Annotated in this window: 43 protein-coding genes and 1 riboswitch (1 of these 44 running past the window's edge); of the genes, 8 read left to right on the forward strand and 35 right to left on the reverse strand. The window is 72.6% G+C overall.

The window, feature by feature from the left end:
* The 4 genes from ACZLKG_RS12165 to ACZLKG_RS12180 form a co-directional block, all read right to left on the reverse strand.
* The coding region (locus ACZLKG_RS12165) for an IS256 family transposase (RefSeq protein WP_463648888.1) at window positions 1–1,045 on the reverse strand (1,045 nt) is incomplete at its 3' end.
* 39 nt (window positions 1,046–1,084) lie between these two features.
* Window positions 1,085–1,480 carry a phage integrase N-terminal SAM-like domain-containing protein gene (locus tag ACZLKG_RS12170; RefSeq protein WP_463648889.1) on the reverse strand — a complete coding sequence of 132 codons (396 nt, stop codon included), beginning with the start codon at window positions 1,478–1,480 and terminating at the stop codon, window positions 1,085–1,087.
* A gap of 414 nt (window positions 1,481–1,894) precedes the next feature.
* Window positions 1,895–5,185: a sugar phosphate isomerase/epimerase family protein gene (locus ACZLKG_RS12175; RefSeq protein ID WP_463648890.1), complete on the reverse strand. Its 3,291-nt coding sequence runs from the start codon at window positions 5,183–5,185 to the stop codon at window positions 1,895–1,897.
* Between the two features lie 493 nt (window positions 5,186–5,678).
* Window positions 5,679–10,235 carry a 3-keto-alpha-glucoside-1,2-lyase-like domain-containing protein gene (locus ACZLKG_RS12180; protein WP_463648943.1) on the reverse strand — a complete coding sequence of 1,519 codons (4,557 nt, stop codon included), beginning with the start codon at window positions 10,233–10,235 and terminating at the stop codon, window positions 5,679–5,681.
* A gap of 559 nt (window positions 10,236–10,794) precedes the next feature.
* Between ACZLKG_RS12180 and ACZLKG_RS12185 the strand changes: the two genes are divergently transcribed.
* Window positions 10,795–11,619, forward strand: coding sequence for an aldo/keto reductase (locus ACZLKG_RS12185; protein WP_425709432.1), 825 nt, complete (start codon window positions 10,795–10,797; stop codon window positions 11,617–11,619).
* An 85-nt stretch (window positions 11,620–11,704) separates the two neighbouring features.
* On the opposite strand, the gene ACZLKG_RS12190 is transcribed toward ACZLKG_RS12185, so the two are convergent.
* Window positions 11,705–12,115, reverse strand: a complete 411-nt coding sequence (locus tag ACZLKG_RS12190) for a RidA family protein (protein ID WP_425709433.1) — start codon at window positions 12,113–12,115, stop codon at window positions 11,705–11,707.
* A gap of 145 nt (window positions 12,116–12,260) precedes the next feature.
* Here ACZLKG_RS12190 and ACZLKG_RS12195 point away from each other — a divergent pair, with 145 nt between their 5' ends.
* From ACZLKG_RS12195 to ACZLKG_RS12215, 5 genes are all read left to right on the forward strand, one after another.
* Window positions 12,261–12,722: a cupin domain-containing protein gene (locus ACZLKG_RS12195; RefSeq protein ID WP_463648891.1), complete on the forward strand. Its 462-nt coding sequence runs from the start codon at window positions 12,261–12,263 to the stop codon at window positions 12,720–12,722.
* Window positions 12,719–13,621, forward strand: a complete 903-nt coding sequence (locus tag ACZLKG_RS12200; RefSeq protein WP_425709435.1) for an acyl-CoA thioesterase — start codon at window positions 12,719–12,721, stop codon at window positions 13,619–13,621. The genes ACZLKG_RS12195 and ACZLKG_RS12200 overlap by 4 nt, the downstream gene beginning before the upstream one ends.
* 68 nt (window positions 13,622–13,689) lie before the next feature.
* Window positions 13,690–15,366 carry an AMP-binding protein gene (locus ACZLKG_RS12205; protein ID WP_425709436.1) on the forward strand — a complete coding sequence of 559 codons (1,677 nt, stop codon included), beginning with the start codon at window positions 13,690–13,692 and terminating at the stop codon, window positions 15,364–15,366.
* 25 nt (window positions 15,367–15,391) lie between these two features.
* Window positions 15,392–17,767, forward strand: a complete 2,376-nt coding sequence (locus tag ACZLKG_RS12210) for a bifunctional salicylyl-CoA 5-hydroxylase/oxidoreductase (RefSeq protein ID WP_425709437.1) — start codon at window positions 15,392–15,394, stop codon at window positions 17,765–17,767.
* 35 nt (window positions 17,768–17,802) lie between these two features.
* Window positions 17,803–18,219: an acyl-CoA thioesterase gene (locus tag ACZLKG_RS12215; protein ID WP_425709438.1), complete on the forward strand. Its 417-nt coding sequence runs from the start codon at window positions 17,803–17,805 to the stop codon at window positions 18,217–18,219.
* Window positions 18,220–18,307: 88 nt separating this feature from the next.
* Here the strand turns inward: ACZLKG_RS12215 and ACZLKG_RS12220 are convergent, their stop codons facing one another.
* The 16 genes from ACZLKG_RS12220 to tatA all read right to left on the reverse strand — a co-directional run bounded on the left by ACZLKG_RS12220 (window position 18,308) and on the right by tatA (window position 39,135).
* Window positions 18,308–19,234 carry a PaaX family transcriptional regulator gene (locus tag ACZLKG_RS12220; RefSeq protein WP_425709439.1) on the reverse strand — a complete coding sequence of 309 codons (927 nt, stop codon included), beginning with the start codon at window positions 19,232–19,234 and terminating at the stop codon, window positions 18,308–18,310.
* On the reverse strand, window positions 19,234–19,926 hold the full coding sequence (locus ACZLKG_RS12225) for an ABC transporter ATP-binding protein (RefSeq protein ID WP_463648944.1): 693 nt from the start codon (window positions 19,924–19,926) through the stop codon (window positions 19,234–19,236). The genes ACZLKG_RS12220 and ACZLKG_RS12225 overlap by 1 nt, the downstream gene beginning before the upstream one ends.
* An 11-nt stretch (window positions 19,927–19,937) precedes the next feature.
* Window positions 19,938–20,726, reverse strand: a complete 789-nt coding sequence (locus ACZLKG_RS12230) for an ABC transporter ATP-binding protein (RefSeq protein ID WP_425709441.1) — start codon at window positions 20,724–20,726, stop codon at window positions 19,938–19,940.
* The gene (locus ACZLKG_RS12235) at window positions 20,723–21,769 is read right to left on the reverse strand and encodes a branched-chain amino acid ABC transporter permease (protein ID WP_425709442.1); all 1,047 of its coding nucleotides are present in this window, start codon (window positions 21,767–21,769) and stop codon (window positions 20,723–20,725) included. Before ACZLKG_RS12235 ends, ACZLKG_RS12230 begins: the two co-directional genes overlap by 4 nt.
* Complete coding sequence (locus tag ACZLKG_RS12240; RefSeq protein WP_425709443.1) at window positions 21,766–22,650, reverse strand: branched-chain amino acid ABC transporter permease; 885 nt, start codon at window positions 22,648–22,650, stop codon at window positions 21,766–21,768. The genes ACZLKG_RS12235 and ACZLKG_RS12240 overlap by 4 nt, the downstream gene beginning before the upstream one ends.
* Window positions 22,651–22,661: 11 nt before the next feature.
* Window positions 22,662–23,867, reverse strand: coding sequence for an ABC transporter substrate-binding protein (locus tag ACZLKG_RS12245; protein WP_425709444.1), 1,206 nt, complete (start codon window positions 23,865–23,867; stop codon window positions 22,662–22,664).
* Window positions 23,868–24,036: 169 nt separating this feature from the next.
* Window positions 24,037–26,412, reverse strand: coding sequence for an ATP-binding cassette domain-containing protein (locus tag ACZLKG_RS12250; protein WP_425709445.1), 2,376 nt, complete (start codon window positions 26,410–26,412; stop codon window positions 24,037–24,039).
* Between the two features lie 121 nt (window positions 26,413–26,533).
* A complete protein-coding gene (locus ACZLKG_RS12255) occupies window positions 26,534–28,543 on the reverse strand; it encodes an ABC transporter ATP-binding protein (RefSeq protein WP_425709446.1) in 2,010 nt (669 codons plus the stop codon).
* Window positions 28,540–30,297, reverse strand: a complete 1,758-nt coding sequence (locus tag ACZLKG_RS12260; protein ID WP_425709447.1) for an ABC transporter ATP-binding protein — start codon at window positions 30,295–30,297, stop codon at window positions 28,540–28,542. The genes ACZLKG_RS12255 and ACZLKG_RS12260 overlap by 4 nt, the downstream gene beginning before the upstream one ends.
* Before the next feature lie 351 nt (window positions 30,298–30,648).
* Window positions 30,649–31,002 carry an RNA polymerase-binding protein RbpA gene (locus ACZLKG_RS12265; RefSeq protein WP_425709448.1) on the reverse strand — a complete coding sequence of 118 codons (354 nt, stop codon included), beginning with the start codon at window positions 31,000–31,002 and terminating at the stop codon, window positions 30,649–30,651.
* Between the two features lie 187 nt (window positions 31,003–31,189).
* Window positions 31,190–31,990 carry a polyprenol monophosphomannose synthase gene (locus ACZLKG_RS12270; RefSeq protein ID WP_463648892.1) on the reverse strand — a complete coding sequence of 267 codons (801 nt, stop codon included), beginning with the start codon at window positions 31,988–31,990 and terminating at the stop codon, window positions 31,190–31,192.
* A 38-nt stretch (window positions 31,991–32,028) separates the two neighbouring features.
* Window positions 32,029–33,600, reverse strand: a complete 1,572-nt coding sequence (gene lnt, locus ACZLKG_RS12275) for an apolipoprotein N-acyltransferase (protein WP_425709450.1) — start codon at window positions 33,598–33,600, stop codon at window positions 32,029–32,031.
* A gap of 402 nt (window positions 33,601–34,002) precedes the next feature.
* Complete coding sequence (locus ACZLKG_RS12280) at window positions 34,003–36,882, reverse strand: DEAD/DEAH box helicase (RefSeq protein ID WP_463648893.1); 2,880 nt, start codon at window positions 36,880–36,882, stop codon at window positions 34,003–34,005.
* A 10-nt stretch (window positions 36,883–36,892) separates the two neighbouring features.
* A complete protein-coding gene (locus ACZLKG_RS12285) occupies window positions 36,893–37,891 on the reverse strand; it encodes a diacylglycerol/lipid kinase family protein (protein WP_425709452.1) in 999 nt (332 codons plus the stop codon).
* Window positions 37,888–38,694, reverse strand: a complete 807-nt coding sequence (gene tatC / locus ACZLKG_RS12290) for a twin-arginine translocase subunit TatC (protein WP_425709453.1) — start codon at window positions 38,692–38,694, stop codon at window positions 37,888–37,890. Before tatC ends, ACZLKG_RS12285 begins: the two co-directional genes overlap by 4 nt.
* Window positions 38,695–38,730: 36 nt before the next feature.
* Window positions 38,731–39,135 (reverse strand): twin-arginine translocase TatA/TatE family subunit, encoded by a 405-nt coding sequence (gene tatA, locus ACZLKG_RS12295; protein ID WP_425709454.1) that lies wholly within the window; start codon window positions 39,133–39,135, stop codon window positions 38,731–38,733.
* A 30-nt stretch (window positions 39,136–39,165) separates the two neighbouring features.
* Here tatA and ACZLKG_RS12300 point away from each other — a divergent pair, with 30 nt between their 5' ends.
* On the forward strand, window positions 39,166–39,987 hold the full coding sequence (locus ACZLKG_RS12300; protein ID WP_463648894.1) for a glycerophosphodiester phosphodiesterase: 822 nt from the start codon (window positions 39,166–39,168) through the stop codon (window positions 39,985–39,987).
* Window positions 39,988–40,012: 25 nt separating this feature from the next.
* On the opposite strand, the gene ACZLKG_RS12305 is transcribed toward ACZLKG_RS12300, so the two are convergent.
* Window positions 40,013–42,070, reverse strand: coding sequence for a helix-turn-helix transcriptional regulator (locus tag ACZLKG_RS12305; protein ID WP_425709456.1), 2,058 nt, complete (start codon window positions 42,068–42,070; stop codon window positions 40,013–40,015).
* 34 nt (window positions 42,071–42,104) lie between these two features.
* On the opposite strand from ACZLKG_RS12305, the gene ACZLKG_RS12310 reads away from it, so the two are divergent.
* Window positions 42,105–43,229: a DUF3866 family protein gene (locus ACZLKG_RS12310; protein ID WP_425709457.1), complete on the forward strand. Its 1,125-nt coding sequence runs from the start codon at window positions 42,105–42,107 to the stop codon at window positions 43,227–43,229.
* Window positions 43,230–43,256: 27 nt separating this feature from the next.
* On the opposite strand, the gene ACZLKG_RS12315 is transcribed toward ACZLKG_RS12310, so the two are convergent.
* The 13 genes from ACZLKG_RS12315 to ACZLKG_RS12375 all read right to left on the reverse strand — a co-directional run.
* Window positions 43,257–43,649: a PH domain-containing protein gene (locus tag ACZLKG_RS12315; protein ID WP_425709458.1), complete on the reverse strand. Its 393-nt coding sequence runs from the start codon at window positions 43,647–43,649 to the stop codon at window positions 43,257–43,259.
* Between the two features lie 185 nt (window positions 43,650–43,834).
* Complete coding sequence (hisG, locus tag ACZLKG_RS12320; RefSeq protein ID WP_425709459.1) at window positions 43,835–44,680, reverse strand: ATP phosphoribosyltransferase; 846 nt, start codon at window positions 44,678–44,680, stop codon at window positions 43,835–43,837.
* A 35-nt stretch (window positions 44,681–44,715) separates the two neighbouring features.
* Complete coding sequence (locus ACZLKG_RS12325; protein WP_425709460.1) at window positions 44,716–44,979, reverse strand: phosphoribosyl-ATP diphosphatase; 264 nt, start codon at window positions 44,977–44,979, stop codon at window positions 44,716–44,718.
* Between the two features lie 5 nt (window positions 44,980–44,984).
* Window positions 44,985–46,046, reverse strand: a complete 1,062-nt coding sequence (locus ACZLKG_RS12330) for an ABC transporter substrate-binding protein (protein WP_425709461.1) — start codon at window positions 46,044–46,046, stop codon at window positions 44,985–44,987.
* Window positions 46,047–46,048: 2 nt separating this feature from the next.
* Window positions 46,049–46,864: an ABC transporter permease gene (locus ACZLKG_RS12335; RefSeq protein WP_425709462.1), complete on the reverse strand. Its 816-nt coding sequence runs from the start codon at window positions 46,862–46,864 to the stop codon at window positions 46,049–46,051.
* Between the two features lie 79 nt (window positions 46,865–46,943).
* A riboswitch (FMN riboswitch) is annotated at window positions 46,944–47,082 on the reverse strand.
* Window positions 47,083–47,157: 75 nt separating this feature from the next.
* Window positions 47,158–49,722, reverse strand: a complete 2,565-nt coding sequence (locus ACZLKG_RS12340) for a hypothetical protein (protein WP_463648895.1) — start codon at window positions 49,720–49,722, stop codon at window positions 47,158–47,160.
* 120 nt (window positions 49,723–49,842) lie between these two features.
* Window positions 49,843–50,214: a hypothetical protein gene (locus tag ACZLKG_RS12345; protein ID WP_425709464.1), complete on the reverse strand. Its 372-nt coding sequence runs from the start codon at window positions 50,212–50,214 to the stop codon at window positions 49,843–49,845.
* Window positions 50,215–50,353: 139 nt separating this feature from the next.
* Window positions 50,354–51,022 carry a ribulose-phosphate 3-epimerase gene (gene rpe / locus ACZLKG_RS12350; protein ID WP_425709465.1) on the reverse strand — a complete coding sequence of 223 codons (669 nt, stop codon included), beginning with the start codon at window positions 51,020–51,022 and terminating at the stop codon, window positions 50,354–50,356.
* A 103-nt stretch (window positions 51,023–51,125) separates the two neighbouring features.
* Window positions 51,126–52,637 carry an RsmB/NOP family class I SAM-dependent RNA methyltransferase gene (locus ACZLKG_RS12355; RefSeq protein WP_463648896.1) on the reverse strand — a complete coding sequence of 504 codons (1,512 nt, stop codon included), beginning with the start codon at window positions 52,635–52,637 and terminating at the stop codon, window positions 51,126–51,128.
* Entirely contained in the window at window positions 52,634–53,581 is a 948-nt protein-coding gene (locus ACZLKG_RS12360) for a methionyl-tRNA formyltransferase (RefSeq protein ID WP_425709467.1), read from the reverse strand. The genes ACZLKG_RS12355 and ACZLKG_RS12360 overlap by 4 nt, the downstream gene beginning before the upstream one ends.
* A gap of 82 nt (window positions 53,582–53,663) precedes the next feature.
* Entirely contained in the window at window positions 53,664–55,910 is a 2,247-nt protein-coding gene (locus tag ACZLKG_RS12365; protein WP_425709468.1) for a primosomal protein N' family DNA-binding protein, read from the reverse strand.
* A gap of 141 nt (window positions 55,911–56,051) precedes the next feature.
* Window positions 56,052–57,254, reverse strand: a complete 1,203-nt coding sequence (gene metK / locus ACZLKG_RS12370; protein ID WP_463648945.1) for a methionine adenosyltransferase — start codon at window positions 57,252–57,254, stop codon at window positions 56,052–56,054.
* A 5-nt stretch (window positions 57,255–57,259) separates the two neighbouring features.
* A protein-coding gene (locus tag ACZLKG_RS12375; protein WP_425709470.1) for a bifunctional phosphopantothenoylcysteine decarboxylase/phosphopantothenate synthase crosses the window boundary here: on the reverse strand, window positions 57,260–57,671 show its 3' end. It continues 932 nt past the right edge of the window; 412 of the gene's 1,344 nt are visible here — the last part of the coding sequence; its start codon lies beyond the right edge, outside the window; it ends in the stop codon at window positions 57,260–57,262.

Below are 57,671 nucleotides of genomic sequence, written 5' to 3' on the forward strand. Positions count from 1 at the left end.
GGAACGCCAGGAACGGGGTGAACCGCTCCCACGCGGCGCGGAACGTCTTGACCGCCGAGGGGTAGCGACGGCCGAGCTCGCTGGCCTCGAAGGCCTCCAGCACCTCCAGGGCGGCCTCAGCGCTGGGCGCCTGGTATATCGGCCGCAGCGCGGCCGTCAGAGCCTTACGGTCCTTGTAGTTCACGAACCTCGTCGCGGCCCGGATCAGGTGGACCACGCAGGTCTGCACGGTCGCCTGGGGCCAGGTCGCTTCGACGGCCTCGGGGAACCCCGTGAGCCCATCGCAGCACACGATCAGCACGTCACGCACGCCCCTGTTGGCCAGCTCGGCGCAGACGCCGGCCCAGAACTTCGCTCCCTCGCTGGCCTGGACCCAGATACCCAGGACGTGCTTGATCCCGTCCATATCGACGCCGATGGCGAGATGGGCGGACCTGTTGCGCACGTGTCCGCCATCGCGGATCTTGACCACGATCGCGTCGAGGTAGATCACCGGATACAGCGCCTCCAACGGGCGGTGCTGCCAGGCCAGGACCTCCTCGCTGATCTGGTCCACGACCTTGGAGATCGTCTCGTAACTGATCTCGGTGCCGATCGTGGTCGCGAGGTGGTGCTCGACGTCCCGCAACGTCATCCCGCCTGCGTAGAGGCTGATGATCATGCCGTCCAGGCCATCGAGACGGCGCTGCCCCTTGGGCACCAGCATCGGCGTGAACGTCCCGTCCCGGTCCCGGGGGACGGCCAGATCGACGTCCCCGATCTGGGTCGCCACGGTCTTCGGGCTGGTCCCGTTACGCGAGTTCGGGTGCTCGGCAGCGTCCGCGTCGCCACGGTCGTAGCCCACGTGCTCGGTCAGCTCGGCACCCAGACCCCGCTCGAGCGCGGCCTTGAGCATCCCGCCGAGCAGGCCCTGCTCACCCGTGAGCGGCTCGCCGGCATCGATCTTGGCGAAGATGTCGTCCAACGCTCCAGAGCCCTTCAGACCGTCCGCGATCTCCTTCTGCCGCCGTCTGCGTTCCGCACGCTCCGGACTCTCCTTGGTCATGGTCACAGCATGTTCTCCTTCGAACGCTGACCCCACCCCTTACACAAACCATCTGACACGCCCCGCCGGGTGGGTACCGAAGTACTCCTCGCAGACCCGGTCCCAGCCGTAGTCCGGGTTGCACACGTAGCTCGTGAACGCGCGCAACGCGCAGTGGTAGCTGCGCAGCGTGGAGTGCGAGACGTGCCGGACGGTGCGTAGGTCGGCCGAGAACTCCTCGACCATCGCCTGCGTCCAGCGCCACGGTTCCTCGTTCATGTGCGCGACGAACCTTCGCACGCACCGCACACGCTGATCGATCGTGGCGAACTGCAGGTTGCGCGAGAGCTGCTGATTCCGCCAGCCGTCCAGCATCAGCTCGAACACGCGCTCCTCGGGCCGCAGCACCGGCAGCGCCGGCACCAGCTGGACCCGACCCGCGCCATCCACCTGCATCACAACACCCCCGATCGGTGGTTACACCTAGTGATTCAATGATGCATCTGTTGAGACTACTCGGATGCTCCTGCAGGTCAAGGGCCAGCCATCGGAGCTCCACCAGACAACTGCCGGAGTTCCGCGACGAGTCGCATCCACCAGCCGAAGCGCGTCGCAAGCAGCGTTCATGCAGGTCAGACGTGTACAGCCGGCGAGGTGCACCGGCTGCCGAGCGGGGGACCCCGGTGATTCATCTGATGCAATACGCAGAGTCCGTAATGTCATAATGTACATTATCGGATCGTGGGGTGCTGCGCCGAGAGCGGTGCTGAGGGTCGCCCGTGAGCCGGGAGCCGACCACGACATGGCACTGAGAACGACGTGGGGCCCGCCGAGCTGATGCTCGACGGGCCCCACGGCCGTGCTGATGGATCAGCGGCGCACACCCAGGGTGTCGACGCCGTCGCCGTTCCAGTCACCGACGAAGACCTCGTCGGAGGCCCGACCGTAGTCGAGCTCGATGTCGGCGTTCGTCGACGTCAGCGAGTTGTTGACGAAGAACGAGTTCGCACGACGCACGGCGAACGTGTCCGTGCCGTTGCCGTCCCAGTCACCGACGTACACCTCGTCCGAGGCGCGGCCGTAGTCGAGCTCGGCGTCCGCCCAGCCCGAGGTGAGGCTGTTGGACAGGAAGTAGCTGTTGCCGCGACGCACCGCGAAGGTGTCGACGCCGTCAGCGTTCCAGTCGCCGACCAGGACCGTGTCGCCCGAGCGGCCGTAGTTCAGCTCGGTCTCGGCCCAGCCCGAGGTGAGGCTGTTGGACAGGAAGTAGGCGTTGCCGCGACGCACCGCGAAGGTGTCCACGCCATCGCCGTCCCAGTCACCGACCAGGACCTCGTCGGAGGCCCGACCGTAGGTCAGCTCGACGTCCGCGTTCCCGCCGTAGAGGTTGTTCGACAGGAAGTAGGCATTCCCACGGCGGACCGCAAGCGTGTCGGACCCGTCACCGTCCCAGTCACCGACGAGGACGTCGTCACCGGGACGACCGAAGGAGAACTCGTGGTCCGCCCAGATGTCCCAGCCGTCGTTGAGGTAGAACCCGCGACCCGGCGTCGGCGGCACCGGCTCCGGCTCCACCGGGGGTTCGGGCTGGCCGGCTTCCTGGCCGGTGAGGTACTCGAACCCGGTGGTCACGAAGTCCTCGCCGTCGGGCGCCACGTCGTACTCGAGCACGTAGTACGCCACGGGCGCGTGCTCCTGAGCGGCAGCGATGATGCCCGGCAGGTCGACCTCTCCCTCACCGAGGTTGGTGAAGGTCGGACGGCCGTCGCCGCCGACGTTGGTGGCGTCCTTGATGTGCAGGAGCTCGATGCGGTCGCCGTGCTCCTCGATCAGCGCCGGAACATCGACGCCGGCATGCGCGGCCCATGCGATGTCGAGCTCGAACGTCACGAGCTCCGGGTCGGTCTCGGCGACCAGGATCTCCCAGGCCGACATCTCCACACCGTCGTGCTCGTAGGTGGTGGTGAACTCGCCGTCGTGGTTGTGGCCGAAGAACTTCCCGACCCCGGCGTCCACCGAGCGCTGACCGAGTCGGTTCATCGCCTCGGCCGTGGCCAGGGTGTCCTCGTAGGACTCGATGCCCGGAGACGCGAACCCGCCCGAGCCGACGTACTCCTGGCCCAGCGTGCTGACATAGTCCAGCGTCTCGTCGAACGTGTCCTCGTCGGTGTTGTAGTGCGACGACGGCACGCTCAGACCCAGACCATCGGTCAACGCCCGGAACTCATCTGCCGAGTACCCCTCGAACGTCCCACCGAACGGCTCGATGTTCTCGAAACCGATCTCGGCCAGGCGCCCGAGCACCGGCTCCAGACCCGCATCCCCCACCCACGGGATCAGCGAGAACATCTGGATCGACACATCCTCCACCGGAATCAGCTCCGGCTCGGGCGGTGCGGGCTGGCCGGCTTCCTGGCCGGTGAGGTACTCGAACCCGGTGGTCACGAAGTCCTCGCCGTCCGGGGCCCGGTCGTACTCGAGCACGTAGTACGCCACCGGTGCGTGCTCCTGGGCGGCGGCGATGATGCCCGGCAGGTCGACCTCTCCCTCACCGAGGTTGGTGAAGGTCGGACGACCGTCGCCGCCGACGTTGGTGGCGTCCTTGATGTGCAGGAGCTCGATGCGGTCGCCGTGCTCCTCGATCAGCGCCGGAACATCGACGCCGGCATGCGCGGCCCAGGCCACGTCGAGCTCGAACGTCACGAGCTCCGGGTCGGTCTCGGCGACCAGGATCTCCCAGGCCGACATCTCCACACCGTCGTGCTCGTAGGTGGTGGTGAACTCGCCGTCGTGGTTGTGGCCGAAGAACTTCCCGACCCCGGCGTCCACCGAGCGCTGACCGAGTCGGTTCATCGCCTCAGCCGTCGCGAGGGTGTCCTCGTAGGACTCGATGCCCGGAGAGGCAAACCCACCGGACCCGACGTACTCCTGACCCACGGTCTCGACGAACTCCAGCGTCTCGTCGAACGTGTCCTCGTCGGTGTTGTAGTGCGACGACGGCACGCTCAGACCCAGACCATCGGTCAACGCCCGGAACTCATCTGCCGTGTAGTCACCGAAGGTGCCACCGAACGGCTCGATGTTCTCGAAACCGATCTCCGACAGGCGCCCCAGCACCGGCTCCAGGCCTGCATCGGCCACCCAGGGCGTCAGCGAGAACATCTGGATCGAGACGTCTTCCACCGGGATGAGCTCGGGCTCGGCCGGGGGCTCGGGCTGGCCGGCTTCCTGGCCGGTGAGGTATTCGAAGCCGGTGGTCACGAAGTCCTCGCCGTCGGGCGCGACGTCGTACTCGAGCACGTAGTAGGCGACCGGTGCGTGCTCCTGGGCGGCGGCGATGATGCCCGGCAGGTCGACCTCTCCCTCACCGAGGTTGGTGAAGGTCGGACGACCGTCGCCGCCGACGTTGGTGGCGTCCTTGATGTGCAGGAGCTCGATGCGGTCGCCGTGCTCCTCGATCAGAGCAGGGACGTCGATGTCGGCGTGGGCGGCCCACGCGATGTCGAGCTCGAACGTCACGTACTCCGGGTTCGTCTCGGCCACGAGGATCTCCCAGGCCGACATCTCCACACCGTCGTGCTCGTAGGTGGTGCTGAACTCGCCGTCGTGGTTGTGCCCGAAGAACTTCCCGACCCCGGCCTCGACCGACCGCTGCCCGAGACGGTTCATCGCCTCAGCCGTCGCCAGAGTGTCCTCGTAGGAGTCGATCCCCGGGGAGGCGAACCCGCCCGAACCGACGTACTCCTGACCCACGGTCTCGACGAACTCCAGCGTGTCGTCGAACGTGTCCTCATCGGTGTTGTAGTGCGAGGACGGGACATTCAGACCCAGACCGTCCGTCAGCTCACGGAACTCCTCTGCCGTGTAGTCACCGAAGGTGCCACCGAACGGCTCGATGTTCTCGAAACCGATCTCCGACAGGCGCCCCAGCACCGGCTCCAGACCCGCATCCCCCACCCACGGGATCAGCGAGAACATCTGGATCGACACCTGCTCCACCGGGATCAACTCGTGCTCGGCCTGCGCGGGGGCGTCCGCCGGCTCGGGCTCGGCGGGCGAGGCACTCGCCGCGCTGAGCGCCATCGGCAGCACGAGTGCGCTGGCGAACGCTGCTCCCACCGCTCGGGGTAGCCAACGGCTACCTGGTCCTCGTCTGGTCACGATTCCTCCTTGAGCTCGCATACCTGTCTGGCCGTACCGTCACGGCACCTGTGCCCGAGGGCGGCGGCCACTCCGCCTCACGCCCCTCGGCCGGTCCGCGGCGCAGCGCACGCACCTTCCCGTCCTCGGGTCGAGGCGCCGCTCCGCCGCGGGTCTGTCCATCCAATCACCATGAAGACCAAAGCAACAGGGGTTTCGCTCAGGCAAAAAAGAAGTGGTGTGCCAGGTCTCGGTCGACGCCTCTCCCCCGCCAGTGCCGTGGCGTCGTTGCCGAGTCAATCAGGTAGCCATCGAGGCAGTCCCCCGGGTCGACTGCCTCGGTCGTTATCCGACTGCCTCACCGCACTAACCGAGCCGACGCCGACTATGACGACGGCGAAGGGCGGGCCCCGCACCCATCAGGGTGCGAGGCCCGCCCGTTGGTGAGCAGAAGTCCGCTCAGTGGTGGAGCGGAAGTCCGCTCACTCGCCGATGATCGGCATCAGGTTGCTGGTCAGCGGCGGACTCCGAGGGTGTCGGAGCCGTCGCCGTTCCAGTCACCGACGAAGACCTCATCGCCGGCCCGGCCGTAGCGGACCTCGATGTCGGCCCACCCACCAGTCAGCGAGTTCGACACCAGGTACAGGTTCCCGCGACGCGAGGCGAACGTGTCCGCCCCGTCACCGTCCCAGTCCCCCACCAGCACGTCGTCGGACGCCTGTCCGTAGTCGAACTCCGCATCCGCCCAGCCCGAGTTCAGGCTGTTGGAGACGTAGTAGGTGTTCCCACGACGCACCGCGAACGAGTCCGCACCGTCCGCGTCGTAGTCACCGACCAGGACCTGGTCGTCCGCGCGGCCGTAGTCCAGCTCGGCCTCCGCATTCCCACCAGAGAGCGAGTTCGTGAGGAAGTAGCTGTTCCCGCGACGCACCGCGAACGAATCGCTGCCGTCGCCGTCCCAGTCACCCACCAGCACCGTGTCCGACGCGCGACCAAAGGTCAGCTCCACGTCCGCGTTACCCCCGTAGAGGTTGTTGGACAGGAAGTACGCGTTCCCGCGGCGCACCGCGAGCGTGTCCGACCCGTCGCCGTCCCAGTCACCGACCAGGACCTCGTCACCCGGGCGACCGAAGCTGAACTCGTGGTCCGCCCAGATCCCCCACCCGTCGTTGAGGTAGAACCCACGACCCGGCGTCGGCGGAACAGGCTCCGGCTCCACCGGCGGCTCCTCGTCGTCCAGCTCGGCGATACGGACGTTGCGGAACGAGACGTCGTCGCCGTCACCGTGGTTCTGCAGCCCGATGTAGCCGGAGCTGAGGTCACGTGCCGGGTCGGTCGACTCGAACTCGTTGATGAGGACGTCGTTGAGGTAGACCTCGATCATCGGGTCGTCGACGACGATCTCGTACGCGTTCCACTCCCCCGGCGGGTTGAGCGCCTCGTCCCTGGCCGCCTCGTCGGCGCCCTGGAACGTGTAGATCGCGCCGGTGGTGCGGTCGGGCTCGTCGGTGGCGTCGATCTGGATCTCGTAGCCCTCGTTCACGGCGACCCACGGGTCGTCACCGGGCTCCGGGAACCCGACGAACACGCCCGAGTTGTCGTCGCCCGCCATCATCCAGTCCAGCCGGAGGCTGTAGGCGTCGAACTCCTCGGGGAACCACAGGAGGCCCATCCCGCCCGTGGTGAGGGCGGTGCAGTCCTCCTGCAGCTCGAAGCTGCCGGGGCCGGCCATGTTCCAGGCGTCCAGGCTCGCCTGGGTCCCGTCGAAGAGCGGGGTGTAGCCCTCCTCGACCTCGACAGGCTCGCAGACCGGGGGCTCCGGGTCGTCGCCGACCACCCGGAAGTGGTCGAAGCTCACGGTCGTGGGCTCCGCCTGCTGCGCACCGAGGGCATAGATGCCCGGGCCGGCGTCGCCGACCTGGTCGTTGGTCACCGCGCTGGGCAAGTCCTGCCAGGTCTCACCGTCGGTCGAGAAGGCACCCGTGAAGGTGTCTCCGTCCCGGGTGAGCCGGACGTGGTACTCGTCGGACAGTGGCAGGTCGGTGAGGTCGTCCTGCGGGTTCTGGATCTCGCCGCCCACCTCGCTGCGGAGCTCGACCCGCAGCGGGGTGTCGCTGCCGTTGGTGGCGTAGACGGGGTCGAGCTTGACGTAGTTGTCCTCGTCCCCGTAGACGATGATCCCGCCCTGCTGGTAGGCGCTGCCCAGGTCGGCGCTGAACGTCGTCTCGACCGTCCACTGGTCCCCCGTGAGCACCCGGTTCTGCAGGATGTTCGGCACGGGCGAGTTGTCGCCGGCGTAGAAGTCGGCGTCGGTGGTGGTGACGTTGTAGGCACCGTCCGCGACCGTGGCGAGCTCGGGGTCGTAGTTGATGATGTCCCACCGGCACGTGTCGACGACCGTTCCGTCGAACTCGTCGTCAGCCGAGATCTCCGCGTCCGGGTCCTCGCAGACCGGCGGCTCCGGTGCGGGCTCCTCGCCCCCGCCGGACGCCGTGAAGTGGAGGAAGTCGAGGTCGACGCCACCGGTTGAGGTGACGTAGACGGTGCCGGAGCCCTCAGGGATCGTCTCGAGCGTCGTGGCCACCTCCTGCCAGCCGTCGCCGCCGGAGATCTCGATCTCGGCGAACGGGTCGGCCGCGACGTCGTTCCAGCGCAGTGCCAGGGTGCCCTCGCCGGACGCCTGTGCTGCGACGGTGTCGATCGGCTCGCCCGTCGCTGCGTGGGTGAACGCGATCGGCTGGAACGCGATGTGGTCGCCCTCGTCGAACGAGGTGACGTAGGAGCCCGCGCTGGCGCCGGGGTCGTTCGCGACCTCGATGCCCTCCTGGGAGTCGTACCACTCGCCCTGCTGGACCTCGGGCTTGGTGATGAGCGTGGCCTCGCCGGTGGTGGCCGGGACCTCGCCCTGGGGCTCGTCGGTGTACGTCACCACGAGGGTGCCGTAGATCTTCTCGCCCTCACCGTGCTCGACGGCGGACTCGTTCGTCTCGATGGTGAAGTCGCAGCCGTTGCCGCTGACCTCCGGGTGGGCGTGCTCGTTGTGGCCCAGACCGAACGTCCATGCGACGCGGCCGCACTCCGGCGTGTCGCCGTCCTCGGCGTCGGTCACCGAGACGCTCATCGGGATGTCGTCGCCCCAGTCGAAGATCGCGCCGTCCGGCACGGACAGCGAGACCTCCGGCGCGGTGTTGCCGACGGTGATCGGGGTGTTGGCCAGACCGACCTTGCCCTCGGGGTCCGTCACCCTCAGGGTGACGTGGACCTGTCCGAGCTCGGCGAACGTGTGCGTGACCTGGACGCCCTCGGCGTCGAACTCGCCGTCGCCGTCGAAGTCCCACTCGTAGGTCAGGTCACCGCCCTCGGGGTCACGCGACTCCGAGGCGTCGAAGGCCACGTCGAGCGGAGCCTCGCTGCTGGCGACCGGGTCGGCGGTGAAGCGTGCCTGCGGCGTCTTGTTGTCCGGCGCGTAGTCCACGCGGTACAGGCCGGCGCCCGGGTTCTGCCGGAAGAAGCCGTCGCCGTAGTCCAGGACGTACAGCGCGCCGTCCGGTCCGAACTCCATGTCCATCACACCGTTCCAGACCGGCATGTTGGCGGTCTCCAGGTGGGCGTTCGGCAGGAAGTCGGAGATGCTCGTGACCGAGCCGTTCGAGCCGAGCTCGTCGACCCCGAAGGACACGACGTAGTCCTGCGAGAACTCCGCCAGGAACGGCGTGCCGTCCCACTCCTCGGGGAACGCGATCGTCGACTCGCTGGTCTCGTCGTAGCGGTAGACCGGGCCACCCATCGGGGCCTGGCCGCCACCGCCGAGGGTGACGAGGGCGTCCCACTCCGCGGGCTGGTCGCCCGGGTTGTCGCCGTACCAGATCTGCGGCTCGGTCACCGGCGGGAGCTGCTCCAGACCCGTGTTCCAGGTCGAGTTGTTCACCGGGCCCGCGTCGCAGTCGAAGAACTCGCCGGGCGTGCTGGTCTCGAAGTCCCACTCGTTGTACGCGCCACCGTCGTTGGGGCCGTGGCAGTACGGCCAGCCGCCGTTGAGCGGTTCGCTGGTCATCTGCCACTCGACGAAGCCCATCGGGCCGCGCTCGTCGCTGGCGGAACCGGCGTCAGGACCGTAGTCCGCCCAGATCAGGGTGTCGGTCTCCAGGTCGTAGTCGATCCGGAACGGGTTGCGCAGACCCATCGCGTAGATCTCCTCGCGCACGAGGTCCGGGTCGTACTCGCCAGTGTCGAACAGGTTTCCCTCGGGGATCTCGTACGTCGTGCCCGGGCCGACCTCGGCGTCCGCGGCGATCTCCTCGAGGGGATCGATCCGCAGGATCGCGCCGCGCAGGTCGTTCGTGCTGCCGGCGCCGCGACGCGCGTCGAGCCCGGGGTTCATCCCGGAGGCGTTGTTGATCGGGGTGTACCCGTTGGCCCCCGGCGTTCCTGCCGGCGTGTTGTCACCGGTGGACAGGTAGAGGTTGCCGTCGCTGTCCCAGGCCATGTCGGCGCCGACGTGGCAGCACTGACCGCGCTGGGCCTCGATCCGGATGATCTCCTCCTCGGAGTCCAGGTCGAGCGTGCCCGCCTCGGGGTCGAACACGAAGCGGGAGAGCACGTTGTAGCCGAGCCACTGCTCCCACTCCTCGAGCGAGTCCGAGCCCTCGATCTGCTCGGGAGCACTGCCCTGCGGCGTGGTCTCCGGGTACGGGAGGCCCGACGGCGAGACGCCGTCCATCACGCGCGGCGCGTAGACCATGTAGACGAGGTTGTTCTCCTCGAAGTTCGGGTCGAGCGAGATGCCCTGGAGCCCGTCCTCGGAGTTGGCGTAGACGTCGAGCTGTGCGATCTCGTTCGTCGTCCCGGTGTCCGGGTCGGTGAGCCGCACGACGCCGTCGCGCGCGGTGTGCAGCACGCGCGAGTCCGGGAGCACAGCCAGGTCGATCGGCTCGCCGGTGTCCTTCGAGAGCAGGATCCGCTCGTAGTCGTTCCAGTCGGTGTCACCCTCCTGCACCGGCGCCGCCGGGGGCGGGTCGGCCGGATCGCTCGGTGGGTGATCCGGATTCGCGCTCGCGGCGCTGAGCGTCATCGGCGCCACGAGGACGCCGGCGAGCAGCGCGCCCGCAGCTCGAGGTAGCCAACGGCTACCGGTTGATCGTCTGGTCACGATTCCCCCTCTTGAGATCGCACACCTGACGCGCCGCATCGGTGCGACGCGCGGCCCCCGGGGACGGCGGCAGCTCCGCCTCACGACCCCCGGGGCACCACGGCCGACCAGGGGTGCTCTCCCCCGTCCGGGCAGGGCGCCCGTCGACCGTGGATGAAGGGAGTAGACCAGGCCGTGAGCGTGAGCACAAGGGGTTTCGCTCAACTAAAAAATAAGTCGGCAGGCCCGGGACCAGGCGAACAGCGTCATCCTCCGCGGCCGTCCTCGTGCCGGGCGGCGGGGCGGCGCCACCGCGCGAAGCACGGCACGATCGTGCGTCAGTGGCGTTTGATCCGGGTCTCAGCCTAGATTCCAGAGGACGGCGCGTCGTGACATGTCATGCACTGATCTAGTTCTGAGCCCTGATCTCCTGCATGCGCGGGACCGCCGACAGTTCGAGCCCGGCTCGCCACACACGCCGGGGACCCGTAGCGTCGAGGACATGTTCTCCTTCCCGGACGGAACCGCCGTCCCCGCCGTCGGCCTCGGCACCGCGTCCGTCGACGGCGAGGCCGGGATCGCCGCGATCGCGGGCGCCCTCGACCTCGGGTACCGCTACGTCGACACGGCGGTCAACTACCGCAACGAGACCGAGGTCGGCGAGGCTCTCTCGCGCAGCTCCGTGCCGCGCGCGGAGGTCATGGTCGCCAGCAAGATCCCCGGTCGCGCGCACGAGCGTGACAAGGCGATCGCCGCCGTCGAGGGATCGCTCGAGCGGCTCGGCCTGGACCGGCTCGACGTCATGCTCGTCCACTGGCCCAACCCGTCCGTCGGCCGCTACGTCGAGGCCTACGAGGCGCTGCTCGAGTGCCGCGAGCGCGGTCTCGTCGACCACGTGGGCACGAGCAACTACACCGAGGCGCACCTGCGGGAGATCGTCGCGGCGACCGGGGAGGCGCCTGTGCTCAACCAGATCGAGTGCCACCCGCTGCTCCCCCAGCGACGGATGCTCGACGTGCACCGCGAGCTCGGCATCCTCACGCAGGCCTGGAGCCCGCTCGGCAAGGCGTCGGCGCCCTACGACGCGGAGCCCGTCGAGCGGGCCGCGCACACGCACGGGGTCACCGCCGCCCAGGTCATCCTGCGCTGGCACCTCGAGCGCGGCGTCATGCCGATCCCGAAGTCGATGCACGCCGAGCGTCAGCGGGCGAACCTCGACGTAGGGTCCTTCTCGCTCACGCCGGACGAGGTCGAGGCCGTCAGCGCGCTCGAGGTCGCGGACGGACGCCTGTTCGACGGGGACCCCGACACGCACGAGGAGATGTAGCCGGCCCGCATCCGCGCCGGCCCGCGGCCGGGCTCAGCCCCGCGGCGGGGCCGAGGTCCGCTCCGGCATCGGCCCGCGGCCTCGCTCAGTCGTCGCTGCCCGAGCCCAGGTGGGCGACCGCCTCGATCTCGATGACGGCCTCCTTCTGCCACAGGCGCGTGACGCCGAGCCCGGCCATCGCCGGGTAGTCGCGGCCTGCCATCTCGCGCCAGATCCGTCCGATCTCGCGGCCGTTGGCCATGTAGTCGTCGACGTCGGTGAGGTAGAGCCGGACCGAGGTGAGGTCCGCGGGCGACCCGCCGGCCTCGGCGAGCGTGGTGAGCACGTTCGAGAAGGCCTGGCGGAACTGCTCGACGACCCCTCCCGGGACGATCCGACCGTCCTTGTCGAGTGCGGTCTGACCACCGAGGTAGACGACGCCGTCCGCCTCGATGCCGTGCGCGTAGCCGGAGGGGTCGGCCATGGACGAGGGGTTCACGGTGCGGCGGCGGGCCATGTGCTGCTCCTTCACGTAGCGGGTGGGACCGGGTTCTTCCGCGTGCTGGGACCCGGTGCTATATTGAGCATACGTGACGGTCGGCAGATTGACGATATGCCGATCGAGCCCATCGCTGTCGCTGGTCTCACCCGGAAGGACACCCATGACATCTCCGGAACCCACGGATGCCGCCCCGACGGTCGGTCCCGACGTCGTCCCCGTCGTCACCCGCGCCGGTGAGGAGGACACCGCGACGATGCAGTCCGGCGACGCCGTCCGGGTCTCCGGCGTCGGGCCGCAGCACACCCCGGCCACGAGGATCTGGTTCGGTCAGGTGTCGAACGCGCCCGGCTACCGCTCTCCCCCGCACCACCACGGTGAGGCCGAGACCGGCGGCTACGTGCTGCGCGGGCACGGCCGCATCTACTTCGGCGAGGGCTACCGGGAGTTCCTCGACATGAGCGCCGGCGACTGGGTGTTCGTCCCGCCCTACATGCCGCACGTCGAGGCGAACATGTCGATCACCGAGGACCTGGTCTGGCTCACCGCACGGACGCCCGACAACATCGTCATCAACCTCGACGAGGTGCCGGACGAGTCGCTTCAGGGGTACCGCCGACCATGACGGGCGCGACGAGCTCGGTGCTGCTCGGCGCCCTGGAGCTGACGGCCGCCGAGCGCGAGGGCGCCGACGAGGCCTGGACCGCGGTGACGGGTCCGTGCCCGTGGCCCAAGGCGTACGGCGGGGACATGGTCGCGCAGGCGTCGCTCGCCGCCATGCGGTCCGTCGACCCGGGCCGCGTGCTGCACTCGATGCACGGCTACTTCATGCGTCCCGTCGAGATCGGCCGACCCGTCCGGTACGAGGTCGACCGCACCCGCGACGGCCGGGGCTTCTCCACCCGGCAGGTGCGCGGCATCCAGGCGGGCAAGGTCGCCTTCCTCATGATGGCGTCCTTCCAGGTCCTGGCGGCGGGCCCGGAGGTCGCCGCGCCGGCACCCCCGGACGTCTCGGGGCCCGAGACCCTGCCGTCGTCCGCCGACGTGCTGGCACCGGTCGAGCCGGGCACGCCCGCCGCGGGCTCGATGACCGCCGAGGCGAAGGAGTACTGGAGCCGAGGGCGCAGCTTCGACATGCGCCACGTCCCCGGCCCCGTCTACCTCGAGGTGGAGGGCGGACGCACGCGGCACCAGGCCGTGTGGGTCCGCGCGTTCGAGACCCTGCCGGACGACGACCTCCTCCACCGCGCCGCCCTCGCCTACGTCTGCGACTACACGATCATCGAGCCGATCCTCAGGGCGGCCGGGCTCCCGTGGGCGGAGCCCGGGCTCGTCACGGCGAGCCTCGACCACGCGATGTGGTTCCACCGGGCCGCGCGCGTCGACGACTGGCTCCTGTACGCCCAGGAGGCCGTCTCCGCACAGGACGGGCGCGGCCTCGCCACCGGACGCTTCTTCGACCGCGACGGCCGGCTCGTCGCGACCGTCGTGCAGGAGGCCCTCGTCCGCCCACCTGCCGACTGACCCACCCGGGTCGAGGGTCGGCGACGGCGCCACCCCTTGCCCCTCCCCTCTGAGAGGACCCTGCACGGATGGACCTGACCCCGTCGTCGCACGTCGACACCTTTGCGCGCGACCACCTCCCGCCCCGCGAGCTGTGGCCGACCTTCGAGTTCACCCTGCCCGAGCTGCAGTTCCCCGACCGACTCAACGCGGCCGTCGAGCTCCTCGACCGGCAGGTCGAGCGATGGGGCCCGGACCGGGTCGCCCTGCGCACACCCGCCGGCGAGACGTGGACCTACGGCGAGCTGCGGCTCCGGTCCGACCAGGTCGCCCAGGTGCTGACCGAGGACCTCGGCGTCGTCCCGGGCAACCGGGTCGTCCTGCGCTCACCGAACAACCCGTGGACCGTGGCTGCATGGCTCGGGGTCCTCAAGGCGGGAGGCGTCGTCGTCACCACCATGCACGCGCTGCGCGCCGCGGAGATCGGCCAGCTCATCGAGGCGACGCGGCCCTCGGTCGCGCTCGTCGACGAGCGCTTCGCGGAGGATCTCGACACGGCCGTCGCCCGCTCGGGCGCGGACGTCGCGGTGCTCCGGTACGGGGGCGACGGGCCGGAGGACCTCACCGTCAGGTGCGCGGCGAAGGACGGCGTGTTCGACGCCGTCCAGACGGCGGCGGACGACGTCGCCCTGCTCGGTCCCACCTCGGGCACGACGGGCGTCCCGAAGATCACGATGCACTTCCACCGCGACATCCTGGCCAACGCGGAGACGTTCGGCCGCCACGTCCTGCGGCCGGAGCCCGAGGACCTGTTCACCGCCACGGCCCCGTTCGCCTTCACCTTCGGGCTCGGTGCGCTCGTCGTGTTCCCCCTGCGCTTCGGCGCCTCGTCCCTGCTCCTGGAGAAGGCGGCCCCGCTGGAGTTCGCGGAGCACGTCCGGGCGTCCGGCGCGACCGTCATCTTCAGCGCCCCCACGGCCTACCGCGCGATCCTGCGCGAGGGGCGGGAGGACCTCCTGGCCGGGGTGCGCACCGCCGTCTCGGCCGGCGAGCACCTGCCGGCCCCGGACTGGGAGGAGATGCGGCGGCGCACCGGGCTCGAGGTGATCGACGGCATCGGCTCGACCGAGCTCCTGCACATCTTCGTCTCCTCCCCGGTCGGGGAGATCCGGCCGGGAGCCACCGGCCGCCCCGTCCCCGGGTACCGGGCCACGATCCTCGACGACGACGGTCACGAGGTCGGTCCCGACGTCGCTGGCCGGCTGGCCGTCATCGGCCCGACCGGCTGCCGCTACCTCGACGACCCGCGCCAGGCCGCGTACGTGGTCAACGGGTGGAACGTCACCGGTGACACCTTCTCCCGCGACGCCGACGGCTACTTCCACTACCAGGCGCGTCGGGACGACATGATCGTCAGCTCCGGCTACAACATCGCCGGGCCGGAGGTCGAGACGGCGCTCTCCCGGCACGACGACGTCCTGGAGTCCGCGGTGGTCGGGCGCCCCGACGAGGCGCGCGGCACGGTGGTGTGCGCGTTCGTCGTCCTGCGCGAGGGTGTGGTCGGCGACGACGGCAAGCGCCGTGAGCTCCAGGACTTCGTCAAGCAGACGATCGCGCCGTACAAGTACCCGCGCGACGTGCGGTTCGTCGACGTCCTGCCGCGCAACCCGAGCGGCAAGCTCCAGCACTTCCGTCTGCGCCAGGAGCTGGCGGAGCAGGCGGCGCGCCCTGCGTCGCCCGCGTCCGCCCCCGTCTCCGGTTCCTGATCCTCGCCCCGAAAGGACGTCAGCCATGAAGATCGCCGTGATCGGCGGTGGGCCCGGAGGACTGTACTTCGCGGCCCTGATGAAGCAGCTCGACGCCGCTCACGAGGTCGTCGTCTACGAGCGGAACCGGGCGGACGACACGTTCGGGTTCGGCGTCGTCTTCTCCGACGAGACCCTGGGCGGGATCGAGAATGCCGACCCCACGGTGGCGGCGGCGATGACCAGCCAGTTCGCCCACTGGAGCGACATCGACGTGCACTACCGCGGCGAGGTCGTCACCGTCGGCGGACAGGGCTTCGCGGCGATGGGGCGCAAGGAGCTGCTCCGGCTCCTGCAGCAGCGGTGCGCGGACCTCGACGTCGACGTCCGCTTCAGCACGACGGCGCCGGACGTGGCGGAGCTCGCCGCGGCCAACGACCTCGTGCTCGCGGCCGACGGCGTGAACTCGGCGGTCCGTGGGCGCTACACCTCCTCGTTCGGTCCGGACGTGCACACGGGCCGCTCGAAGTTCATCTGGTTGGGCACCGACAAGGTCTTCGAGGCGTTCACGTTCATCATCAGGGAGACGCCGTGGGGCGTCATGCAGATCCACGGCTACCCCTACTCCGCGGACCGCTCGACCTTCATCGTCGAGATGGACGAGACCACGTGGCGCCGAGCAGGCTTCGACGTGACCGAGGACGCCGTCCTGAAGCCGGGCGAGAGCGACGAGCACGCGATCGCCCGGATCCGGGAGATCTTCGGCGAGGACCTCGGCGGCCACCAGGTGCTCGCCAACAACTCCAGGTGGATCAGCTTCCCCACCGTGCGCAACGAGTCCTGGCGGCACGAGAACGTCATCCTCCTGGGGGACGCCGCGCACACCGCACACTTCTCCATCGGCTCCGGCACCAAGCTGGCGATGGAGGACTCCCTCGCGCTGGCCGCGTGCCTGCACGAGAACGCCGACCTCCCCACCGCGCTCGCCGCGTACGAGGAGGAGCGGCGCCCGGTCGTGGAGTCCACGCAGCGGGCCGCCGAGGCCTCGCGCGGCTGGTTCGAGTCGATCCACCGGTACGTCGGGCAGGACCCGGACCAGTTCGCCTTCAACCTGCTCACCCGCTCCCGGCGCATCACCCAGGCCAACCTCGAGCTCCGCGACCCGGACTTCGCGCACCGGATCGACGCGGCGTTCGCCGAGCGGGTCGGGGCGACGGAGGTCGTGCCGGCCATGTTCCAGCCCCACCGCATCGGGTCCCTCGAGCTGCGCAACCGGATCGTCGTCTCGGCGATGGACATGTACTCCGCCGTCGACGGCGTGCCCCAGGACCTCCACCTCGTCCACCTCGGGTCGAAGGCCATGGGCGGGGCCGGCCTCGTGATGACGGAGATGGTCTGCACCTCGGCGGACGGACGGATCACGCCCGGGTGCACCGGGCTCTACACGGACGCCCAGCGTGACGCGTGGGGGCGGGTCGTCGACTACGTGCACGCGCACAGCCGGGCCGCGATCGGCGTGCAGCTGGGCCACTCCGGCCGCAAGGGCTCGACCCGGCTGATGTGGGAGGGCATCGACGAGCCGCTCGAGTCGCACAACTGGGAGACCGTGGCCCCCTCCCCGATCCCGTACGGCCCGGGCAACGCCGCCCCCCGGGAGATCACCCGCGCCGAGATGGACGAGATCCGCGAGGACTTCGTCGCGGCGACGCGCCGAGCCGCCGAGGCCGGGTTCGACCTCGTCGAGGTCCACCTCGCCCACGGCTACCTCCTGTCCTCGTTCCTCTCCCCGGTGTCGAACCGACGCACCGACTCCTACGGCGGCAGCCTCGAGAACCGGCTGCGCTACCCGCTCGAGGTCGTCGACGCGGTCCGCAGCGCCTGGCCCGCCGACCGTCCGCTGCTCGCGCGCATCTCCGCCGTCGACTGGCTGCCGGACGGCAACACCGACGACGACGCCGTCACGATCGCCCGGGCGCTGATCGCGCACGGCGTGGACGGGATCGACGTCTCCAGCGGCCAGGTGGCCAAGGAGGAGCGGCCGCGGTTCGGGCGCAGCTACCAGACGCCGTTCGCGGACCGCATCCGCAACGAGGTGGCGGCGCCGGCGGGCGCCACCGTCATCGCGGTGGGCGCGATCTCCTCCTACGACGACGTGAACTCCATCCTGCTCGCCGGCCGTGCCGACCTGTGCGCGCTGGGTCGGACGCATCTCTACGACCCGCAGTGGACGCTCCACGCCGCGGCCGAGCAGGAGTACACCGGGCCGGCGGTCACCTGGCCGCCGCAGTTCCGGGCCGGGCGCCGCAGGCCGCCGACCGCGCGGACCGACGCCGTCCGTCCGCGGCTGTCGCTGCTGCGCGACCAGGACAGCGACGCCGGGACCCACCGACGATGGGCGCCGAGGTCGCCGAGCCGCGCGTGAGCGCCCGCGCGGGTCGCCGAGGAGAAGGAGGAACGGTGGGAGCGTCGATCAGCTACGAACGGACCGTGGCCTGGGCGGAGACCGACGCCTCCGGGCACTACCACAACAGCACCGTCATGCGGCTGTTCGAGGCCGCCGAGGCCGCGCTCGTCCGCGACCACGGGCTGACCGACTACTTCGGGGTCACCCCCCGGGTGCGGCAGGAGATCGACTTCGAGGCCAAGCTCTACTTCGACCAGCCCACCACCACGGTGGTGACGGTCGAGCGGATGGGACGCACGTCGATGACGTACCGGTTCGAGGTGTGGGGCGAGCCGTTCCGTGACCAGCCGCGGGCCCGCGCGGCCAGCGGCATCGTCGTCGTGGCCCACGTGCCGGTCGGCTCGCCGTCCGCCAGGCCGTGGCCCGAGGACGTCGTCGCCGCGCTGGGCTCTCGCGCGGCGGACGGCTGAGGAGGAGCCCGGGACGGGACAGTGGTCCCGGAGCCCGGAGCCCTGGTCTCGGACGACGTGCCTCGCCCGCCCCGCCTCCGGTGTGCCCTCAGCCGGGCTCGCCCCGGCGGGGATCGTGGATGACGCTCAGCGCGTGCTCCTCGGCGCGCGGGCGCATGACGGCGTCCAGCCTCTCGAACAGGGCCCTGGCCGACTCCCCCGGCCAGTTCTCCGGCAGCAGGGTGAGCGGCAGGCCGGGATCGCGGTACGGCAGCCGCCGCCATCGCGTGAGCATCGGGACGTAGGCGCGGAAGTGGTCGCGGGCGGACGACCGTCCGGACTCGGCGAGCACGCGGTCCTGGTCGTGGCGCGCGAGGAACTCCGAGTACAGGGCACCCAGCTCGCCCAGCTCCCACCACCGGGCCACCCGCTCCCGCAGGTCGCCGTAGGCGAGGTGCTCCCCGCGGAACAGGTTGACGTAGGTGTGCAGGCCGTGCCGCTCGAGGGTGTGCCGTACCTCGTCCTCGAGGTTGGCCGGCGCCACCCAGAAGCCGGGGGCGATCGTGCCCAGGCCGAGCCGGGTGAGGTGCGACCTCAGCTCGTGGCGACGCGCCCGGTGCGACTCCGGTACCGAGAACACCACGAGCAGCCACCCGTCCTCCTCGGTGGCCCGACGCCGGTCGAAGATGCGCCGGTCACCCTCGGCGACGAGCCCGAGCGCGTCCTCGCTCAGGGCGTACCCGGCGGCGCCCCCGCGCCGCTCGCTCCGCAGCACGCCGCGTCGCTTGAGCCGCGAGATCGAGGACCGTACCGCGAGCCCGTCGACGTCGAGATCGGCCATCAGCGACACGACCGAGGCCACCGAGATCCAGTTGTCCTCGCGCCGCGCGTACAGGCCGAAGATCGTGAGGATGAGCGGGGCGAGCCTGCCGTCGTGGCCGCCGCCGCCGGCGCCGGCCCCGCTCCCGGAACCGGCGCCCGCGCGGGTCCCGCCCGCATGTCCGGCCCCTGAGCCGGTACCGCGCGTCGTCGCCATCAGCCCACCCCGAGGAGGCTCCGCGCGGCCGCCTCGTCGCGCCGGAACTCCGCCACGGTGCTCTCGTGCACGACGACTCCCTTGCGCATGACCGCGACCCGGTCCGCGACGGCGAACGCCAGGCGAAGGTCCTGCTCGACGACGACCGTCGCTAGACCGCCGGAGGTCAGGCCCTCGAGGATCTCCCGCACCTGGTCGACGACGGCAGGCGCGAGCCCGTCCGAGGGCTCGTCGAGCAGCAGGACGCGGGGGGAGCCCAGCAGGGCCCGTCCGATGGCGAGCATCTGCTGCTCGCCGCCCGAGAGCTGCGAGCCGAGGTTCGTCCGACGTTCGGCGAGTCGCGGCATGAGCTCGTAGACCCGCTCGGGGGTCCAGTCGCCCGACCGCCGGTGGGAGATCTGCAGCGTCTCGTGCACGGTCAGCGGCGCGAACACCCGCCGGCCCTGCGGCACGATCGCCAGTCCCGCCCGCGACCGGGCGCTGGTCGGGCGGTGGGTGACGTCCCTCCCGTCGATCCGGACCGTGCCCGCGCTCGCTCGCACGAGCCCCATCATCGTCTCGATGAGGGTCGTCTTGCCGGCGCCGTTGCGGCCCAGCACGGCGACCGACTCCCCCGCCGTCACGGCGAGGTCGATGCCCTGCAGGACCCGGCTGCCGTCGTACCCGGAGACCAGAGCGCTCACCTCGAGCAGCGGCGGCGCGGTCACGAGGACACCTCGAACAGCTCGGTGCCCGCGGACCGGCCGAGGTAGGCCTCCTGCACCGCGTCGTCCGCCCGCACGGCCTCCGGCGATCCGTCCGCGATGAGGCGCCCGGCGGCGAGCACGCTCACCCGCTCGGCGAGCCGGAAGACGACGTCGAGGTCGTGCTCGACGACGACGACGGTCACGGTGCGCGGCAGGGACTCCACGAGGGAGGCGAAGAGCTCGGTCTCCGCGACCGACATGCCTGCCGTCGGCTCGTCGAGGAGGATGAGCCGCGGGTCGCAGGCGAGCACCATCGCGACCTCCACCTGACGGCGTTCGCCGTGGGAGAGCGCCCCGCACAGGGCGGCGTGCCGGTCGGCGAGGCCGACGTTCTCCAGGTGCGTCATCGCGGCGTCGCGGATCGCGCGGTCGCGGCGCGGGCTCGGCCACGCCCGCACGGGAGAACCGGAGGAGCGTTCGACGGCGGCCCACACGTTGTCGAGCACGCTCATCCCGAGGAACAGGCTCGAGTGCTGGAACGTCCGGACCAGACCGGCGCGCGCGCGGCGCGCCTCGCCGAGCTGGGTGATGTCCTGCCCCTCGAGGTGCACGGTGCCCGACGTCGCGCGGGTGCGGCCCGCGAGCACGGCGAAGAGGCTGGACTTGCCGGCCCCGTTCGGGCCGATGAGGGCGTGGCGGGCGCCGCGCGCGATCTCGAGCGTCACGGAGTCGACGGCCGTCAGCGAGCCGTAGCGCAGCGTGAGGTCGTGCGTGCGCAGGATCGCGGCGTCGGTGGGTGGGCTCACTGCTCGGTCCCCCGTCCCCTCGTCGTGGATCGTTGTCGGTCGGGCAGCAGTCCCAGGGGCCACCGGGCCCGGATCCCGGCGATGCCCCGGGGCAGCAGGTACACGGCGGCGACGAAGGCGATGCCGAGCAGGAGCGTGCCCCGGCCGTCGAAGTAGCCGCCCAGCCAGTCCCGCACGAAGATGACGAGGCCCGCACCGAGGACCGGTCCCCACAGGACGCCCGCCCCTCCGACGACGACCGCGAGGAGGGCGAACGCCGAGACGTCGAACCCCATGTCGCCGGGCGACATGAACCGCGTCTGGGCCACCCAGGCCGTGCCGGCCGCGCCGGCGATGCCGCCCGCGATCGTGTACGCGATCAGCTTGGTGGGGTAGGTCGACTGACCGAGGGCGCGCAGACGCGTCTCGCCGTCGCGCACGCCGCGCATCGACCGGCCCAGCGGTGAGGAGGAGACGAGCACCGCTGCGCCGAGGCCGAGCAGGAAGACGCCGAGCACCCACCAGTACACGTATCCCTGCAGCACGAGGGGCTCCCCGCCCGGGACGAGCGTGACGGCGGGGATCCCGGTGAGCCCGTTGGAGCCCCCGAGAGCCGCCACGGTGTCCGCCGCCCGGTGCGCGAGCTCACCGACGGCGAGGGTCACCATGAGGAAGAAGACTCCCGACGTGCGGACGACGACGGCGCCCGTCGCCGCGGCCAGCACGGCCCCGACGGCGACACCCACCCCGAGCTGGATGAACCCGTTCGTCGTCAGATGCTTGCCGACCAGGCCGGCGGCGTAGGCACCCGCGCCGAAGTAGGCGACCTGCCCCAGTGAGGGCATGCCCATGAGTCCGGTGAGCATGTCCACGCTGACCACGAGCAGGGCGAACGACAGCGCCCTGGCGACGAGGCCGAGCGGATAGGGGGCGAGGAAGAACGGCAGGAGGGCCAGGGCCAGCAGGGCGAGGGCGATGAGCAGCCGGCCGAGCCAGGCGCGGGAGGGCGCCCTGGTCGGTGCGCTCGGGCGCACGGCCTCGGCGGTCTCGACGGTCGTCGTCATGCGTGGGACCCCGTCCGTGCGGGCAGCAGGCCCTGGGGCCTGAGCAGGAGGACCGCCGCCATGGCGGCGAAGAGCAGGAAGGAGGCGAACTCCCCGGCGAGAACCACGCCGATCGACTGCACCTGGCCGACGATGAGCGCACCCAGCACGGCGCCGCCGAGCGAGCCCAGGCCGCCGATGACCACGATGACGAGGGCGAGGAGGAGGATCTGGTCGTCGAGCCCCGGCTGGGCGCCGAGGATCGGCGCGGCCAGCAGCCCGCCCACCGTGGCCAGCGCCGCGCCGACCCCGAAGACCAGCAGGAGCACGACCCGGGTGCGGATGCCGATGGACTCGACCATGCCGCGGTCCGCGACCGTCGCGCGGACGATCGCGCCCGCCCGGGTGCGGTCCAGGGCCAGGTACAGGGCGACGGCGATCACCGCGCCGACGCCGATCATCAGCAGCCGGTAGACCGGGTACGGGCTGCCGCCCAGCGAGATGGATCCCGCGAGGGCCTCGGGCGAGGCGACGGAGCGCACGTTCGACCCGAAGACCTCGCGCAGCAGCTCTGCTGCGATGAGGGCCATGCCCAGGGTGAGCAGCGCCTGCCGCAGGTGGTTGCGCACCGGCCCGGTCATCGCCGCCAGGAGTCCCCCGGCGGCGAACCCGACGAGCGCGGCGACGACGACCGCGAGCAGGAACGTGCCGGTCGAGGGGCGTCCGTCGAACATGGCGACGCCGACGTAGGCACCCACGAGCGAGATCGCACCGTGCGCGAGGTTGAGCACGTCCATCGTGCCGAAGACCAGGGAGAGCCCGATCGCGATGAGGAAGAGGACGGAGCCCAACGCGAGGCCGTTGAGCAGGGTCGTGAAGTTGGCTGCGAACCAGTCGAGCACGCCGCGGTTCCTCAGCCCTCGAGCTCGGCGATGATCACGTTGCGCAGCTCGCCGTCGACCTCCTGGACCTCACGGATGTAGTACGGGGTCAGCGGGTCGTGGTTCTCGTCGAAGCTCCACGGGCCGCGCGGGCTGTCGATCTCGCCGATCTCACCGAGCGCGGCGGCGATGCCGGGCCCGTCGATGCTCTCGGCTGCCTCCGCGGCGGCGTCGACCGCCGCTGCGGCGTCGTAGGCGGAGACGGCGTAGATGGTGGGGTACTCGCCGTACGCCTCCTCGTAGGCCTCGACGAACTCGGTGTTCCGCTCGGTGTCGATCATGGCGCTGTACGGCAGCGAGGTCTGGATCCCCAGTGCGGACTCGCCCTGCGCCTCGAGCAGGTCGCCCTCGACGATGAAGCCGTTGCCGTAGAGCTGGATGTCCTCCGAGAGACCGAACTGGTCGTACTGCTGGACGAAGCTCGCGGCCTCGGCCCCCGCGTAGAAGGCGAACACCGCCGATGCGTCCGACGCCTGGATCTCGCTGAGGTAGGGCTGGAAGTCGCTCGTGGTCCCGAACGGCGTGTAGGTCTCGCCCGCGACGGTGCCCCCGGCGGCCTCGAAGGCCTCCCGGAAGCCCGCGACGTGCTCCTGGCCGGCTGCGTAGTCCGCCGCGATGAGGTAGACGGAGCCGTCCCCGACGGCCTCGACGACGTGCTCGCCGATGGCGCCGCTGACGTCGCCGTTGCGGTAGGAGCTGCGCCAGATGTAGTCGGAGCCCTCGGCGGTGATGTCGTTCGCCCCGGCGTTCGCGAGGATGAGCGGCACCTCGGCCTGGATGAACGCGTCCTGGAGGCCGAGCGCGACCGCGGAGCTGACGATGCCCACGACCACGTCGGCCCCGTCCTGCGTGACGAGCCGCTCGGTGGCGGGCACACCGGTCTGCGGCCCCTCCCCCTCGTCCGCGGTGACGAGCTCGACGTCGAGCCCACCGAGCTGACCGTCGTTCTGGTCGAGGTAGAGCTGGAAACCCTGGTTGATGTCCTCGCCGAGCGGCGCGTAGACGCCGGACTGCGGGTAGGACAGTCCGACGGTGATCGAGGTGGCCCCGTCCTCCCCTGCCTCGTCGTCGTCGCCGCCGCCGAGGCTGCCGCCTCCGCAGGCGGCGAGCAGAGCCATGGACGTCAGTCCTGCTCCGAGGACGACGGTGCGGCGGGCGGGTCGGGGGGACCGATCCATGATGGACCTCCGGAGGTTCGTGTGCGGCACTGCAACGACCCCGGCAGCGTACGGCGTCCTCGTGACGGTCGTCAATATTCCGCGGTATGCGCGTGTCCTGGGCTCCCGCGCGCCTGCCTGGGTCCGCCTCCGTGCCTCGTCACGTCCCCTTGCCTCGGCCCCGCCGCGCTCAGGCGCCCACGTACTCCGCAAGGTGCTCGCCCGTGAGGGTGGACCGCGCGGCCACGAGCTCGGCCGGCGTGCCCTCGAAGACCACTCGGCCACCGTCGTGCCCGGCCCCGGGGCCGAGGTCGATGATCCAGTCGGCGTGCGCCATCACGGCCTGGTGGTGCTCGATGACGACGACCGACCGTCCGGACTCCACGAGCGAGTCGAGCAGCGCGAGCATCTGCTCGACGTCCGCCAGGTGCAGCCCGGTGGTGGGCTCGTCGAGGATGTAGACGTCGGCCGGCTCCCCCATCCGGACCGCCAGCTTGAGGCGCTGCCGCTCCCCGCCCGAGAGCGTGGTCAGTGGCTGTCCGAGGGTGAGGTAGCCGAGCCCGACGCCGACGAGCCGGTCGAGGATCTTCGCCGCGGCCGGGACCTTCGCCTCGCCGGCGGAGAGCAGCTCGAGGGCGGCCACCACCGGCATCTCCAGGACGTCGGCGATCGAGTGGCCGCCGAGGGTGAGCTCGAGGACCTCCGGGCGGTAGCGGCGGCCGCCGCACTCCTCGCAGGTGGTCGAGACGGTGTCCATGAAGCCCAGCTCCGTGAAGATGAGGCCCGCGCCGTTGCAGGCCGGGCAGGCGCCCTCGGAGTTCGCGCTGAACAGCGCGGGCTTGACGCCGTTGGCCTTGGCGAAGGCCTTGCGCAGGGGCTCGAGCGCGCCGGTGAAGGTGGCGGGGTTGGAGCGTCGCGAACCCTTGATCGGGCTCTGGTCCACCACGACCACACCCTCGCGACCGGCGAGCGAGCCGTGGACGAGCGAGCTCTTGCCCGAGCCGGCCACGCCGGTGACGGCGACGAGCACGCCGAGCGGCACGTCGACGTCGACCGACCGCAGGTTGTGGCTGTCCGCCCCGCGGATCTCCATGCTGCCCTTCGACTTGCGGACCGGGTCCTTCAGGCGTGCGCGGTCGTCGAGGTGCCGACCGGTCAGGGTGCCCGACGCCCGGAGCTCCGCGACCGTGCCCTCGAAGACGACCTCTCCCCCGGCGGAGCCGGCCCGCGGGCCGATGTCGACGACGTGGTCGGCCACCGCGACGGTCTCCGGCTTGTGCTCGACGACGAGGACGGTGTTGCCCTTGTCCCGCAGGCGCCCGAGCAGGTCGTTCATCTGCCGGATGTCGTGGGGGTGCAGCCCGATCGTCGGCTCGTCGAAGACGTAGGTGACGTCGGTGAGGGCCGAGCCCAGGTGCCGGATCATCTTCGTGCGCTGCGCCTCGCCGCCGGACAGCGTCCCGGAGGGCCGGTCGAGCGAGAGGTAGCCGAGCCCGATCTCGACGAACGCGGCGAGCGTGTCCGCCAGGTTCTCGAGCAGGGGTCCGGCGCCGGTCAGCTCGAGGCCGCGGGTCCACACCAGGAGGTCGGAGATCTGCATCGCGCAGGCGTCGGCGATCGAGACGCCGTCGATCGTCGAGGTGCGGGCGCCCTCGGCCAGGCGGGTGCCGGCGCACTCGGGGCAGGTGCCGAACGTGACGGCCCGGTCGACGAAGCGGCGCAGGTGCGGCTGCAGCGAGTCGCGGTCCTTGCTGAGCATCGACTTCTCGATCCGGGGGATCAGCCCCTCGTACGTGATGTTCATGCCCTCGGCCCTGATCTTGCGCGGCTCGGCGTAGAGCAGGTCGTGACGCTGGTTCTTCGACAGGTCCTTGATCGGCACGTCCAGCGGGATGACCGCGCCGAACAGCTTCGCGTACCAGCCGTCGGCCTTGTAGCCGGGGACGAGGACGGCACCGTCGGTGAACGACAGGTCCTCGTCGATCACCGCGGTGAGGTCGATGTCCGAGACGGACCCGGTCCCCTCGCAGCGGGGGCACATGCCGCCGACGATGGTGAAGGTCGCCTTCTCGGCCCGCGTACGATCTCCCTTGTCCACGGTGAGGGCGCCGGTGCCGGTGGCGGAGGGCACGTTGAAGGAGTAGGCCTGGGGCGAGCCGATGTGCGGAGTGCCGAACCGGCTGAACAGGATGCGCAGCACGGCGTTGACGTCGCTGACCGTGCCGAGCGTGGAGCGGATGCTGGCGGCGAGGCGCTCCTGGCCGACGATGATCGCGGTGGTCAGGCCGTCGAGCGTGTCGACCTCGGGCCGGTCGAGCCGGGGCATGAAGCCCTGGACGAACGCGGAGTAGGTCTCGTTGATCATCCGCTGCGACTCGGCGGCGATCGTGTCGAACACGAGCGAGCTCTTGCCGGAGCCCGAGACCCCGGTGAACACGGTGAGCCGCCGTTTGGGGATGTCGAGCGAGACGTCCTTGAGGTTGTTGACGCGTGCGCCGCGCACCCGGACGAGGTCGTGGCTGTCGGCGGGGTGTCCGCCCGGACGAGGTGCCGGCGTGCTGGCCATGGGGTCCTTCTTCGTCGGTGCCGAGGTGGAGCGGGCGTGGTCGTTCGGAGCGCGCCCGGGTGCGCCGGCACACGTTACACGCGGGGTCGGACGTCCCGGCGGGGCCCGGGGCGCCCCGGTCTCAGTCCGACGGCGGCACTGCGTCGGCGGGGCCGTCACCGGGGACGGGGCCGGCCGGCGCACCCGCGCCACCGACCGGTGCCGCGCCCTCGACCACCGCCTCGTCGGCGTCGGGGTCGACCCCCTGGGAGAACTGCGAGCGGTAGAGGCGGTGGTAGGCACCGCCCGCCTCGAGCAGCTCCTCGTGGTCGCCCTGCTCGACGATGTCGCCGTGCTCCATGACGAGGATCGTGTCGGCGTCGCGGATCGTCGACAGCCGGTGCGCGATGACGAACGAGGTCCGGTCCGTGCGCAGCGCGCCCATGGCCTGCTGCACGAGCACCTCGGTCCTCGTGTCGACCGACGAGGTCGCCTCGTCGAGGATGAGGATCGGCGGGTCGGCGAGGAACGCCCGGGCGATGGTGATGAGCTGCCGCTCCCCGGCGGAGATGTTGGCGCCCTCGTCCTCGATCGCGGTGTCGTAGCCGTCCGGCAGGGTGTGGACGAAGCGGTCGACGTAGGTCGCCGTCGCGGCCGCCCGCACCTCGTCGTCGGTCGCGTCGAGACGGCCGTACCGGATGTTCTCCATGATCGTCCCGCCGAAGAGCACGGCGTCCTGGAGCACCATGCCGACCTGGCTGCGCAGCACGCTCCGCTCGAGGGTCGCCGTGTCGACGCCGTCGAGCCGGATCTGGCCGGCGTCGATGTCGTAGAAGCGCATGACGAGGTTGACCAGCGTGGTCTTGCCGGCCCCGGTCGGCCCGACGATCGCCACCGTCCGCCCGGGCAGCGCCGTGAGCGAGAGGTCAGTGATGAGCGGCTGGTCGGGGGTGTAGGAGAAGGCGACGCGGTCGAACTCGACCATGCCCCGTACCGGCTGCGCGAGGCGCCCGGGCTGCGGGCCGGCCGGGTCGAGCGTGCCGCGCCCGGCGGACTCGGCGAGGTCGGGCTCCTGCTCGTCGGCGTCGAGCAGCTCGAAGATCCGTTCGGCCGACGCGACGCCGGAGATGAGCATGTTCGCCATGCCGGCCATCTCGCCCAGCGGCGCGTTGAACTCGCGCGAGTACTGGATGAAGGCGGTGACCTGGCCGAGCGACATCTGGCCGTTCGCCACCCGCAGGCCACCGACGACGGCGATGCCGACGTACCCCAGGTACGTCACCCACTGCATGACGGGCATGATGACGCCGGAGTAGAACTGCGCCTTGAACGACGCCTCGAAGAGCTCCTCGTTCCGCTCGTCGAACCGTTCGCGCATGCTGTCCTGGCGCCCGAACACCGTCACCAGGTCGTGCCCCGTGAACGACTCCTCGATGTGGCCGTTGACGCGCCCCGTGTGGCGCCACTGCGCGGTGAAGAGCTGCTGCGACCGCGACCCCACCACGCCGACGACGATCCCGGCGATCGGCAGGGCGGTGAGCGCGATGAGCGCGAGCTGCCACGACAGCACGAACATCATGATGGTGATGCCGATGATCGTCATGAGCGCGTAGAAGAGCGACGCGAAGGCCTGCTGCATGGCGGCCTGGACGTTGTCGACGTCGTTCGTCGTGCGGGAGAGCAGGTCCCCGCGCTGCCGGGTGTCGAAGTAGCTCAGCGGCAGGCGGTTGACCTTGGTCTCGATCGCCTCGCGGAGCCGGTAGACGACCCGCATGACGATCTCGTTGAGGACGAATCCCTGGAGCCAGTCGAACAGGGCCGCGGCCGCGTACATGCCGAGCACGACCAGCAGGAGGCGGCCGAGCTCGGTGAAGTCGACACCGGTGCCGGACAGGACCCCGTCGAAGATGACGTCCATGGCGTCGCCGAGGATCGTCGGCGCCCAGACGGTGAGCACGGTCGAGATCGCGCCGGCCAGGAAGACGGCGGCCACGCCGAGCTTGTGGTCGGCGAGCGTGGCGAACAGCCGGCCCAGCGAGGGCCAGAAGCGCTTGGCCTTCCGGGGCGCGGAGCCCTCGCCCCACTCACCCGCACCGACGCTGTCCTGCAGCTCGGCGATCTCCTGCTCGGAGAGCTCGTGCTCCGTGCTCATACCAGCTCCTCCGCACTGATCTGCGAGGCCACGATCTCCCGGTAGGTCTCGGAGCTCTCGAGGAGCTCGTCGTGGGTACCGCGGGCGACGATGCGGCCCTCCTCCATGACGAGGATGAGGTCGGCACCCGTGATGGTCGACACGCGCTGCGCGACGACGATCGTCGTCGCCCCGTCCGTGTACCGGCGCAGGGCCGACCGCAGCCGGGCATCCGTCGTCACGTCGAGGGCGGAGAACGAGTCGTCGAACAGGTAGACCCGGGGGCGTGCCACGAGGGCACGGGCGATGCACAGGCGCTGCCGCTGACCGCCGGAGACGTTCGTCCCGCCCTGCGAGACGTTGGACTCCAGGCCGGTGCGGGCATCGTCGCCCTCGCCCGTGGTCCGGTCACGGACGAACTCGGTGGCCTGGGCGGTGTCGAGCGCCGCCCACAGCTGTTCGTCGGTGGCGTCCGGGTTCCCGAACCGGAGGTTGTCGGCGACCGTGCCGGAGAACAGGTACGGCTTCTGCGGCACGAGCCCCACGGCCCGCGTGAGCGAGGAGCGGGAGAGCCGGTCCACGGGTAGGCCGTCGACGAGGATCTCCCCCGCCGTCGCGTCGTAGAGGCGGGGCACGAGATTGATGAGCGTGGACTTCCCCGACCCGGTCGAGCCGATGATCGCCGTCGTGGTGCCGGCGCGCGCGGTGAAGGTGACGTCGTCGACGACCGGGGCGTCGGCGCCGGGGTAGGCGAAGGTCACGCCGCGCAGCTCGACGGTGCCGTCCGGGTCGCTCGGCTCGAGGGGTGCCTCTGGCTCGGTGACGGAGCCTCGGGCCTCGAGCACCTCGCCGATGCGCCGCGCGCAGATGATGGCGCGCGGGAACATCATGAACATGAAGGTGCCCATCATCACGGCCATGAGGATCTGCAGGAGGTACTGCATGAACGCCGTCAGGGCGCCGACCTGGACGAGGCCCTCGTCGACCCGGATGCCGCCGAACCACAGCACGGCCGCCGTGGCCAGGTGCAGGACGAGGGTGATGACCGGCCCCATGAGGACGAACAGCCGGCCGATGTGCACCGAGGTGCGGGTGAGGGTCGCGTTGGCGCCGGTGAACCGCTCGGTCTCGTGCCGCTCGCGGACGAAGGCGCGCACGACCCGGATCCCCATGATCTGCTCACGCATGACGCCGTTGACGTCGTCGATGTTGGACTGCATGCGCTCGAACAGCGGCATCAGCCTCACCACGAGGACCCCGACGACCACGAGCAGGACGGGGACCGAGACCCACACGAGCCAGGACAGGCCGGGGTCCTCCTGGATGGCCATGACGATGCCGCCGATCGACATGATGGGCACCATCACCATGAAGTTGAGCGCCATGAGCACGACCATCTGGACCTGCTGGACGTCGTTCGTGCCCCGGGTGATGAGGGTCGGTGCACCGAACCGGCCCATCTCCTCGGCGGAGAAGGCGTCGACGCGCGTGTAGACCGCGCGTCGCAGGTCGCGGCCGAGCGCCATCGACATGCGGGCGCCGAACCAGACGGCCGCCACGGCGGTGACGAGCTGGACGAGAGCGACGCCGAGCATGAGGGCGCCCACGCGCCAGATGTAGGCGGTGTCCCCGGTGGCGATCCCGTGGTCGATGATGTCGGCGTTGAGGCTGGGCAGGTAGAGAGTGGCGATCGTGGCGGCCAGCTGCAGCACGAGGACGGCGACCACGAGGCCGAGGTACGGGCGACCGTAGGTCCGGACGAGCTTCCAGAGCATGAGGACTGCTTTCGGTCGGTCGGCGGTGGATCGGGGTTCGAGAGACAGGAACGAGTGCCGGGCTCGCGGTCGGGACCTCATGCGCGGGGCCGGGGTCCCGCGCCGGGCCGCCGTCACGAGCCGGCCTACCTTAGACGCCCGTGCCCCGGTGGGCGCCAGTGGATTCTCGACGTGCTCCGCAACGGTCGTGCTCGGGCGGGGTGGTGCTCACACGCGGTGGTCATGCGCGGTGGATCAGACGTGGTGGTGCTCGGGCGTGCGGGAGGCACGGTATCGACCCCCACCGACAGCGCGCGGCCCCGGGCACCGCGTGGGTGCCCGGGGCCGCGATCCGGGTCGTCTCCCGCTCGGTCAGGCGCTGCGGCGGCGCAGCTGACCGCTGCGCAGGAGCGCGAGCCGCTCCTCGAGCAGGACCTCGAGCTCCTCGACCGAGCGGCGCTCGAGGAGCATGTCCCAGTGGGTGCGGACCTTGCGGGCGGGCTTGACGGGCTCCGGCCGTTCGGTGTCCCGGCGCAGGGACTCCTTGCCGCAGGTCGGGCAGTCCCACAGGGCCGGGATCTCGGCCTCCATGGAGAACGGGACGGTGTAGGTATGGCCGTCCACGCAGTCGTAGGTCACGCGCTGGCGCTCGGCGAAGTCCACACCGTCCTCGGACTCCATCGAGTACGCACCGATCTTCATGCCACGCAGTGCTCGGTCCGCCATGGTCTCTCTCCTCACCTGTCGGGGGCCGCGGCTGTTGTCCGCCGCGGCGGTGGGTCTCGGCCGCGCCACGACGCGGGTCGTGGGGCTGCGGAGCCACCTCCTGCTGATCTCGTGAACACCGGACGGTCGTCCGATGTTCCCTCGTCGGTCGCTTTCGTGTGTGACCTGGGCGACGCCCGCCGGATCCTCAGCGGCGGCGCAACGTGCCCAGGAGTCCGCGGACCTGCCCGGCCCGGTGGCGGGCGCCCCAGGCGGTGGTGCGCCACAGCGCCTCCCGCACGATGCCCCCCGTCATCTTGGACACGCCCTCCTCGCGCTCGACGAACACGATCGGCACCTCGACGATGCGCATGCCCGCGCGGTGGACGCGCCAGGTTATGTCGACCTGGAAGCAGTAGCCGGCCGACTCCACCTCGTCCAGGTCCAGCGCGCGAAGCGTCGCGGCGCGGAAGACCCGGAACCCCGCGGTGGCGTCGCCGACCGACATCCCCAGCGCGAGCCGGACGTACGTGTTGCCGGTCCGCGAGATGAGCTCCCGGCTGCGCGGCCAGTTCGCGACCTCGCCGCCCGGGACCCAGCGCGAGCCGATGACGAGGTCCGGGGCGTCGCCCGCCTCCGCGCGCTCGAGGAGGACCGGCAGGTCGACAGCCCGGTGGGAGCCGTCGGCGTCCATCTCCACGACGAGCTCGTAGCCGCGCTGAAGGGCGCGCGAGAACCCGTCGACGTACGCCCGACCGAGGCCCTCCTTGCCGGCCCGGTGCAGGACGTCGACCTGCGGGTCGGCCGCCGCCAGCTCGTCGGCGAGGTCGCCCGTGCCGTCCGGGCTCGCGTCGTCGACCACGAGGACGTCGACCCACGGTGCGGCCTCGCGCGCGCGGCGCACGGCCACGGGCAGGGACTCCAGCTCGTTGTAGGTCGGGATGATGACGAGCGTGCGCGGGTGCGCGTCCTCGGGCGAGGACGGGTGCGCGTCGTCGGGTGCGGACACGGGTGCTCCTGGGTCGGGGCCGGGGCGTGCGCCTCGGCTCACCGCGAGCGGGCGGGAGCCGTGAGGCGGCCCCTGACGATACCGGCCACGCCCAGGCCCGCGGTGACCAGGACGGCCACGAGTCCTGCGGGACGCGCCACACGCACGGCGGGCGTGATCTCCGTGCGCAGCGGGAGGTCCTCGCCCGTGTACGTCGTCACCTCGAACAGGTCGGTGCGCTCGAGCAGCTCCCCGTCGGGGGCGACGACGCCGGACACGCCGGTGCGTCCGACCTGCACGGCGGACCGCCCGAACTCCACGGCGCGGAACCGCGTCATGGCCAGCTGGTGCGCGCTGACCGCGGTGTCGCCGTGGGTGGCGTTGTTGGTCGGGATGACGATCATCTCCCCGCCGAGCGCCACGCCCTCGGCGATGATCGCCTCGTAGCCGACCTCGAAGCAGATCCCCACCGCGAGGGGGACCTGCCGACCGAGCCGCTCGACACCGACCTCGACGAGGCCCGGTCGGTCGCCGGGCAGCATGTCGGTGGTCACGCGGTCCACGGCCGGGGAGAAGAACCGGAAGAAGTTCCGGTAGGGCATGTACTCGCCGAACGGCACCGGGTGCTGCTTCGCGTAGGCCTGACCGACCGGCCCCTGACCGGCCTCCCAGACGACGAGCTCGTTGTAACGGTTCCGGCCGCCGTCGCCGTCGTCGACGTACCGCTGGGTACCGAGGAGGACCGGCACGCCGGCCGCCTGCGCGGCCCGCTCGACGGACGCCGCGACGTCCTCGTCCGTGCGCGGGTCGACGTCGGCCGCGGACTCGGCCCACAGGACGAGGTCCAGATCGGGCTCGCCGGACACGAGCTCCTCGGTGAGGTCCGCATGGTCGGCGGTGACCTGGCGAGCCTCCGCGCTGGTTGTCAGCCCGCCGCCGGGGACGTGGACCTGGACGGCACCGACCGAGAGCGTGCCCGACTGGGCGCCCGTCGGCAGCGGCAGGATCAGGCCCACGAGCAGGACGACGCCCCCGGTGGCGACCAGCCGCACACCACGGAACGGACGCAGCCTGCTCGTGGCGGACACGCCCTCGGCGAGCAGCACGCCGGTGAGCACGACGAGCGCGGAGACGAGCGGCTCCCCGCCGAGCCGGGCGAGGGAGACGAGCGGCCCGTCGACCTGGCTGTGCGCGAGCACGCCCCACGGCAGTCCGCCGAACGGGACGTTCGAGCGCACCACCTCCACGCCGACCCAGGCGAGAGCCGCGAGGAGTGCGCCGATCAGCGGTCGACGGGATGCGCCGAGCGCGGTCACGGCCCAGGCGCGCAGCGGCCCGTACAGGGCGAGGATGAGGGCCTCGAGGATCGACAGCGCCACCCACGGCAGCCACTCCCCGCCGCCGACAGCCTGGACCGCCCACGAGAGGTGCCGCAGCATGAAGGCCAGTCCGAAGCCGGCGGCCACGAGGTAGGCGAACCTCGCGGAGTGACCCCGCAGCGCCAGGTGGAGCGCCCCGACGGCGAGGATCGCGAGCCACCACCACGTCCGGGGGGCGAACGCCAGGTCGGCCGCGAGCCCGGCGGCGACGGCGAGGACCAGGGCGATCGGGCGCGGGAGCGTGGCGGGCACCGGGGAAGTCTACGAAGGAGCGGGGGCGCCCGCCGATCCGCCCCGGCGACCGCACCGGGGGAGGCCCGCGCACCCTTCGGACCGTGCCGTCGCCCGGGGGCGTCGACAACGTTTTCTACTGGGCGCGCGGGCCGTGCGACCTACGGCGTCACGGCCAGGTCGGGGCCCGGCCACCTGCCGCGAGGCGTTGGGAGAACATAGCCCGGACGCGGAGTACCCCGCATCCTCCCCTCCGCCACCGGCGGCGGTGTATTGGCAGGTCAAGGGCTTGGTTGCAGGTCAGTGGGCCGCGGACTCCCCGGCGTGTCGTCCCTCGGCGTGTCCTCCACGGGCTGTGGACAACCCCGGTGGCGTGGCCGCCGGCAGACGCTCAGACGCTCAGACGCTCAGACGCTCAGACGCTCAGACGCTCGACCATGCCACCACGCCTCGACGCACGAGACCGACCGCCTCCCAGGCGGCGTGCGCGAGCTCGGGGCTCGGGGCGGCAGTCGCGATCTGGTCGAGGACGTCGAGCAGCTGCTTGCACTGGCGCACGAGGTCGCCCGCCCCGATGCCGGCCAGGTCGAGGACGTCGATCAGGTAGCCGCCCTGCGCCCACTCGAGGATGGCGCGGACGAGTGCGTCGTCCACGGGCTCGGTCGGGGGCAGGCCGTGCGCGCGCTCGAGGTCGGCGAGGCGGGCCGCGTGCCGGTGGGTGCGTCGGACGGCCTCGCCGAGGGGGCCCGGCGGCCGGGCGGCCCCGGCGGCCGCGAGGTCCGCGGTGCGGTTCGACGAGACGATCATCGAGGCCGCGGCCGCGAGCTCCGCGGGTGCGAGGCCGTCCCAGTCGCCCGAGCGCAGGCACTCCGCGAGCAGCAGGTCGCGCTCGGCGTAGATGCGGGCGAGCCACCGGCCGTCCTCGGTGACCGTCCGGCCCTGCTCGGTCCCCGTCTCGTCGTCGAGGTAGCCGAGCTCGCCGAGGACGTCGCACACGCGCACGAGGTCCTGAGCCACCGACCCGGTGCGCTGCTCGATGCGTCCGGTCAGGTCGGCAAGCTCGACCTTCGCCCGGGACCAGCGCCGGGCGACGCGCGCGTGGTTCTCGCGGTCGGAGCAGCCGTGGCAGGGGTGGGCGCGCAGGGCCTCCCGCACAGCCTCGGCCCGGGCGTGGGGGCCCGGGCCCGCCGGCGTCGCGCCGCCGTGCGCGCCCGGACCGGCCGGCGCGTCGCCGGCCGGCGCGTCGCCGGCCGGCGCGCCCGCGCCGTGGCTCGGGGCGTCCGCCCGCGGGCGGGTCCCCTGCGCCAGGGCGTTGCGGAGCGAGGAGGCCAGGTCGCGGCGCTCGGTGGGGTTACGCGGGTTGAACCGCTTCGGGAGGGGGACCTTGGAGACCACGCGGAGCCCGTGCGGGACCTCGGTCGCGGTGAGCCGCCGGGCGCGCCGGTCGTCGCCCAGGACCTGGATCCCGACCCGGTCCATGCCCGCCTCGGCCGGCTCGAGGACGACGGCGTGCTCGGTGCGGCGGCCACGACCGAAGGCGACGACGTCGCCCCGGCGCACCGTCCGGAACGACGCCTCGGTCTCCCGGCGGCGGGCGGCGGCGCGAGACCTCGACTCCTCGCCCTCGGCCGCGGAGAGCTGCTCGCGCAGCTCCTGGTACTCGGCGAAGTCCCCGAGGTGGCAGCGCATCTGCTCGGCGAGCTCCGCGACGGAGCGCTCGTGCTTACGCACCTGCCGGGCCAGGCCGACGGCGGACCGGTCGGCCTGGAACTGGGCGAACGACTGCTCGAGGACGTGCCGGGCGCGGGTGAGGTCGAGGCGCTGCAGCAGGTTGACGGCCATGTTGTAGGTGGGGCGGAACGCGGAGCGCAGGGGGTAGGTGCGGCGCGAGGCGAGGCCGGCCACGTGGGACGGGTCGACGCCGTCGGCGTAGAGCACGACGGCGTGGCCCTCGACGTCGATGCCCCGCCTGCCGGCCCGGCCCGTCAGCTGGGTGTATTCCCCCGGCGTGAGGGCCGTGTGCGCGGACCCGTCCCACTTGTCGAGCCGTTCGACGACGACGGACCGCGCGGGCATGTTGATGCCCAGGGCGAGGGTCTCGGTCGCGTAGACGACCTTGACGAGGCCGGCGGCGAACAGGTCCTCGACGACCTCCTTGAACACCGGCAGCATGCCCGCGTGGTGCGCGGCGACGCCCTGCTCGAGGGCGTGGGCCCACCGGTCGTAGCCGAGGACACCGAGGTCGGCGGGCGGCAGGGAGGCGGTGGCGGCCTCGTGGTGCCGGCGGATCTCGGCGGCCTCCCGCGCGGTGGTGAGCCGCACGCCGGACCCGACCGTCTGCCGCACGGCGTCCTCGCAGCCGGCGCGCGAGAAGATGAAGACGATCGCCGGGAGCAGCGCCTGGTCGTCGAGGGCCCGTACCACGTCGGCCCGCGCCGGGCGCCGGACCGGCCGGGCGTCGTCGCGGCGGCTCTCGAGGTCCCGGCCCCGGCCCCGGGGGCGGTGACGCCGCTGCGGCCGTCCGTGCTGGCCGCGCGTGTGGCGGGACGCCCGTCGGACGGCCTCGAGGAGCTCGGGGCTCAGGGGCGGGTCCGCACCCACGTCGGTGGGGTCGACGTCGTGGGAGTACAGGTCGTGGATGCGGCGCCCCACCATGAGGTGCTGCCACAGCGGGACCGGGCGCCGCTCGGAGACGACGACGGCCGTGTCGCCGCGGACCTCGGTGAGCCAGTCGCCGAACTCCTCGGCGTTGGACACGGTCGCGGACAGCGAGACGATGCGCACGCGCTCGTCGAGGTGGAGGATGACCTCCTCCCACACGGGCCCGCGGAACCGGTCGGCGAGGTAGTGGACCTCGTCCATGACGACGAAGCCGAGCCCCTTGAGCGCCGGCGAGCCCGAGTAGAGCATGTTGCGCAGGACCTCGGTGGTCATGACGACGACGTCGGCGTCGCCGTCGATCGAGGTGTCCCCCGTGAGAAGACCGACCCGGCCCTCGCCGTACCGGGCGCGGAGCTCGGTGAACTTCTGGTTGCTCAGCGCCTTGATCGGCGTCGTGTAGAAGGCCTTCCTGCCGCGGCGCAGAGCGAGGTGGACGGCGAACTCCCCCACGACGGTCTTGCCGGCACCGGTCGGCGCGGCCACGAGCGCGCCCCGGTCCTCGGCGACGGCGCGGCACGCCTCGACCTGGAACGGGTCCAGGGAGAACGCGAGCCCGGCCCGGAACTCGTCGAGCTCGAGCTCGGGGTCGACGCCGGCCGGTCGCCGGCGGGACGCGGCGTACCGCTCGGCGGGAGAGGTCATGCTGATCAGGCTATGTCGCTCGCGTCGAGGTGCACACTCGCCACGCCCCCGGCGCGGCCTCGGCGACCAGCGGGCCCGCCCCCACCTCCTCGCCGTCGGCCATTGCGACCGGCAGTGACCGGCCGTGCTCGGGGGCGTCGTGGATCTCGACCCGCCGTCCGCGCGAGACGTGCACGGGGTCCAGCCCCACGTGCGAGCCGCCCGCGAAGCGAGGGAAGAGCGTCGCGATCGTGGGGCGTCCCACGGCGTCGATGTGGACGACGTCGAGCATGCCGTCGCCCGGGTCCGCGCCGGGGGCGACCTCGAGGCCGCCACCGATGAGCGGGGTGTTGGACACCGAGACCAGCGTCGTCGGCCCGGTGCGGACCTCGCCGTCGACGTCCACGCGCGCGCCGTAGGGGCGGAAGCGCATCGTCTCGACAGCGGTCGCCCGCACGTACTTCGCTCCCCCGCGCGGCCAGCGGTAGCGGTTGGCCGTGAGGTTGACCTGGGCGGCGAACCCGACGACGAGGGACGACGCGCACCAGCGCACGTCCTCGCCGCCCGGGACGAGGCCGAGGCGGTCACCGGCGGCGTGGCGCCCGAGCGGCGCACCGGGGCGGGCGACGCGGACGGCGTCCATCGCGCGTGGCGCCGCGGACCGGTCGCGCGGGTCGAGGGCCGCGTGGATGATGCGCAGCGAGTCGACGTGGCGGCCGACGGGCAGGCCGAGCGCCCGGGCGACGTCGTTCCCGGAGCCGACCGACACGAGCCCGAGGGGGACGTCGGTGCCGGCCACGGCGTTGAGGCCGAGGTGGGCCATGCCGTCCCCGCCGACGACGACGAGGGCGTCGATCCGGCCCTCGCGCGCGGCGGCGTGCGCGCGGGCCAGCGCGTGCAGGGCGTTCGCGGAGGTGAGGTCGTCGGTGATCGCGAGGTCGGCCAGGACGGCCCGGACCTCGCTCGCCACGCGCGAGCCGTTGCCGGCGCCGGCGGAGGGGTTGATGACGAGCCCGACGCGCGCGGTCATGCGGGGTCCTCCGTGGCGGTCGTCGGTGCGGCTGTGGCCCCGGTGGGGCCGTCGGCGCCGGTTGCGGCGGTGGCCGCTGACCGGTCGCGGCGGGCACGGATGCGCTCCAGCACCGCGCACACGCCGATCGCCCCGAAGTACAGCACGAGGATCGGCATGGCCATGGCGATCATCGACCACGCGTCGGGCAGCGGGTTCGCGAAGGCGGCGAAGACGAACGCGCCGATGATCGCCCAGCGCCAGCCCCGCAGGAAGGTCCGGGCCCGCACGAGGCGGGCCGCGCCGAGCCCGACCATGACGACGGGCACGAGGAACGCCACGCCGAAGACGACGAGCACCCGGAGGACGAACACGAGGTAGGACCGGGCGTCGACGAGGCTCGTGCCCTGCTCGGGCACGAAGGACGTGAGGATCTCGACGACGTGCGGCACGAGCATCCACGCGAACGCACCGCCGGCGAGGAACAGCGCCGCGCCGGTGAGGGCGAAGGCGGCGGCCGTGAGGCGCTCCCCGCGGTGCATGGCGGGCGAGAGGAACAACCACAGCTGACCGACCCACCACGGCGAGGTGAGGAACAGCCCGATGACGACGGCGACCTGGACGCGCAGGTCGAACGCGGAACCCAGCGTGGTGAAGTTCAGGCCCGCGAGCGCGCCGTCCGCCCGGGCGACGTTGAGCGGCGCGGACACGGACTCGAGGACCGGGTCGTAGAGGAACCAGCCGGCCACGGCGCCGAGCAGGACGCCCGCGAGCGCGTAGAGGAGACGACGGCGCAGCTCACCGAGGTGCGCACGCAGCGGCATCCGTCCCTCGGGGTTGCGCCTGCGGCGCGCCACCGGCTACCCGGCGGAGCCGGAGGGCGGCTGCTGCCGACCGGGGGCGTGCGTGCTCGGTGGCCGGGAGGACGCGTGGTCGTCCGGGGCACGGTCGTCATCGGAGCCCGCCGGGCGCGGATCCGGTGCTCCCCCGCGTGGCGACCGGCCGCCGTCTCCCTCACCCCCGGGTGCCCGACCACGGTCGTCGATGCCACCGTCTCCCGTGCCACCGTGGGCGCCGGGGTCCTGGTCCGCGCGGCCGGACGGCGCGTCGTCGTCCTCGCGCAGCTCGCGGACCTCCTTCTTGAACACCTTGAGCGACTTCCCGATCGACGAGGCGATGTCGGGCAGCCGCGAGGCGCCGAAGACGAGCAGGATCACCACGACGAGCACGAGGATGTGCATCGGCTGGAGGCCGTTGCGGAACATGGCGGTCACCTTCGTCGGGGAGGATGGAACATGCCCAGGATAGACGCCCGCGCCGGATCAGGACCGGAGGGCGGGGCGGCGGACGACCACCTCGAGGTCCTCGGGCACCGCGGGGCGTCCGCCGAGCGCCGCGAGAACACGCTCCCGGCGTTCGTCCGCGCGGTCGAGGTCGGTGCCGACGGCGTGGAGCTCGACACGCACCTGTCGGCGGACGGGGTGCCGGTGGTCCGGCACGACCTGCTGATCGGCCGCCGGGCCACGCGCGAGCTGACGGCGGACGAGCTGGGGCGCCTCGGCGTCCCCACGCTCGTCGCCGCGCTCGACGCGATCGAGGTGGCGGCCGGGGATGCCGGGAGCGACCCGTGGGTGCTCGTCGAGATCAAGTCGGCCCCCGACGGCTCCCTCCCGTGCGCCACGCCGCGCGAGGTCGTGGCCGCCGTCGGTCAGGTGCTGGCGGGCCGCTCCGGCGGGCCGCGGTGCGTGCTCGAGTCGTTCGACCGGGCGGTGCTGGCCGCGGCGGCCGAGCTGCTGCCCGCGCTCCCCCGCGCCGTGCTCGCCGACGGTCCGTCCACCGCGGCAGGCTCGCCGTTCCTCGGGCCCGCGACCGAGGCGTGGGGAGATCCCGACCCGGTCGCGGCCGCCCGTGCTCTCGGCGCTCTCGCCATCGCTCCCCGGCACACCTGGTTGGGTCCGGAGCTCGCCTCCCGCGCGCGGGAGGCCGGCCTGGAGACATGGGCGTGGACGGTCAACTCGGTGACCCGCGCCGCGCGGGTGCGGGCGCTCGGGGCGAGCGTGGTCATCACGGACGACCCCGCCCGGATGGTCCCGGCCCTGCACCCGGGGCGGGAGTAGCCCGCGGCTGCTCGGCCCTCGTCGCTCAGCCGCCGTAGCGCCGCAGTGCCGCGCGGGCGGCCGCGCGCACCCGCTCGGCCTGCTCCTCGGGTCCGATCGCGGTGACCTCCTCGCCCAGGTCGAGCATCGCCCCGACGAACCAGGCCCGGTCGGCCACGCGCAGCCGGACCCGCACACCGCCGTCCGCGAGGTCCTCGGTCGCGATCGACGGCACGGTCTCGGCGAACGGCCGGGCCGCCGACGTCAGCTCGACGACGACCTCCTCGCCGATGTCACCGACCTGCCCGGTGCGCTCCGGCCACGGGTGCTCCTCGACCGGTGTGTCGGTGATGTCCGCGGTGACGATCCGGTCGACCCGGAAGGTCCGCGGCGCCCCGGCGCGCAGGCACCATGCGGAGAGCAACCAGTCGTCCGCGTCGAGGACGAGTGAGCGCGGATCGACGTCGCGCTCGGTGCGCACGTCGCCGCCGGAGACGTAGACCAGGTGCAGGCGCCGTTCCAGCCGCAGCGCCTCTCGCGCGCGCGACAGCGCGACCGGGTCGGCACCGGGCACCGCCACGTCGATCGCCCGCGCGACCGTCGACGCCGTGCCCGCGGCGACCTCGAGCTTGTCCGCGAGACCGTCGATGAGGGCGGTGGGCATCCCGACCGAGCCCGCGACGGCGCGCAGCGGCCCGAGGGCGACGAGCAGGAGGACGGCCTCGTCCGTGGTGAGCCGCAGCGGGCGGGCGAGCCCCTGGTCGTTCGCCAGCGAGATCACGCCGGACTCGAAGGCGTCGACGGAGAAGTCGATGAGGTCGTCGTGCTGGTAGCCGGGCAGGCCGGTCACCCACAGCAGCTCGACGTCGGCGATGACCTGCTTCTCACTGACCCCGAAGTGCTCGGCGAGCTCGGTGACGCTCTGGTCGCCCTTCTCGTGGAGCCGCAGGACCAGCGAGAGCAGCCGGGCCAGCCGGTCCTCGGCCCCCTCGCGACGCGGGGCGGGCTTGGTCGGGGCCGTGGTGCCCGTCTCCTCGGCGACGGGCGCCGAGGAGACCGGCACCGCGGCCGCGCGCGCGAGCCGGCGCCGCACGGCGTCGACGAGTGCCGGCGGCGCGAGGGCGAGGGCCACGTCCCCGAGCGCCGCGACGTCGCCGGCCAGCCCCTCGAGGTCGTCGGTCGTGAGGTCGAGGACGTCCCAGCCGTCCGGGACGAGGTCGGTGGCGGGCGCGGGATCCCTGTCCGCCGCGTGCCCGTCGGCAGCGCCACTGTCCGCCGCGTCCCCGTCGGCGGCGTCGCGGCCCTCGCCCGCCCGTGCGCGCACCACGGCCCCCCGTCCCGGCGCGAGCGCGAGGCTCGCCTCGGCCCGCTGACGACGCGACGCGCTCAGCACGGCCGACAGGTCGAGGTCCGCGGGTGCGGGCACACGCTCCGGGGCCTCGGCGTCGCTCACCCTCCCGCGCACGCGCGAGAGGTGGAAGACCCGGACGGCGCCCCGGTCGTGGTCGTGTCCCACGAGGTACCAGGAGCGTCCGCGTGCGGCCAGTCGCCACGGGTCCACGAGGCGGGTGCTCAGCTCGCCCGTCGAGGCGGCCCGGTAGTCGAACCGGACGGCACGTCCCGTCTCCAGCGCGTCGAGGAGCGCCGTGAAGGCCGGGCCCGGCTCGGCCAGCCCCACGCCGGTCCGGCCCCCGGGGCCGCCGGAGCGGACCTCGGGGGCCAGCCCGCGCAGCTTCGTCAGTCCGCGCTGGGCGGGAGCGCTCGTGGCGGCGTCCCGCCAGACCCCGGCGGCCGCGGCGAGGACCGCGGCCTCCTCGGCGGTCGGCTCGAGCTCCGCGACGCTCTCGTCGTCCCCGCCGAGCCGGTAGGCGATGTCGGTGAGGTGGACGGGTGAGACGGTGGTGAGCAGCGGGACGCCCAGCGAGCGCAGCGAGTCCTTGTCGCGCTCGAACATCCGCTCGAACGCGTCGTCCTTCTGGCCGCCGTAGCCGTGGACGAGTCGCCGCACGTCGGACTTGGACAGGCCGCGCTCGGTGGACCTCAGCGCGGCGAGGAGGTTGAGGAGTCGCTCCTCCTTGGTCACCCGGACCTTCGGCTCGCTCACCCCCTCACGCTACCGGCGGAGGTAGCGTGACGACGTGATCCTGTGGCGCGCCGGGACGGTGCTCTCCCTTCGACGCGAGTGGTCGGGCGCCGTCGAGCTCGAGGTCGACGTGGACGGGCGGTCCGTGCGCGCACTCGCCTACCCGGCGCTCGTCGGCTCGCCCGTGCCCGGCGACCGGGTCCTGCTCAACGTCACCGCCCTTAAGAAGGGCCTCGGCACCGGGGGCTACGCCCTCGTCGTCGCCCTGCCCGACCGGCTCCCGGCCGACCCCCCGCCCGGGCCCGGCCATCTCGTCAAGGCGCGCTACACGCCGGGGCAGGTGATGGTGCTCGGCGTCGACGAGCAGGAGTCCGCCCACCACGGCACCCTCGAGGACGCCGACGACCTCGGCGGGACGCCCGTCGTCGTGGCCGACCTGCACTCCGCACTGCCGGCCGTGGTGGCCGGCGTGCACGCGGTCCGGCCGGGCGCACGCGTCGCCTCGCTCATGACGGACGGCGGCGCCCTGCCCGCCTGGTTCTCGCGAACGGGGGCGGCTCTCAAGGACACGGGCCTGATCATCGGCACCGTCACGGTCGGTCAGGCGTTCGGCGGCGACGTCGAGGCCGTCACCGTGCACACCGGCCTGCTCGGCGCTCGCCTCGTGCTGGAGGCGGACGTCGTCGTCGTCGCCCAGGGGCCCGGCAACCTCGGCACCGGCACACGCTGGGGCTTCTCCGGGGTCGCCGCGGGCGAGGCGCTCAACGCGGCCACCGCCCTGCGGGGGCGCGGCATCGCCGTCCTGCGCATGTCCGGCACGGACGCGCGCGAACGTCACCTGGGGCTGTCCCACCACTCCGTGACCGCGCTGGGGCGGGTCGCGCTGGCGCCGAGCGACGTCGTCGTGCCCGGCGGGCTGTCCTGGCCCGGCGAGGACCTGTCCCCGCTGGTGGAGGCGCGGCTCGTCGACACCCTGGACGGCCGCCACCGGCGCGTCGACCTCGACGTCCGTGGGGATAGGGCCTCCGGCGCGCCGGACCTGCTCGCCGCGCTGCGGGGCGTCGAGGAGGCCGCGGGGCTACGCCTGTCGACGATGGGGCGCGACCTCGATGCCGATCCCGTCCCGTTCCTCGCGGCGGCGGCCGCCGGCGCGCACGCGGGGAGCCTGCTGGACCGCTGACGGCCGACACCCGGGGCGGCGGCCCGGTCAGCCGCGGGAGGAGCCGTTCCCGAGCTCGCGCGCGTGGAGCTCGACCAGCGTCGACAGTCGCGCCGCCGCCACGGTGGCACGCCGCCCGTCGCTGCGCTGCACGGCCATGACGGCGAGCGTGCTGGAGTCGGCGAGGTCGAGGTTGGCCCAGGGCCGGTGCTCGCCGTACTCGACGCCGAGGATCTCGGCCCACTCGACGCGCCGTCCGGACAGGAAGTTGCGGACCGTGAGCCCGGCCTCGTCCGGCAGCGCGGCGACGCGCGCCTGGCGCTCGAGCACCCCGACGATGATCAGCGCGAGGAGGGCGGTGAGCAGCTGGTCGGTGAGGTCCCAGTGCTCGACGCCCGGGATCCGGCCGGTGAGCAGGATGATCGCGGCGGCGCCGATCACGACGGCGACCTGCAGCGACCGTGCGACCAGCGGTACGAGTCTTGGGCGGATCGGTCGGTGGAGCCGGGCCCGGACCTGCTCGGGCCGCTCGTGACCCTTCGGCGCGCCCTGGCCGTCGGACGCACCTGGGCCGTCAGCGGCTCCCGGGCCGTCGGGTGCCGCTGGGCCGTCGGCCCCGTCGTGCGTCACAGGCGGCTCGCGAGGATCGAGGTGACGAGGATCGCGCGGGCCCCCGCCGTGTAGAGGTCGTCCATCACCTTGTTGACGCCGGCCCGCTCGACCATGACCCGCACGGCGACCCAGCCGTCGTCGCGCAGCGGGGAGATCGTCGGCGACTCCTGTCCGGGCGCGAGCGCGACGGTCCGCTCGACGTCCTCCTTGCGGACGTCGTAGTCGATGAGCACGAACTGGCGGGCGACGAGCACGCCCTGGATGCGACGGTCGAGCACGGACAGGCCGTCCGGCTCCTCGCCCGAGGCCCGCCGGACGAGGACCGCCTCGGACCGGAGGATCGGCTCGCCGAAGGTCGTCAGGCCGGCGGCCGCCAGGGTCGAGCCGGTCTCGACGACGTCCGCGACGGCGTCGGCGATCCCGAGGCGGACGGCAGACTCCACGGCGCCGTCGAGGTGCACGGTGCCGGCGTCGATGCCCCGATCGGCGAGGAACGCGCGCACGACCGTGTCGTAGGAGGTGGCCACCCGCAGCCCGGCGAGGTCCTCGACGCGCCTCGGTCCGTCCTCGGGCGCGGCGAACCGGAAGGTCGAGCGCGCGAAGCCGAGCGCCCGGTGCTCGACGGCGTCGGCACCCGAGTCGAGCAGGAGGTCCCGTCCGGTGATGCCGCAGTCCACGGTGCCGGCACCGACGTAGACGGCGACGTCGCGCGGGCGCAGGAAGAACAGCTCGACCTCGTTGTCGGGGTCGGCGACGACGAGCTGGCGGGCGTCCCGACGTCGGCGGTACCCGGCCTCGGACAGGAGGTCGGCGGCCGGCTCGGACAGGGAGCCCTTGTTGGGCACGGCGATACGCAGCATGTGGGGGTCTCTTCCGTGGTGCGGGCGGGGCGCGCTCAGAGGTGGCGGTAGACGTCGTCGAGCTGGAGGCCGCGGGCGATCATCATCACCTGGACGTGGTACAGGAGCTGGCTGATCTCCTCGGCCGCCGCCTCGTCGCTCTCGTGCTCGACGGCCATCCACACCTCGGCGGCCTCCTCGACGATCTTCTTGCCGATGGCATGGACGCCCGCGTCGAGCTGGGCGACGGTGCCCGAGCCCTCGGGGCGCTCCTCGGCCTTGGCGCTCAGCTCCGCGAACAGCTGGTCGAACGTCTTCACGCCCGTCAGTTTACGGCGCTCTCGGCGAGCACGACCGGGGTGTCCGGCAGCGCGGTGATCGCGGCCTCCGGGTCGACCTCGCCCTCGAGGAGGCCCGCCGAGGACATGAACTCCGCCATGGCGGCCCAGCGCTCCGCGTCGATCGTGCCGCGGGAGTCCGCGTCCCCGTACAGGGCGGCGGTGGCCTCGGAGACGGCGATCGCGGCCGCGCGCGCGTCCTCGCCCGTGAGGTCGGGGACGTGCGTCGCTGCGACGTCGACCGCGCCCTCGGGATCCTCGGCCATGTCGGCCATGCCGCGCAGCACGGCGCGCACCACGGCGGCGACGTCGCCCTCGCGCTCCCCCAGTGCCGCGTCGGTGGCGACGAGCCCGACGCCGACCAGCGGGACGTCGTCGCCGAGGGCGATCTCGCGCACGGGGGTGCCGGCGCGGGCCAGGCTGACGGCGTCGTTGTTGACGAAGCCCACGACGGCGTCGACGTGACCGGCGGTGAGCGCCGAGACCTGGGTGAAGCCGATGGTCTGGACGTCGACGTCCTCGCCGCCGCCGGGCAGCGTGGCCAGAGCCGCCTGCAGGCCGAACCAGGTCTGACCGAACTCGCCCGGCACGCCGACGCTGGCGCCGGCGAGGTCCTCGAGCGTGGTGATCCCGGAGTCCTCCGGCGCGAGGACCGCGACGGGGTAGTCCTGGTACATGGTGGCGACGGTGGTCAGACCCGCGCCCTGGGCGACGGCCTGGAGCATCTCGTCCCCGCCCGCGACGACGACGTCCTCCTCGCCGGCCTCGGCGGCCGTGAACAGTCCCTCGGAGGCACCGTGGTGCCGCAGCTCGACGTCGACGCCCTCGTCCTCGAAGTAGCCGCGCTCCTGCGCGATGTAGAACGGCGCGAACTGGACGTCCGGCACGTAGGTGAGGCCGATGGTCAGCGGCTCGCCGCCGGAGCCGGCGTCGCTCCCGGACTCGGTCGGGCTCTCGGTGCCACCGCCGCAGGCGACGAGCGTCGTGGCGGCGAGGCCCGCGACGAGGAGAGCGGCGGCGCGGCGCACGGTGCGTGGTGACGTGGTCATGGTCAGGCTCCTTGACGGTGGCGGAGGTGGCGCTGCAGGGCCCCGACCGCGGCGAACAGCGACGCGGCGAGGACGCAGAGGACGGCGAGGATCGAGAACAGGCCGACCGTGTCGGCGGACGCTCCGCGCGCGGAGAGCAGCATCCCCAGCCCGCGACCCCCGGTGACGATCTCCCCGACGATGGCGCCGGTGAGGCTGAGCGTGACGCCGTTGCGCACGCCGGTGAGGATCGCGGGCACCGCGAGCGGGAGGAGGATGCGGGCCAGCAGGACGGGTCCGCCGGCGCCGTCGAGGCGGGCTGCCTCGACCACGTCGGGGTCGATGTGGGTGAGCCCGTACACGGTCCCCAGCAGCATGGGGAAGAACACCATGAGGGCGCACAGGACGACGACGGGCAGGACGCCGTAACCGAGCCACAGCGCGAGCAGCGGGGCGACGGCCACGGCGGGCAGTGCCTGGGACGCGGCGACGTAGGGCTCGAGCACGCGGCGGGCGAGCGTCGAGGAGGCGATGACGATGCCGAGCGGCAGGGCGACGGCTGCGCCCAGGAGCGAGCCCCAGCCGGCGGCGACCAGCGTGGGCCAGAGGTAGGCGCGGGCGGGGCCCGCGAGGTCCTCGGCGACGCGGGCGAGGATCGCGCTGGGCGCGGGCAGGAAGTACGGGTCGACGGCGCCCGCGCGGGAGGCGGCCTCCCAGGCGACCAGGACGATCAGGCCGAAGGCGAGCGGCGCGAGCGCGCTGCCGGGGCGGGTGCGCTCCCGCGTGCGGGAGTCGGCCGAGGCGCGGGCGTCGTCGTCGTGCTCGATGGCCTGTGCCACCCGTTCCTCCTCCCGGTCGACGTGGCGACCGGGGCGAGGGGACGCGGGCGTCCCGAGAGGGTGGGCCGGATGGCCCACCGCGTGCTTCCTCTCATCCGGACTTTGACCGTCGGTCCCGGAGTTCCACCGGATCGGCCCTGACCACGCGTTGCTCTGCGTGGCCTCGGGTTCGCGGACTGTTACCGCCGGTTCGGATTTTCACCGACCCCGGAGCACGTGCTCGAGGGTCAGTGTACGACGACCGGGCCCGTTCCCACGACAGGGGCCGGGCCCGGTGGCGGAACGAACGAGGATCAGTCCTCGTCGTCCTCGGCATCCGCCGCGAGGTTGTCGTTGTCGGCCCGGGTGCGGGCGTCGTTCATCCGTCCCTCGGCGTCGTTGGTCATCGAGCCGTACGTCGAGCCAGCGCCGTCCTCGTGGTCGTTGAGGTAGTCGACGAACTGGGCCCGCTGATCGTCCGTCATCCGGTCGTAGGGGATCACCGAGCCGTCGCTGTCCCAGAACTGCGACCCGGCGTCGAGCTCGCGACCCGTCGCCTGCTCCCACCCCGTGAACGACGGCGACCCGTCGAAGTTCCCGGCCGCAGCGACGGTGGCGTAGAACCGGTCGTTGACCATCGCGTTCTGCGCCTGCTGCCACTCGGCGCCGGTGGCGCGCTGCGCGTCCTCGTTCCCGGTCTCGAACATGGCCTCCAGCACGGGGTCCGCGGCCCAGTCGATCCCCTTGTCGACGGCACCGCCGACGACCGGGATGTCGTCGAAGGGCACGAGGCCGATGCCCTCGTTGGCCATCGTCTGCATGTACTCGTTGTAGCTGTCGAGAGCGCCCGCGCTGTCGCCGTTCTCGTTCGAGAGTGACTCCAGGACGAATGCGTCGAAGTAGCTGCCCCGGCCGAACGCTTCCTGTGCGGCGTCCATGTTGCCGCCGGTCAGCGCCTCGTACATCCCGTTGTTGGTGTGCGCGCAGCTGGCGTTGAGGATCCGCTGCAGCGCGGGCGGGTTGTTCGGGTCGCCCTGCGTCGTGCCGTCCTCGCCGGGCATGACGATCGACTCGGGCCGGTCGTACCCGAGGTCACCGAACACGTGATGGAGGTTGTTCAGAGTGGAGTTGCTGAAGGTGATGTCGTACGTCCCTCCGTCACCCGCCCCGACCCCGTCCGCGGTCGCCTGGCCATCGAACCCGGTGTGGAGGTCGTCGACGTAGGTTGCCATGACGGTACCCATGGCAGGCCGCAGGGACATCATGTTGAACCCGGCCCTGGTCTCCGCGGTGTCGCCGGCGATCGGCTCGGACCCGGCGATCGCGTCGTTGTACCCGACGATGGACTGCTGCGCGAGCTCGACGGACTCACGGTCGCCGTCGTCGAGGGCATAGCTCTCGAGGACGTCCCCCATCTCGACGCCGAGGTCCGGCATACCCATGACCGCGCCGTCCGTGGCGTCGCTTCGACCGTGCATGTAGTACTCGATGATCGACTGGGTCTCACCGTCTCCGGCAGGGATGTCGGCGAGCAGAAGCCCGTAGGCGGCCTCCTCGCTCGTCCCGGCGGCGGCCAGCAGGTTGTGCAGCGGGTCGCGGCGGGGATCCGTGGGGTGCAGGTCGCCGAGCGGCGACGCACCCAGGTCGTACATGCTCCCACCCATGTGCGACGTGTTGGACCGGTGGGGGAAGTTCTCGGTGAGCCATTGGTCCCACTCGACCATGTCGGTACCGACGTGCTCCATGTAGTCACGGCCCACCTCGACGTCCGGGTTGACCTCCATGCCTGCGGCAAGGAGCTGGCTCTGGATGTCGTACCCGTACACCGCCGTGCCGTCCATGCCCTCCTCGTAGGGCTGCCCGGTATAGGGGTTGAAGCCCTCGCGGCCACTCGTCTTCAGCTGCTCGTACCACTCGGTGCGCCAGGTCTCCGTATCCTCGCGAGTGACCGGATCCATTCCCTCGAGCGAGCCCGTCGAGGTCGTGTACGCCCCGCCGAGGACGCTGAACATGTCGCGGTACTGCTCCTGCCTGTCGGGGTAGCCCTCGGAGGCGTCGATCCTCTCCATCAGGTGCATCGACACGGAGTTGACCCCGTCCGGACCGAGCCGTTCCATGAGCGCGGTCGCGAAGTACGGGTCGTCGGTGAGGTCGCCGTACGTGTCGACGATCTCCTGGATCGCGTCCTCGTCGCCGTTCTCGGCACGCTCCAGGAGGTCCTCGGCATGCTCTGCCTGCTCGTCCGCGACGTGGTCGCGCCGGCTGCCGTCAGAGATGGTGGTGCCCTCGGTCATCGCGGCGGCGATGTCCGCCGCACTTCCCTGCTGGGCCGCGGGGACGAACCCGTCGGTGAGCTCGGTGAGCTTCCTCGCCGCGGTGGCGGCCTCCTCGCCCAGGGTGTCGAGCGCCGTGTCGTACCGCTCCTTCATGTCCTCGCGCCGACTCTCCCGCTGGAGGTCGATCGACTCGATGGCCTCGGCCTTGTCCCGCTGGTTCGCGGGATCGGTGTAGTACGGGTCGGAGTTGATCTGGTCGAGGGCATCGTCGAACCAGGTGTCGACCTCGTCCCACTCGGTCTGCAGCCCCTCGATCGTGGATTCGCAGGTCTCGAACGAGGCTCCGACGTCCCAGATGCGCTGACCGGCGCCGCCCATGTTCTCGGCCGCGGTCTGCACGTGGCCGGACAGGATCGACAGCTCGGTATCGATCGCCGCGGCCGTCACTCCCTCCGGGAAGGCGCCACGCATCCGCTGCGAGGCCGAGCCGTCGGAGAGCAGGGTCTGCTGCAGGCGGCCCTGGATGCGCGAGACGTTGGTGCCCTGCACCATGAACGTCGTCGCCACACCGTCGGGCAGCGGGAGCTGATCGGCGCCGGCCATGTGGAGTCCTCTCGGATCTGGATCGGACGGGACCGACCCGGGGCGTGCGGAACGTGGTGTCGTGCGGCCGTGCGGCGGGCCGTGGTGCGGCTCGGCGCGTCAGACTTCGAGGACCACGGCTCAGACCTCGAGGAAGTCGAACCCGGTGCCGGAGTCGTGGTCGATCTCGTCGAAGCCCTCGGAGACGCTCACGGTGGACGAGCCGCACGCCTCGGTCGCCGCGGCGAGCGCGAGCAGGCCGGTGTCGTGCGTGGAGAGGAAGTCGGCGATGGCCGAGCGCAGGGAGGACAGGTCACCGGCGATCCGGTCGGGGCCCGTGCCGACCGCACGGTCCATGACGCCTTGGTCCGGGAGCTCGCCGGCGCCGTCCCGCAGGAGCATGCCGTCCACCCAGACGTCGTCCCCGACGGCGGCGGTCGAGTAGGGGTCGATCTCCAGCGTCATCTCGTGCTCCTCGTCGGCGGGCCACGACGGGGCGAGCAGCCCGGTCATGGGGTCTGCGTGGAGCGTGACCCGCGGACGGGTCCGAGAGGTGAACGACGAGTGACGTTCAGGTGCCGGCCGCCGGGAACGGGCGGGGAGAACTCCCCGTGGCGCCGACGGTCCTCCGGCGCCCGGCCGGGAGGCCTGCTCAGTGCGCGTGAGCGGCCGAGGCCAGCTCCCGCAGCGCGGCGATCTCGTCGTTCGCGTTCTCGGCGTTGTAGACGGCCGACCCGGCGACGAACGTGTCGGCGCCCGCGTCTGCGGCGCGCTCGATGGTCGCCCGCGAGATGCCGCCGTCGACCTGGAGGCGGATGTCCAGCCCGGCGGCCGAGACCGCCTCGCGGGCACGGCGGATCTTCGGCAGGACCGACTCGATGAACGACTGCCCGCCGAAGCCGGGCTCCACGGTCATCAGCAGGATCATGTCGAACTCGGCGAGGTGGTCGACCAGCGGCTCGAACGGCGTGCCGGGGCGGATGGCGATCGAGGCCTTCGCGCCGGCCGCACGCAGCTCCCGGGCGAGCTTGACCGGCGCCGCGGCGGCCTCGGCGTGGAAGGTCACCGACGCGCAGCCGGCCTCCGCGTAGCCGACGGCCCACCTCTCGGGCGCCTCGATCATCAGGTGGGCGTCGATCGGCACCGGGCTCACGCGCACGCACGCCTCGACGACGGGCAGACCCCAGCTGAGGTTGGGCACGAAGTGGTTGTCCATCACGTCGACGTGCGCGTAGTCCGCGCCCGAGATCCGCGTGAGCTCGCCGCGCAGGTCGGCGAGGTCGCTGGTGAGGATGGACGGCGAGATCACGACGGGGGCCATGGACCGAGGCTAGCCTCCCGGCGACGCACGGGAGTACCGCTCGCGCCCCCGAGGGCCGCATCGATGTCCGCCTTCGGTCGGGCGGCCGTGCGCGCGCCCCGGATCAGGCCTCGCGGCGCAGGAGCGCCAGGAACATCGCGTCCGTGCCGTGGACGTGCGGCCACAGCTGGACGACGGTGCCTTCCGCGCCGTCCAGCGAGCTACCGGCGACGTCGTCGGCGAGTCCCCCGGCGACCGACCGCGTGATCCGGGCCGTGTCCAGCAGTGTGAGCCCCGTTCCTGCCCGCAGCAGGCGGGAGACCTGCGCGCGGGTCTCGGTGACATGCGGGGAGCAGGTGACGTAGGCGAGCACCCCGCCCGGGGCGAGGGCGTCCGCGGCGGCGTCGAGCAGCTCGCGCTGGAGCGCGGCGAGCGCGGCGAGGTCCTCCGGGCTCCGGCGCCAGCGGGCCTCCGGGCGGCGCCTCAGAGCGCCGAGCCCCGTGCAGGGCGCGTCGAGCAGGATGCGGTCCGCCCTCTGACGACCGGCCTCGACGAGCGTCCCGGCCGCGCGGCGACCGTCCCCCACCGTCACCCGGACGTCGCCCTCGGCCCTGGCCACCGCGCGACGCACGAGGTCCGCCCGGTGCGGCTGGACCTCGTTCGCGACGAGCCGAGCCCCGCGGCGCCCCGCCTCCGCCGCGAGGAGGGCGGCCTTCCCTCCCGGCCCGGCACAGAGGTCGAGCCAGGTCCCGCCGTCGTCGGCCGCCGGACCGGTGAGTTCGGCGGCGAGGAGCGCGTGCGTCACGAGCTGTGAGCCCGCGTCCTGGACCCCTGCCCGGCCGGTGGCGACATCGGCGAGCTCGCCGGGCGCGATGCCGACGAGGTCGACCGCGCCCGGGAGCGGGTGCTGCTCCACGTCGCCGCCCAGGTCGCGCGCCTGACGGCCGAGCTCGCCCACGGACGACCAGCCGGGGCGGGCGACGAGCGTGACCCGCGCCGGGGTGTTGTCCGCGTCGAGCAGGTCGCCGAGCTCGCGTCCGTCGCGACCGTCGGCGAGCAGGGCCTGCTGCAGCGCGCGGACGATCCACGCGGGATGGGACTCGACGGCCGCCGCGACGTCGAACCACTCGCCGCCGCCGGACCGCGCGGCGTCCGCCACGTCGTCGAGCCAGTCCTCGACGTCGCGGGCCGCGACCTTCCGCAGGACCGCGTTGACGAGCCCGGTCGGTGACTGCCCGGCGACCTCGCGCACGAGCGTGACCGACTCGGCCACCGCCGCATGCGAGGGGACGCGCATCCCGAGCAGCTGGTGGGTGCCGAGCCGCAGGACGTCGCGGACCGGCGCGTCGAGCGCGGCGACGTCCCGTCCGGAGGCGAGGGCAAGGATCGCGTCGTAGCGGCCCCGCATGCGCAGGGTGCCGTACGCGAGCTCCGTCGCGAACGCGGCGTCGCGCCCCGCGATCCGGCGCTCGCGCAGCAGGCCGGGGAGCACGAGGTTGGCGTAGGCGTCGTCGTCGTGGACCTGCCGCAGGACCTGGTAGGCCGCCCGGCGGGCCGGGTCGGGTCCGCCGCGTCGACCGGGGCTGCGTCGAACCGGGCCGCCGCGAAGACCAGGACTGCGCCGTGCGTCGGTCATGCGCCCGGCCGGTGGGCGCCGAGCCGGTCGCCCGCCTCGAGCCGTGCGCCGCGGGCCCACGCGTCGGCCGCCATCCAGCTCTTGCCGGCGGGCGCGAGCTCGGTGAGCTGCAGGGCGTGCGTCGCCGTGCCGACGAGCACGTCTCGCCGGGTCTCCCGCAGCTCGCCCGGTGCGAGGTCCGTGACGTCCGGGCGCAGGGTGAAGGGCCGGAGCTTGAGCCGGGAGCCGTCGGGCAGCGTGGTCCAGGGGCCGGGTGACGGCGTCGTCGCCCGAGCCACGCGGTCGATGCGCTCGGCGGGCGCGTCGAGGTCGAGGAGCCCGTCGGACGGGTCCAGCTTGGGCGCCGTGGACACCCCGAGCGCGCTCTGCGGGGCCGGGTCGATCAGACCCGAGACGAGCGTCTCCAGCGAGCGCGTGAGCAGCCGGGCACCGGCGACCGAGAGGCGGTCGAGCAGCGCGCCGGAAGTGTCGGTGGGCTGGATCGTCTCGGTCATGGTCGCGAGCACGGGACCGGTGTCGAGCCCCTCGTCGAGGAGGAAGGTCGTGGCTCCGGTGACGTCCTCGCCGGCCAGGAGCGCGTGCTGGACGGGCGCCGCGCCCCGGTAGGCGGGCAGGAGCGAGAAGTGCAGGTTGACCCACCCGTGGGCGGTGGCCGCGAGGGCCGGCGGCGGGACGAGCAAGCCGTAGGCGACCACCGCCGCGACGTCGGCCCCGAGCTCCCGGATCTCCTCCACGACGTCGTCGTCGCGCAGGGTACGTGGCGTGAGCACCGGAAGTCCGGCCTCCGCGGCCGCCTCCCCCACGGGAGACGGATGGAGCGTCCGGCCGCGGCCCCGCGGCGCGGGAGCGCGCGTGAGGACCCCCACCACCTCGTGCTGCGACTGCAGCAGGTGGTGCAGGGCCGGAAGCGCCACGACCGGAGTACCGGCGAACAGGACTCGCACGCCTTCGATGGTAAGCGCCGTGCCGACCTGCTGCCTCCGCGAGGGCCGGCGGCCGGCATCGGGGCGCGCGGCGTCGACGCGCTCAGAGCATGTCGGTCGGCGCCACCTGCACGCGCACGGTGCCGGGCTCCTTGCGCGCGGACCGCGCGGCCGCGGCGGCGGCGAGCAGCGGTCCCAGCTCCACGTCGTCGGCCGCCCGCAGCACGGCACGCGCCTGGGGTGTCTCGGCGGGTCCGTCGCGAGCCGCGTCGCGGGCGGAGCGCCCAGGCCCTCGTGCGTCGGTGGCCGGCGGGTCGACGGGCACCGGACCGAGCACCTCCACCCGGTCGGCCCGCGCGTCCGCGGCCAGGTGGGCGAGGAACGAACGGAGCGCGGCGGCTGCGCCCTCGGCCACGGCCACGGGCACGGCGGGAGGCAGCGAGAGCTCGGCACGCTCGCCGAGCTCCCGCTCGGCGAGCCCCACCGGGTCCCAGCGCACCAGTGCCTGGGCGACGTGCGGGGCCGGCCGTCCGAGCAGCAGGACCTTGCCGCCGTCGGTCGCGGGCCGCACCAGGGCCGCGGCGCTCACCCACCGCCGCAGCGCCTCCTCGGCGGCAGCGAGCCCGGGCCGGGCGGTCGCGACCCCGCCGTCCAGCAGCAGTGCCGCGACGTACCCGCCCTCCGCGGTCGGCTCCGCGCCGGGCGTGGCCACGACGAGCCGCGGACGGTCGTCGACCGTCCTGGCCACGCCCGTGTCCTGGCCCGCGTCCGAGGCCAGGACCGGCACGCCCGGGAAGGCACGGCCCAGCTCGTGGGAGGTGCGTCCGGCCCCGACGCGGATCGCCCGCAGCGACGGCGAGCCGCAGTGGGGGCAGCGGAAGTCGGCGGCGGCGCGGGCGCACCAGCGGCAGCTCGGCGGTCCGCCCGCGCGCGTGGCCTGCAGGGGGCCGGAGCAGTGCCGGCAGCGGGCGGGCTCACGGCACCGTTCGCAGGCGAGAGCGGGTACGTAGCCGGCGCGCGCCACCTGGACGAGGACGGGCCCCGTGGCGAGCGAGTCGCGCACGAGCCGCCACGCCGCATGCGGGATGCGGGCCGCCGCCGCGGGGCCCTCGGCGGCGAGGTCGAGGTCCGTCGGTGCCGTGACGCGCGGCGTACGGGAGCGCACGAGGGAGCGGTCGGCCGCGAGGGAGGCGGCGACGCCGGTGGCCACCAGGTGCTGGGCGGCGACCGATCGCCCGACGCCGATGATCGCCAGCGCCGCCCGCTCCCCCGACGTCCGTGGCCGGTCCTCGCTCGCGGTCGCGTCCTGCTCCTCGTCCAGGTGGCGCGCCAGCAGGACGTCACGGACGTGGGGGTAAGGTGCGCGCGGTTCCGCGAGCCGGTCGTCGCCGTCGTCGACCACGACGACGAGACCCAGCCGAGCCACCGGTGCGAAGGCCGCCGACCGGGTGCCGACGACGACCCGAGCCTGCCCGGTGAGCGCGCGCAGGAATGTGCGGTACCGGCGCGCGGTGCCGTCGTCCGCCGACAGGCGCACGACGTCGGCGATCCCCGCCTCGTCCAACGCGCCGGCGACGTCGTCGACGTGCCGGGCGGTCGGGGCGACGACGAGCGCACCCCGTCCGCCGTCGAGCGCGGCCCGGACTGCGCGCACGACGAGCGCGGGCGTGGTCCCGGGCAGCGCGGTGACGACCGCGGCGGGCGACTCACCGGCCGCGACGTGGGCGAGGAACGCGGGTCCGGCGGTGAGCTCGGCCCACGCGCCGGGATCCACGGGCGGCGCCGGGACCGGTGCCGGTGCTGTCTCGCTGCTGCCCGGACCGTCCTCGCGTACCGGCGCGTCCGGGCGGCGCGCCCCGTCGGCGTCGAGGGGCTCGTGCTGGTGCGCGGGTCCGTCCTGACCGGGAGCGGCCTGGTCGGCCCCCCTCATCGACTCCTCTGTGCCGGCATGGCGGGGCGGAACGGCGAGGCGGACGACGTCGGCGGTCGTGCCGCCGTGTGCCCGGGCGACGGCGCGGCAGAGCCGGGCGACCGGCTCGGCCAGCACCGGCACGGCGCTCACCGCGCGCCGGAGCGGGGCGAGGTCGGAGCGCGTCGTCCCGCGCGTGCGGGCGGTGACGTACCCCCCGAGCTCGCGACCGGCGAAGCGCACGCGCACCCGGGAGCCGACGGCGACCCGGTCGGCCATCGCCGGTGGGACCAGGTAGTCGAAGGGCCGGTCGAGGTGGGCGAGCGGGGTCTCCACGAGCACGGAGACGACGTCGGCGTCCGGGTCCCCCGCGCCGCCGGGCGGAACCGCGGCAAGGTCGACGAGCTCGCCCAGGGAGGGCTGCTCGGCTCGGGGGGTCATCGCCACATCACATCACGGAGCGCCGACGGCGGGGCCGACCGCCGGGGCGGTCTGTGCAGGACGCGCGCGGGGAGGCACCTGTGGGCCGGCGCCGTCGGCCGCGTCGCGCTCACACCCCGCCGGGCTCGGGCCCCGCCGGACTCAGGCCGCGGCGGCGCGCAGGGCCTCGACGCGGTCGAGGCGCTCCCACGGGAGGTCGAGGCCGGGCCGGCCGAAGTGGCCGTACGCCGCCAGCGGCCGGTAGATCGGGCGGAGCAGGTCCAGGTCCCTGATCACGGCGAGCGGTCGCAGGTCGAAGACCTCCCGGACCGCCCGTTCGATGGCCTCCTCGGGGACCGTGGCGGTGCCGAAGGTCTCGACATACAGGGAGACCGGGGCAGCCTGACCGATGGCGTAGGCGACCTGGACCTCGCAGCGCCGGGCCAGTCCCGCGGCGACGACGTTCTTCGCGACCCACCGCATGGCGTAGGCCGCGGACCGGTCGACCTTGCTCGGGTCCTTCCCGGAGAAGGCGCCGCCGCCGTGGCGGGACATGCCGCCGTAGGTGTCGACGATGATCTTGCGTCCGGTGAGCCCCGCGTCCCCCATCGGGCCGCCGAGCACGAACCGGCCGGTCGGGTTGACGAGCAGCGCGAGCTCGGCGGTGTCGACGTCGGCCGCGACGCCCGCGAGCTCGGCCGCGAGGACCGGCTGCACCACCAGCGTGCGGACGGCCTCGTCGAGCATCGACCCGGTGACGTCCTCGTCGTGCTGGGTCGAGACGACGATGCCCGTGATCGCGGCCGGGCCGCCGCGGGAGTAGCCCACGGTGACCTGGGTCTTGCCGTCGGGCCGCAGCCACGGGACCTGGTGCTCACGCCGGACCGCGGCGAGCTGCTCGGCCAGCCGGTGCGAGAGGTGGATCGGCAGCGGCATCAACGTGTCGGTCTCGTCGGTGGCGTACCCGAACATCAGGCCCTGGTCGCCGGCGCCCTGCACGTCGAGCGGGTCGATCTCGCCGAGGTCGTCGCGGGTCTCGAGGGACTTGTCCACGCCGGCGGCGATGTCCGCGGACTGCTCGCCGACGCTGACCGACACGCCGCACGACCGGCCGTCGAAGCCGACCTCGGAGGACGTGTAGCCGATCGCGCTGATCTCGCGCCGGACGATGGTGGGGATGTCGACGTACCCGTTGGTGCGGATCTCCCCCGCCACGTGGACCTGACCCGTGGTGACGAGGCACTCGACGGCGACCCGCGCGTCCGGGTCGACCTCGAGGAGCTCGTCGAGGATCGCGTCGGAGATCCGGTCGCAGATCTTGTCCGGGTGTCCTTCCGTGACGGACTCGGACGTGAAGGTGCGCAGCTGGGTCACCGCTGAATCGTAGGCTCCGCCAGTCGATCGACGATCGCGTCGAGCAGGATGTCCGCCATCTGGGCCTTGCTGCCGGCGCCGGTGGTCACGACCTCGCCCGCGGCGTCGAGGATCGTCAGCTCGGTGTCGACATCGCCGAAGCCGACCCCGACCCCGACGGCGTTGACGGCGAGCAGGTCGGCGCCCTTGCGGATCGCCTTCGCCCGGCCGTGGTCGAGCACGCTGCCCGTCTCGTCCCCGGTCTCGGCGGCGAACCCGACGACGAGCCGGCCGGGGCGGGACCGGTCCGCCGCGAGCCCGGCGAGGATGTCCGGGTTCTCCACGAGCTCGATCGTGCGTCGGCCGCTGCCGTCCTTCTTGCCCTTGGTCCCGGCCACCTCGGCCGGCCGGAAGTCGGCGACGGCTGCC

The sequence above is a fragment of the Georgenia sp. Z2081 genome, assembly GCF_055326445.1.

Excerpts from the sequence above, each read along its gene's own strand:
- ACZLKG_RS12170 (WP_463648889.1), bottom strand. The coding sequence starts at position 1,480 with ATGCAGGTGGATGGCGCGGGTCGGGTCCAGCTGGTGCCGGCGCTGCCG.
- ACZLKG_RS12180 (WP_463648943.1), bottom strand. The coding sequence starts at position 10,235 with ATGACGCTCAGCGCCGCGAGCGCGAATCCGGATCACCCACCGAGCGAT.
- ACZLKG_RS12185 (WP_425709432.1), top strand. The coding sequence starts at position 10,795 with ATGTTCTCCTTCCCGGACGGAACCGCCGTCCCCGCCGTCGGCCTCGGC.
- ACZLKG_RS12190 (WP_425709433.1), bottom strand. The coding sequence starts at position 12,115 with ATGGCCCGCCGCCGCACCGTGAACCCCTCGTCCATGGCCGACCCCTCC.
- ACZLKG_RS12195 (WP_463648891.1), top strand. The coding sequence starts at position 12,261 with ATGACATCTCCGGAACCCACGGATGCCGCCCCGACGGTCGGTCCCGAC.
- ACZLKG_RS12200 (WP_425709435.1), top strand. The coding sequence starts at position 12,719 with ATGACGGGCGCGACGAGCTCGGTGCTGCTCGGCGCCCTGGAGCTGACG.
- ACZLKG_RS12205 (WP_425709436.1), top strand. The coding sequence starts at position 13,690 with ATGGACCTGACCCCGTCGTCGCACGTCGACACCTTTGCGCGCGACCAC.
- ACZLKG_RS12210 (WP_425709437.1), top strand. The coding sequence starts at position 15,392 with ATGAAGATCGCCGTGATCGGCGGTGGGCCCGGAGGACTGTACTTCGCG.
- ACZLKG_RS12220 (WP_425709439.1), bottom strand. The coding sequence starts at position 19,234 with ATGGCGACGACGCGCGGTACCGGCTCAGGGGCCGGACATGCGGGCGGG.
- ACZLKG_RS12235 (WP_425709442.1), bottom strand. The coding sequence starts at position 21,769 with ATGACGACGACCGTCGAGACCGCCGAGGCCGTGCGCCCGAGCGCACCG.
- ACZLKG_RS12245 (WP_425709444.1), bottom strand. The coding sequence starts at position 23,867 with ATGGATCGGTCCCCCCGACCCGCCCGCCGCACCGTCGTCCTCGGAGCA.
- ACZLKG_RS12250 (WP_425709445.1), bottom strand. The coding sequence starts at position 26,412 with ATGGCCAGCACGCCGGCACCTCGTCCGGGCGGACACCCCGCCGACAGC.
- ACZLKG_RS12255 (WP_425709446.1), bottom strand. The coding sequence starts at position 28,543 with ATGAGCACGGAGCACGAGCTCTCCGAGCAGGAGATCGCCGAGCTGCAG.
- ACZLKG_RS12260 (WP_425709447.1), bottom strand. The coding sequence starts at position 30,297 with ATGCTCTGGAAGCTCGTCCGGACCTACGGTCGCCCGTACCTCGGCCTC.
- ACZLKG_RS12265 (WP_425709448.1), bottom strand. The coding sequence starts at position 31,002 with ATGGCGGACCGAGCACTGCGTGGCATGAAGATCGGTGCGTACTCGATG.
- ACZLKG_RS12280 (WP_463648893.1), bottom strand. The coding sequence starts at position 36,882 with ATGACCTCTCCCGCCGAGCGGTACGCCGCGTCCCGCCGGCGACCGGCC.
- ACZLKG_RS12285 (WP_425709452.1), bottom strand. The coding sequence starts at position 37,891 with ATGACCGCGCGCGTCGGGCTCGTCATCAACCCCTCCGCCGGCGCCGGC.
- tatC (WP_425709453.1), bottom strand. The coding sequence starts at position 38,694 with ATGCCGCTGCGTGCGCACCTCGGTGAGCTGCGCCGTCGTCTCCTCTAC.
- tatA (WP_425709454.1), bottom strand. The coding sequence starts at position 39,135 with ATGTTCCGCAACGGCCTCCAGCCGATGCACATCCTCGTGCTCGTCGTG.
- ACZLKG_RS12300 (WP_463648894.1), top strand. The coding sequence starts at position 39,166 with ATGCCCAGGATAGACGCCCGCGCCGGATCAGGACCGGAGGGCGGGGCG.
- hisG (WP_425709459.1), bottom strand. The coding sequence starts at position 44,680 with ATGCTGCGTATCGCCGTGCCCAACAAGGGCTCCCTGTCCGAGCCGGCC.
- ACZLKG_RS12330 (WP_425709461.1), bottom strand. The coding sequence starts at position 46,046 with ATGACCACGTCACCACGCACCGTGCGCCGCGCCGCCGCTCTCCTCGTC.
- ACZLKG_RS12340 (WP_463648895.1), bottom strand. The coding sequence starts at position 49,722 with ATGGCCGGCGCCGATCAGCTCCCGCTGCCCGACGGTGTGGCGACGACG.
- ACZLKG_RS12345 (WP_425709464.1), bottom strand. The coding sequence starts at position 50,214 with ATGACCGGGCTGCTCGCCCCGTCGTGGCCCGCCGACGAGGAGCACGAG.
- rpe (WP_425709465.1), bottom strand. The coding sequence starts at position 51,022 with ATGGCCCCCGTCGTGATCTCGCCGTCCATCCTCACCAGCGACCTCGCC.
- ACZLKG_RS12355 (WP_463648896.1), bottom strand. The coding sequence starts at position 52,637 with ATGACCGACGCACGGCGCAGTCCTGGTCTTCGCGGCGGCCCGGTTCGA.
- ACZLKG_RS12365 (WP_425709468.1), bottom strand. The coding sequence starts at position 55,910 with ATGACCCCCCGAGCCGAGCAGCCCTCCCTGGGCGAGCTCGTCGACCTT.